This is a genomic window from Subsaxibacter sp. CAU 1640, from assembly GCF_023156585.1.
Classification (GTDB): Bacteria; Bacteroidota; Bacteroidia; order Flavobacteriales; family Flavobacteriaceae; genus JBPOFM01.
Genome location: NZ_JALNMI010000003.1, coordinates 346028 through 403698 on the forward strand (window position 1 = coordinate 346028; position 57671 = coordinate 403698).

Here is a 57671-nt window from a genome sequence, read left to right on the forward strand (position 1 = left end):
GTCTGCACAAGCCACTAACGTGTATTCTTCACCAAACATCTCGCCTTTTTCGTCCATAAATGCCAATCTATCAACATCTGGATCGACCACAATACCTAAATATGCCCGTTCTTTTACAACAGCATTTGCCAAATCTCCCAAATGCTCCTTAAGAGGTTCAGGATTGTGAGGGAAATGGCCATTTGGTTCGCAATACAACTTTATAGTATCAACTCCCAAACGGTCCAGCAACAATGGCACGGCAATGCCTCCAGTAGAATTAACGCCATCTACAACCACTTTAAAATTGGCATCTTCAATGGCTTTTTTATTCACCAAAGGCATTTTCAATACTTCATCAATATGCATATCGATGTAAGCTTGATTTTTGGTAATCTTTCCAAGGCTATCCACATCAGAAAAATTCATTTGGTCTGTTTCGGCAATCTCTAAAATTTTTGCGCCATCGTCGCCACTTAAGAACTCACCTTTTGCATTCAACAATTTAAGAGCATTCCATTGTTTTGGGTTATGACTTGCAGTCAAAATGATGCCACCATCAGCGTGTTCCATCGGCACCGCAACTTCAACAGTCGGTGTGGTTGACAAGCCTAAATCGATAACGTGGATTCCTAAACCAACCAATGTATTCATTACCAAATTCTGAATCATTTCACCAGAAATACGTGCGTCTCTACCAACCACTACCCTATAGTTTTCTTTGTTTCGTTGCTGTTTGATCCAAACGCCATAGGCAGATGCAAATTTTACGGCGTCAATTGGTGTCAAATTGTCTCCAACAGCACCTCCAATGGTTCCCCTGATTCCTGAAATTGATTTTATAAGTGTCATAGATTGATTTTCGGTTTAAAAAGCAAATATACAATTCAAAAACCGTAAACCTAACCTCTTAATTTGTAATTTAGACGAATGAATTTTTTGGCTCACATTTATCTTTCTGGAGAAAACGAATTGGTAACAATCGGTAATTTTATTGCGGATGGCATAAGGGGAAAACAGCACAAAAAATTTCCAGAACAGATACAAGTTGGGATTTTGTTGCATCGACAGATTGATACTTTTACAGATGCGCATCCCATTGTAAGACAGAGCACTAAAAGGCTACACAAAAACTACAGCCATTATAGCGGTGTTATTGTTGATATTTTGTATGACCATTTTCTGGCTAAAAACTGGTCGAAATATTCAAACGAACCTTTGGACAGTTATGTAGAACGTTTTTATGAAAGTCTTGAAAAAAATTTTGAAATACTACCATCAAGAATTCAAAAGATGATGCCGTATATGATGGCAGATAATTGGTTGTTGAATTATGCCAACATCGAAGGCATACAGAATGTATTGAATGGAATGAATCGTCGCACGAGGAATATTTCTGGTATGGACAGAGCCACTTCTGAATTGAAAGAATTTTATACCGAATTTGAACAGGAATTCACAGATTTTTTTGAAGAATTACGAGCCTTTTCAGCCTTAAAACTAAAAGAGATAGAAGCTTCATTCAAACTCAAGAATATATGAAGAAAAAACAAAAAAAAATATTGAAAATCATCGCAGGAACCATTATCTTCTTGACATTGCCTACGTTGTTACTGTTTGGTTTTTTATATCTGAAATATGACGAGGATTTGCCTGTTGGTATCAAAGGAGAAAAGGCAGAACAATTGGCAAACAAAATGCTCACTGCACTTGATTCTGAAAGCTATAAAAACACTGAGTATATTGAGTGGACTTTCAAAAAAAGACATCATTTCAAATGGAAAAAAAATAAAGCCACTTGCACAGTCTACTGGGAAGATTATAAAGTAGATTTAAATTTTAAAAACACAGAAAAAAGCAAAGCTTTCGTTCATAATTTTGAAGTTGTGGATGAACAGGCAGAAGAACTAATTGACAAAGCGACAAAACTGTTCAACAATGATTCTTTTTGGTTAGTGGCGCCCTATAAAATATTTGATGAAGGCACCGAACGAAGCATCGTTACATTGGATAATGGAAGCGATGCTTTATTGGTAACCTATACTTCAGGCGGCTCAACACCTGGCGATTCTTATCTATGGCACTTGGATAAAGATGGAAAACCTGTAAGCTTTCAAATGTGGGTAGATATTCTTCCAATTGACGGATTGAAAGCAACTTGGAATCATTGGACCACAACTGAAAGCGGTGCTCAATTACCTACTTTTCATAAAATGATGGTTTTAGGGCTTGAGATTACAGACATTAAAGGCATCAGCAACTAAATCTTCACGATGCCTTTTACTTTTCCTGTGCTACAATCCAGAAGTAAAGCTTCACCTTTTTTAACACCATAAGTTCCTATTGGCACTTGATACTTTCCAACGCCATTACTCGATGACAGCAAAGTGATTTTAGTGCCATCACGTGAATCAACCATAGGATTTTTGCAAGATTGACCGTCTAGCGAGACATTAGCTGGCGCACTAAATTCTTCTGGCGTATTTTCAGCCTGTCGAATTACATTCTGATTGTTCATTGTTGAATTTGCTGTTTTGCAGTTGACAAAAATCAAAAGCATTAGCAACGCTTTTATCGGAGTGAAATTTAGTCTCATAATTCAATAGATTAGTGAATTAAAAGTAATCAATTTTCAAATCCAAAATATAATTGCAAGGAGAATTTTTCTTGAGAATTTTATGACCCTTTCTGCCCTACAAAATGATGGTCTTTGTGCTTAAAAAGCACGTTGAAAGTGGTTAAACTTCCATAGCATCTCGTAATATATTGCTGCAAATCGATTTTTTCCTGTTCATCAAGATTGCTGCTATTGATTTTTTGTTCCATCACACGCAGTCTATCTCTCAACATTGTAATCTTATGAAAAAAGGTATCGATAGGCACTTCACTTGCTTTTAAATTGGTATCGGCTGGTTCCAAAATCAGTTTTCCGCCCTTAAACTTATCTGCAATGGTAACGGCTTCGCTCACATCGCTCCATTTTCTCAAAATAGATTTCAGCGTGCGCTCCACTTCATAAAAACTGATGGTATCCACATCATCTTCAGCAGCCTCGATGACTTCAAATTCACTATCCAATTCAATTGTTTCCAATCCGTTGTCTATAAACGTCACCCAATAATGTCTTGACGTCACATTTGTAATGACACCTTTTCCAAATTCGTTATGATTTATGCGAGAGCCTATGCCTAAAAGTTTCATATTTTATGTATTTTGATTTGCTTCACAATAATACTAAATCCGTCTTATACCTTCACAAGAAATTAACATCTAAAATTGTACCTTTGCATCTTTGTCAAAAATAGTCCATTTATCAAATTCAATGAGCCAATTCGAAGATAATATTGAGGTTAAAGGCGCCAGAGTTCATAACCTAAAAAATATCGATGTGTCCATTCCCAGGGAAAAACTTGTAGTCATTACAGGTCTTTCAGGAAGTGGCAAGTCGTCATTGGCTTTTGATACGATTTATGCCGAAGGACAACGACGTTATATTGAAACATTTTCGGCTTATGCACGGCAATTTTTAGGTGGATTGGAGCGACCAGATGTCGATAAAATAGATGGTCTCTCTCCAGTTATCGCCATTGAGCAAAAAACTACCAGCAAATCGCCACGTTCTACCGTTGGGACGATTACTGAAATTTATGATTTTCTCCGTTTGTTGTTTGCAAGGGCAAGTGATGCCTACAGTTATAATACTGGCGAAAAAATGGTAAGCTATAGCGATGAGCAGATTCAAAGTCTTATTAAAGAACATTTTAACGGCAAGCGCATCAATATTTTGGCGCCTGTGGTTCGTTCACGTAAAGGTCATTATCGTGAATTGTTTGAGCAAATTGCCAAACAAGGATTTGTAAAAGTCAGAACCGATGGCGAAGTGAAAGACCTTGTGAAAGGAATGAAACTGGACCGTTACAAAACACACGATATCGAAATTGTCATTGACCGTTTGAAGATTGATGATTCTGCCGATAATGATAAACGCCTGTCCGAAAGTATTCATACAGCGATGTATCACGGCGAAGATGTGCTGATGGTTCTTGACCAAGACACAGAAGAAGTGCGGTATTTCAGTCGAAATTTGATGTGTCCATCTTCGGGAATTTCTTATCCAAATCCAGAGCCAAATAATTTTTCATTCAACTCACCAAAAGGTGCTTGCCCTAAATGCAATGGTATTGGAAAGTTGTATCAGGTAAATGAGAAAAAGATTGTTCCAGATGAAAACCTCTCTATAAAAGCTGGTGCTTTGGCACCTCACGGACCTTATAAAAACAGTTGGATTTTTAAGCAATTTGAAACGATTGCACAACGCTACAATTTTGAATTGACCGACCCTTACAAATCGATTCCTGCAGAAGCAAAAAAACTGATTTTGTATGGCGGAAATGAAAAGTTTTCTGTGGAAAGCAAAACATTAGGTGTCACTCGCGATTATAAAATCGATTTTGAAGGTGTTGCCAATTTCATCGAAAATCAGTTCAATAATTCAGATTCGGCCTCTTTGACGCGTTGGGCAAAAGAATATATGGACAAAGTAAAGTGTGATGAATGCGATGGCACAAGGCTGCGTCAAGAATCGCTTTATTTTAAAGTGAATGGACAAAATATTGCTGAACTTGCAAACAAAGACATTGTTGATTTAGCTGAATGGTTCGGGAATTTATCGTCACATTTGACAGATAAACAACTTCAAATTTCAGAAGAAATCATCAAGGAAATCAGAACACGTCTTCAATTTCTGTTGGATGTTGGGCTCGATTATTTGTCCTTGAACAGAAACTCAAAATCATTGTCTGGTGGTGAAGCGCAACGCATTAGATTGGCCACTCAAATTGGCTCTCAACTGGTTGGTGTACTTTATATTCTCGATGAGCCTAGTATTGGTTTGCATCAACGGGACAATGAAAAATTGATAAAATCTTTGGTTTCCTTAAGAGATATTGGCAACTCCGTCATAGTTGTGGAACACGACAAAGATATGATAGAATCTGCCGACTATGTGATTGATATTGGTCCGAAAGCAGGAAAGTATGGCGGCGAAATCATCAGTATTGGTTCGCCCAAAGAATTGCTGACACATCATACGCTGACGGCAGATTATTTGAATGGCACCAAAGAGATTGCAGTGCCGAAAAAACGTCGGGAAGGAAATGGCAAGTTCATCGAACTGAAAGGCTGTACTGGTAATAACTTAAAGAATGTTTCGGTCAAATTTCCATTGGGCAAAATGATTGGTGTCACTGGTGTTTCTGGTAGTGGTAAATCGACCTTAATCAATGAGACGCTCTACCCTATTATGAATGCTCATTACTTTAATGGTGTCAAAAAACCGATGCCTTACAAGAGCATTTCTGGTTTGGAGCACATTGATAAAGTCATCGACATTAACCAATCTCCTATTGGGCGAACACCAAGAAGTAATCCTGCAACGTACACAAAAACGTTTGACGAAATCCGAAGTTTGTTTGCCAAAGTTCCAGAAGCGATGATTCGAGGTTATAAACCAGGACGATTCAGTTTTAATGTGGCTGGTGGACGCTGTGAAACCTGTCAAGGCGGTGGTTTAAGAGTGATTGAAATGAATTTCCTTCCAGATGTGTATGTGGAATGTGAAACCTGCCAAGGCAAACGTTTTAACCGCGAAACTTTAGAAATTCGCTACAAGAGCAAATCTATCAGCGATGTATTGGAAATGACCATCAACGAGGCTGTGGAATTTTTTGAGCACATCCCTAAAATCCATAAAAAACTCAAAACCATACAAGATGTTGGTTTGGGCTACATCACTTTGGGTCAACAAAGTACAACGCTTTCAGGAGGTGAGGCGCAACGGATTAAATTGGCCACCGAATTGAGTAAACGCGACACCGGAAACACGTTCTATATTCTTGACGAACCCACAACAGGACTTCATTTTGAAGATATCAGAGTACTGATGAATGTGCTTAATAAATTGGTAAATAAAGGAAATACTATTCTGATTATCGAGCATAACCTGGACGTTATCAAAACAGTGGACTATATTATTGATGTTGGTTATGAAGGCGGTAAAGGTGGCGGGCAAATCATTGCAGAAGGTACTCCTGAAGAGGTTGCGAAGCACAAAAAGAGTTACACTGCTAAATTTTTGAAGAAAGAGTTATCAAATTGACGATTTCTTCCAGAATGTCTTGAATATTGTCAATTTTTAAAGATATTAACCATCATTTTGTGATTGCGTTAATATTATTTCTGTTTAAATCAAAAAAGCTATTCAATTATTGATTACATTAGTAGAATAACTCTAAAACTAATTATTATGAGAAGTCTTCTTTGGCTGGTAGCCGTTATTTGTATTATTATATGGATTTTAGGATTTTTTGATGTTGTAGCAGGAATGTCTGGCAATAGCTTAATTCACATCCTATTGGTGATTGCAGTAATTGTAATCCTTTATAATATAATTTCAGGTAGAAAGCCACTTTAAAAAACACCTAATAAATGATCCAAAAGGCAAATCGAACGATTTGCCTTTTTTTTCTTTTAAAAACAAATAATCCTATCTTAATTTGTCACTAATTGTCATTTCTGCTTATTTCTTTTAAATTTGTCGGTTTGAAAAAACGAACCAACTACAGACATTAATAAGATATATATGAGACTAGAGAAACATAACAAAGCATGGAATGAGATAAAAACCAACGATTCTTGGGCAATTTTCAAAATCATGGGTGAATTTGTCAATGGTTATGAAAAACTGAGTAAAATAGGTCCTTGCGTTTCCATTTTCGGATCTGCACGCACCAAGCCCGAACATAAATACTATAAGTTGGCCGAAGAAGTTGCGAAAAAAATTGTTGAGCATGGATATGGTGTCATAACTGGCGGCGGTCCTGGTATCATGGAAGCTGGAAACAAAGGCGCTCATATTGCAGGAGGAACTTCGGTAGGTTTAAATATTGAATTACCTTTTGAACAGCACGATAATCCTTATATTGATCCTGATAAAAGCTTGGATTTTGATTACTTCTTCGTTCGAAAAGTAATGTTTGTAAAATATTCTCAAGGTTTTGTCGTAATGCCTGGTGGTTTTGGAACTTTAGACGAACTTTTTGAAGCGATTACATTGATCCAAACCAATAAAATAGAAAAATTCCCAATTATTCTTGTAGGAACAGATTTTTGGACTGGTTTAATGGATTGGGTAAAAGCTACGCTGTTGGATTCATTTATGAATATCAGTCCAAAGGATTTAGACTTGGTCCATTTAGTGGACACTCCAGATGAAGTGATAGAAATCTTGGATAGTTTCTATAAAGAGTACGAATTGAGTCCGAACTTCTAAATTAATGAAGCGTAAATCAATCATTTTAATCTTATGTTGTGTTTTCGGGCTCAAGGGTTTGTCTGCACAAGAAACTTTTAAAATGATGTTTTACAATTTGCTCAATTACCCCTTGCAGGATGTGCCAACCAATCGTATCCAATATTTACAGATTGTTTTGGCAGATTACCAACCTGATGTTTTTATGGTTTGCGAACTCAACAATGAGAATGCATCCAATGACATTTTAACGATGCTGCAAACCATCAATCCCTCTTATTCAAAAGCCGTTTTTGTCAATAATACTTCCGATGATTTAATTAGTGACCAAAATGATTTGCAAAACATGCTGTATTATGATAGCGACAAGTTCATTCTAGAAAGTCAAAGCGTAGTTACGACGATTTATAGGGATTTCAATCATTATAAATTGAAATTAAATACTTTAGAACAAGGCACTAATCCATTATATATTGATGCTATTGTCTGTCATTTAAAGGCTTCAAGTGGTTTTGAAAACGAGCAAGATAGATTACAGATGGTCAATGATTTGGTTGCGTATTTAGAAACCTTCCCTTCCGATAGCAATGTAGTATTGGCAGGTGATTTTAATATGTATACAAGTTCTGAAAGCGGTTTTCAAGAACTAGTAGATGCTACCAATAACATCACTTTTACCGATCCTGCCGATCGCGTTGGAAGTTGGCACAGTAACGCAACTTATATTGACGTGATGACGCAATCAACACGTACTCAAACCGGTCTTGGTGGTGCAACAGGTGGTTTTGACGATCGTTTTGATTTCATTTTAACCTCTGAAAACCTCATCACAAATACCGATTTATTTTACGTGTCCAATAGCTATAAAGTATTCGGTAACAACGCAGTGGCCAGTTGTTTTAACAGGGAAATCAACTCGATGGAATGTGGTGGCGGCATTTATTCTTTTCCTATTAGAGATGCTTTATACAATTTTAGCGACCACCTTCCCGTTACTATAGAGTTAGAAACCAACCAAACTTTGGGCACAAATGAGTTTGTACGGCAGAAACCTCTAGAATTTATTGATGGTAATATGGTGGAAACTACTTTACGACTAAAATTTAACAATCAATCAATATCTAATCAAACTTTAAACGTTTATGACAGTCTTGGTAAGCAAGTGAAAGTCCTAAATACACACAACTCGATGTACATTAATGAGGACGTTACCATGTTGGCAACTGGAATGTACTACATCGTTTCACCTCAATTGAATATGAAACCTTTAAAGTTTGTTGTAGTAAATTGAAATTACGTTTTTGTCTCCTTTTCTTTTGTTTGAATGCAATGTTCATCTTTGGTCAAAATCAAATTGACATCGATGCACGATTTGATATACCGAATAAAACCATAGCAATTAAACAGCATATTCGCTACCAAAACACATCTAATGATACGTTGCAAACCATTTATTTGAATGATTGGAACAACGCTTATTCAAGTAAAAAAACACCTCTCGCACAGCGATTTTCAGAAGAATTCAGCACCAAGTTTCATTTCGCCAAAAGCGATGAACGTGGCTATACCGTTATTACTTCTTTGGTAAATGAGGTAAAGGATACATTGACATTCTCAAGGCTTAAAGAACATCCAGATGTAATTGAAGTAGCCTTGGCCAAGCCTCTGAATCCTTCGGAATCTTATGACATCTATTTGAACTATAATTGCCTGATTCCGAATGATACTTTTACGAATTATGGTGTGACTAGCAATGGCGAGCTCAATTTAAAATATTGGTATATTACTCCTGCTGTTTATAATGGTGCGTGGCAATATTACAGTAATAAGAATTTGGACGATATGTACATTCCTGCGGCAGACATCCAAATCACTGCTGAATTTCCATTCAATTACGCATTATATTCCGAATTGGACAAAAAAGATCTTCAAAAAACCGATAGTACACAGATACTTACTCTTTTCGGTAAAGACAGAGTCGATACAAAATTATTCCTCAACAAATTCCCAAAGTTTAGATATACCCAAACGGATAAGTTTACGCTCATCACAGATATTAGAGAGGAAAGCTTAGAACCGAATGAAAAAGCTTTGGTGAATGATAAAATTGTTCATTTTATTGATAAAAATCTTGGTTCCTATCCTCACACATTTTTGATGGTTACTGACATTGAATATGGTAAAGATCAGTTGTATGGACTGAATCAATTGCCCAATTTTCTGCGTCCTTACCCTAACAGTCTTCAGTATGAATTAAAAACACTGAAAACAGCGCTCAATAATTACCTCAACAATACATTGTTGCTCAATCCACGTAAAGATTACTGGCTAAAGGATGGGTTACAGATTTATTATTTGATGAAGTATGTTGAAGAATATTACCCAGATTTGAAACTTTTAGGTACGTTGTCCAAAGTTTGGGGCATCAGGTCCTTTCATGCAGCAGATTTGTACTTTAACGAACAGTATAATCTGTTTTATACCCAAATGGCTCGTACCAACAGAGACCAATCACTTGGTACTTCTAGAGATTCCTTATTGAAATTCAACTCAAATATTGCCGGGAAATATAAAGCTGGTATTGGGTTGAAATATCTGGACGATTTTGTGAATGCCGACATCTTGGAAACTACCATTTTGGAATATTTGGAAGATTCCAAAATGAAACTGACATCGTCTTCAGAATTTCAAAAGCTGTTAAACAAAAAAACAGATAAAAATATCGATTGGTTTTTTGATGAATATATCAAAACCCGAAAGAAAATTGACTTCAAGATTACAAACATCATCAAAAGTGAAGATTCCATTACGCTGACCATTAAGAACAAACGTCACAACTCAATGCCTATTTCCTTGTTCACATTGAATAATGATTCGGTTGTTTCGAAACAGTGGATTGAAAATGTCAAGGAAACAAAGACCATTACCATCCCAAGAAACGACATCAACAAATTGGTATTGAACTACGACAACTCGGTACCTGAATATAATCTACGTGACAACTGGAAATCTTTGAAAGGCTTTTTCTTTAATAACAGACCTTTGCAATTCAGGCTGATTAAAGATGTCGAAGATCCTTACTACAATCAGGTGTTTTTGATGCCTTTGGTTGAATTCAACAACATCTACGACGGAATAACTTTAGGGGCAAAGTTCTACAACCGAACCTTATTGCGCAAGAATTTCAATTACAAGTTCTCCCCGCAATATGCCACCAAATCTAAAACCTTTACAGGTGGTGGCTCGGTGTATTATACCCATAATTTTGAAGATCAAAATCTTTATGATATTTCTTATGGTATAGGCGCTGGCTACTCTTCTTTTGCACAAAATGCATTTGTATCCAAGATCACTCCTAGCCTTTCCTTTAATTTTAGAAATGATGATGATTTTAGGAGCAATGAACGCAGCACAATCAACTTGCGTTATGTTGACATTTCGAGAACTGTGGGAGACAATGCCGTCGTTGAAATAACAGATCCAGACTATCGCGTATTTAACATTCGATATGTGAATTCCAATTCGGGGATCATCAATTTCAATAGTTGGTTTACCGATTTTCAGGTGGCGAAAAATTTTGGAAAGTTGTCCATCAATTATGAATACAGAAACTTATCTGAAAGCAATAGACAATTCAATTTTAGATTCTTTGCTGGCACATTTCTCTACAACAAAACCGATGAAGCCTCTGATTACTTCAGCTTTGCTTTGGATAGACCAACGGATTATTTATTTGATTACAACTATCTGGGTCGTTCGGAATCTACAGGGATTTTTAGTCAGCAAATCATCATTGCAGAAGGCGGTTTTAAATCAAAACTCTCTCCTGCCTTTGCAAATCAATGGATGACGACAACAAACGTGAGTGCCTCCATCTGGAAATATATTGAAGCTTATGGTGACCTTGGATTGGTGAAAAATAAAGATACAGATGCGAAAGTAGTGTATGACTCGGGTATTCGTCTAAATTTGGTTACTGATTATTTTGAGCTGTTTTTCCCTGTCTATTCAAATCTGGGATGGGAAATTGGTCAGGAAAATTATGAGCAGAAAATTAGAATCAAATTTACAGTTGATCCTCAGACCTTGCTAGGTTTGTTCAGACGTAAGTGGTATTGATTTTACTTTATAAGTTCAAATCCTAGCCAATCATTTACTTTCAAGAAGCTTATACCCGCAGCGCCAATACTAACAACTGATAGTTACAACGTTGTAAAAACAATTAAGTTTAGCTAACTTTGCAAACATCCAAAATCACGATTCATGCAAACAGAACCCAACACTACAAAAGAGATGACCTTTGAGGATTTTCAAGCCGAAATCCTGAACGATTATAAAATTGCCGTGACCAGTAGAGAATGTAGTTTGTTGGGACGACGCGAAGTTTTGACCGGAAAAGCCAAATTTGGAATTTTCGGTGATGGAAAAGAGGTACCACAAATTGCCTGGGCAAAGGTCTTTAAAAATGGTGATTTCAGGTCTGGTTATTATCGCGACCAAACCTTTATGATGGCAATTGGCCAACTCTCCATCCAGCAGTTTTTTGCTGGATTGTATGGTCATCCTGATTTGGCGCACGACCCAATGTCTGCCGGACGTCAAATGGGTGGGCATTTTGGCACACACAGTTTGGATGCCAATGGAAATTGGAATGACCTCACCAAACAAAAAAATTCTAGTGCTGACATCTCTCCTACAGCTGGGCAAATGCCACGCTTGTTAGGTTTGGCACAAGCCTCAAAAATATATAGACAGGTAAAAGGCATCGATACCACTAATTTTTCTGACAAAGGAAATGAAGTGGCTTGGGGAACCATCGGTAACGCGAGTACCAGTGAAGGATTGTTCTTTGAAACCATTAACGCTGCGGGTGTATTGCAAGTTCCAATGGTCATCAGCATTTGGGATGACGAATATGGTATTTCTGTGCACGCCAGACATCAAACCACAAAAGAAAATATTTCTGAAATTCTGAAAGGATTCCAGCGAGACCACGAACATTCAGGTTACGAAATCATTAAAGTGAACGGTTGGGATTATCCTGCGTTGGTTGAAGCCTATCAAAAAGCATCTCACATCGCAAGAGAAGAGCACGTGCCTGTGATGATACACGTAGTGGAATTGACACAACCGCAAGGCCACTCGACCTCTGGCTCGCACGAACGCTATAAAAGTGAAGAACGCTTGGCGTGGGAAGCAGAATATGATTGTAATGCCAAATTCCGAGAATGGATCATCAGCAACAACATTTCTACGGAGGCTGATTTGGAAGCGATGGAAATTAACATCAAAAAAGAAGTTAGAGATGGTAAAAAAGCTGCTTGGAATGCATTTGTCCAACCTTTAAAGGCTGAACAAAAAGAAGCTGTTGAGGCGTTAAATGCCTTGGCTAACTCATCACCTAATGGTGTCTTCATTTCAAAATTAGCAAATGATTTGGATGCCATCGGCGAACCGATCCGTAAAGACATTCTTTCTGCAACCCGCAAAGCATTGCGTTATGTTGTAGGTGAAACATCCAATGAAAAAACAAGTCTACAACAATGGATCAATTCCTATGTAAGTAAAATTCAACCGAAATACAGTTCGCATTTACATAGCGAATCCAAACAATCTGCCTTGAATATTTCTGAAGTGAAGCCCTCTTATGATAGCTCTCCTGAAGAAGTGGACGGACGTGTGGTGATTCGTGAAAACTTTGATGCCATTTTCAGCAAATATCCACAAGCATTGGTGTTTGGAGAAGATGCAGGACATATTGGCGACGTCAACCAAGGGCTCGAAGGTTTACAAGAAAAATATGGTGCGTTGCGTATAGCCGATGCTGGTATTCGTGAAGCAACAATTTTAGGTCAAGGCATTGGTATGGCGATGAGAGGCTTAAGACCGATTGCCGAAATTCAGTATTTGGATTATATCCTGTACGCCTTGCAAATTATGAGTGATGACCTTGCAACGCTTCATTACAGAACACAAGGCCGTCAAAAGGCGCCGTTGATCATTCGTACACGTGGACACAGACTAGAAGGCATCTGGCACTCTGGTTCGCAAATGGGAGGTGTTATCAACTTGGTAAGAGGTATACACGTCTTGGTACCTCGTAATATGACAAAAGCAGCAGGATTTTATAATACGCTTTTAGAAGCTGATGAACCTGCGGTAATTGTGGAATGTTTGAATGGGTACCGATTAAAGGAGCCTATGCCAAGTAATCTTGGCGAATTTAAAACACCTCTTGGCGTTGTTGAAACCATTAAAGAAGGGACAGACATAACTTTGGTAAGCTATGGTTCTACCTTACGTTTGGTGGAGCAAGCAGCCAAAGAATTACAGGAAGTCGGCATCGATGCAGAGATTATTGATGTGCAATCCTTATTGCCGTTTGATATCAATCACGATATCTTAAAAAGTGTTGAGAAAACGAATCGTGTGATGGTGATTGACGAAGATGTGGCTGGAGGAGCTTCAGCGTTTATTTTGAATGAAATTATCAACACGCAAGGTGCCTATCAATATTTAGACAGTCAGCCAAAAACCATCACCGCACAAGCACATAGACCAGCTTATGGTACGGACGGCGACTATTTCTCTAAACCTTCTGTAGAAGATATTTTTGAAGCCATCTATAAAGTGATGCACGAAGTAAACCCTACAGATTATCCTCAATTGAGATAAGCTATGTAATTATAGATTAAAAAAAAGCCTTTCAAAAAATTTGAAAGGCTTTTTTATTTATATTTAAAATCATTTTAAATAACAATTACAAGCAATTTTTAACTACTAACAACAATCACATGAAAACAAATTATACCGATTTAGCTTTATTGCTATTAAGAGTAGGGTTCGGAGGTTTTATGCTCACGCACGGCATTCCAAAAATCAATATGCTATCTGACCCATCAGCTTTTGGCGATCCTATTGGTGTTGGGTCGACCGTATCTCTTATTTTGGCGCTTATTGGGGAAGTTGTAGCGCCCATTTTAATCATTATCGGTTTTAAGACAAAATGGGCAGCCATTCCTGCCATCATCACTATGGGCGTTGCAGCATTTATTGTTCACGCAAAAGATGATTTGGGCACCAAAGAAATGGCATTACTTTACTTTATTGCCTTTTTAGTGATTTTCTTGGCTGGGCCTGGAAAATATTCCTTGGATGGTTCTAAAGGAAGATAATTCGTTTAAATTTAAATGCACTAAAGCAGAATGTCCAAAATGACATTCTGCTTTTTTATGTTCATACAGCATCATTAGATCATTAATGATAGAACACAATTAAGAATATAAATCAACGTAAGGAGAAATTTGATATCTAAAATCAATTATATTTATGTTAAAAACTAGATCCAGGTATAGTTTATAAAGCTTCAAAATAAATATGCTATCTAAAAATCGCCTGAAATGAGAGATCTCAATTATGTTTTTTTAGTATTGGCTCTTATTGCTGAAATCGTTGGGACTATTGGTGGTTTCGGCTCTTCAGTGTTTTTTGTTCCCATTGGCAATTTCTATTTTGATTTTCATTCGGTGTTGGGTCTTACGGCATTGTTTCATTTGTCGAGCAATTTGAGCAAAATCTTCCTTTTTAAAAAAGGCCTGAATAGGCGTCTACTGCTTACCATAGGCGTGCCTTCTGTGTTGTTTGTTATAGTTGGCGGATTGATTTCGAAGTATATTAAAACCGGTTATTTAGAATTAATATTGGGCTTTTTTCTCGCTTCGTTAAGTCTGTTTTTTTTAATAAGAAGTAAAACAGTCATAACGCCTAATGACAAAAATGCGGTAATCGGTGGAACTTTTTCTGGTTTTTCTGCTGGACTCCTCGGTACAGGAGGTGCGATAAGAGGTCTGACATGGCTGCATTTAATCTAGAAAAGAGCGTGTTTATAGCTACTTCAGCATTTATCGATTTTATGATAGATTTTTCGAGGACCTTTGTGTACTATAATAATGGCTACATTCATAAGCATGACTTAAAGTATGTACCATTTTTGTTCGTCATTGGTGTTTTAGGTACTTATATAGGCAAACGCATTCTAAAACATATTCCGCAAGAGAAGTTTCGAACTATTTCACTGGTATTGATTTTATTGATTGGGTTGGTTACAATAGTGCAACAGATTTTGAGATGAATCAATTACCATTTTGTCATCAACCATCTGTAAGTTGTCAAAACTATTGACATTTCAGTCAATTAAGTAGACATTTTTGTCTACTCTTTGAACATTTTTGTCTACTTTTTTGACATTTTTGTGTATTCTGTGGACATTTTTGTGTATTCTGTGGACATTTTTGTCTACTCTTTTGACATTTTTGTCTACTCTTTGGACATTTTTGTCTACTCTTTGGACATTTTTGTCTACTCTTTGGACATTTCTGTCTACTCTTTGGACATTTTTGTCCACTCTTTGGACATTTTTGTCTACTCTGTTGACATTTTTGTCTACTCTTTGGACATTTTTGTCCACTCTTTGGACATTTTTGACACCAATAATAATTATTTAGTCATATTTATTGATCAAATGATTAAACTGATCGACAGCTATTTAATTCGATTCAGCATTTATGTTATTGAGGGATTCAGCTCAAATAATGATGCTCTTTCATGGAACCATCACGACTTTTCAGCAATTTCACTAACTTGCTGTCTACAATTTTAATTGTCCACAATATGACCAAACATCGCATCTATACCATGGCATTTTCGGGTGTGTATCCGCACTATATTACTAAAGCTGAAAAAAAAGGACGGAGCAAAGACGAGGTAGACACTATAATACGTTGGCTTACGGGCTATACACAAGAAGCCGTTGAAAAGCACCTTGAGCAGAAAACTAATTTTGAAGATTTTTTTGACCAAGCACCTCAACTTCATCCGAATGTTTCAAAAATTACAGGTGTTATATGTGGCTATCGCATTGAGGAAATTGAAGACCCTTTGATGAAAAAAGTACGCTATCTGGACAAACTGATCGATGAGCTCGCGAAAGGCCGCCCGATGGAAAAAATACTGCGGACTTAAGCACAAAGAAAAAGCCAAATTCAACATATGTGAATTTGGCTTCTCTCTAAATAATCCTCAAAAGATTATTTCAACCAACTATTAATTGTTCCGCAGCGCATTGATCAATTCATTTTTGTTCATCTTGCTGCGTCCGTCAATACCAACTTCTTTCGCTTTATCATAAAGCTCTTGCTTGGTCCTATCTTCATAGGTACTCGCCTTTCCTCCTTTTTCACCGGGATTCTTGGTGTTGGCAATTCGGGCTGCTTTTTGTTTACTATAGCCTTCATCTCGTAGCGCTTCATAGCGCTCATCATTTTTGATGCTTGGCCCGTGATTTTTTTGAGGTGCCATAGTCTGAAAATTTAAGTTGTTTTAAAATTAGTTGTTATCAAACGAAACTTACGCCGTTTGTTCTTCGTGTTTACCTTCGTAAACTTCCTCTACCAACTTGTCATTGAATGCTTTCAAATCATTTGGTGTACGGCTCGTTACCAATCCTTCATCTACCACTACTTCTTCATCTACCCAATTGGCACCAGCATTGATCATATCTCTTTTGATTGAGCTAAAAGATGTGATCTTACGTCCTTTCAGTACATCTGCTTCAGCCAAGATTTGTGGTCCGTGGCAAATAGCTGCTACTGGTTTATGATTTTCAAAGAATGATTTTACGAAAGAAATCGCTTTATCATTTCTTCTCAATTTATCAGGATTGATAACACCTCCTGGCAGCATTAACGCATTGTAATCAGATTGACTGACTTCATTCAAGGTTTTATCTACCTTATATGAGTTGCTCCAATTTCCATCGGCCCAACCTTTTATCTCGCCAGACTCTTCAGAAACTATATGAACCTCTGCTCCTGCTTTCTCAAGGGCTGCTTTTGGTTCTCTCAATTCACTTTCTTCAAATCCGTCAGTTGCCAAGATTGCAACTCTTTTTCTATTTAAGTTTTCCATTGTTGTTTTGGTTTTATAATTAATAATTAATTTCTAACACTAATTTACCATCATAAAGAGCGAAAGTCAAGAAAAACACAGGGTTTAACCTAACTTTAGCGATTAATGTTAAAACATCTTAAAATGAAGAATTCAGAAGAAAAATTGTTAATTGAAGATGCGAACGACGAGCTCCTTGAGTAAATCGCCTTGAGGCACGGCATTGGCACCAACGCCTTTTCCTTTCACGTCAAAATCACGCAAGGTTGACACGACTGCACTGACCTTTTTCATAGGATAATTTCTGGCCGCAGTGATGTATTCATTCACAAAATACGGATTGATTTTTAAGGCCGAAGCCACATTGCGAGGCGACTTATCTGCCAAGCCGTGAAAGTGCAGAAGTTGGGAGAAGAAATTGAACAGTAATGACACGGTCACGACCATTGGATTGTCCTTCGGATTATCTGCAAAGTATTTAATGATTTGATGCGCCTTAAGAACATCACGTTCGCCAATGGCTTTGCGCAGCTCAAAATTGTTATAGTCTTTGCTGATACCGATATTGTCCTCTATATGTTGTGGTGTGATTTGTGTTCCCTTCGGTAGGATGATTTGGAGTTTCTCGAGTTCGTTGTTGATTTTACTTAAGTCTGTACCCAAGAATTCCACGAGCATTAATGCTGCTTTTGGTACGATGGTATAACCTTGACCGCTCAAAACCCGACGGATCCAATCGCCTACTTGGTTTTCGTAAAGTTTTTTACTCTCAAAAACGACGCCAGTTTTCTTGATTTCTTTGTAAAGCGATTTGCGTTTATCGATGGTCTTATATTTATAATTGACAACCAAAATTGTGGTAGGCTGTGGCTGCTTTACATAGTCGGCCAACTTCTCAATGGTGCGCGATAAATCTTGAGCTTCTTTGACAATCACCACTTGATGCTCTGCCATCATTGGATAGCGTTTAGCATTGCTCACGATATCTTCCACAGTGACATCACGACCATATAATACCATTTGGTTAAAACCTTTTTCTTCTTCGGAAAGTACATTTGCCTCTATATATTGAGAGATGCGATCTATATAATAAGGTTCCTCACCCATCAAAAAGTAAACTGGCTTTAGCTTTTTGTTGTTGATGTCGTCTATTAAGAGTTTGATGTCGTCCAAAGGAAAAAAATTTCAATTTAAAAATCCCAAATCCCAAATCGAAAAAGTATTGGAATTTGGTACTTGAGATTTGTTATTTTCTATAGAAAATCAGTAATTTCGATGAATGCAGCCACTCAATTTCCCGAAGTTTCAGTTTCGATTCAAAAATAGCGAAAATAAAATATCTATTTTCGATGAGATTCGTAAAAAATTTGTGGTACTCCAGCCCGAAGAATGGGTGCGCCAGCATACTGTCCATTACTTGATGACTGTTAAGAATTATCCCAAAACATTGATCAATGTAGAAAAAGAATTGACCATCAACGGATTGAAAAAACGCTATGATGTGGTGGTTTTTAATACAGATGGCAGTATACATTTGATTGTGGAATGTAAGGCACCGCAAATTACCATAGATCAAACCACCTTTGACCAAGTGGCGCGTTATAACCTGTCTTTAAACGCTAGTTATCTAATGATCACCAACGGACTGCATCATTATTTTTGTTTGATGGATTTTGAGAATGAACGTTATCAGTTTTTGAAGGACATTCCTGTTTATAGTAGGCAGTAGCAGTGGTCAGTGTTCAGTATTCAGTATTCGATATAAAGATATAAATACCTTACTTTTGAAATGTGGAAGTTTGAACTTTAAACCCAAAACTTTGAATAGTTATATTTGAAAGTAGCCGTAGTTATATTGAATTGGAACGGAAAGCAATTGCTGGAGCAGTTTTTGCCTTCTGTTGTCGCATATTCTCAAGATGCTGATATTTATGTGGCGGACAATGCTTCTACTGATGATTCGGTGTCATTTGTGAAAGCAAATTTTCCATCGGTTTATGTGATTCAGAATAAAGTCAATGGTGGCTATGCCAAAGGATATAACGATGCTTTGAGGCAAATAAAAGCCGATGCTTTTTGTCTTTTGAACAGTGATGTTGAAGTGACAGAACACTGGTTGCAGCCGATAATTTCCACTTTTGATAAGTATCCAAATATAGCGATCATTCAACCAAAACTTCTCGATTACAAGCGAAGAGATTATTATGAATATGCTGGCGCAGCTGGTGGATTTATAGATAAGTATGGCTATCCTTATTGCAGAGGACGCATTTTTGACACCGTTGAGCGCGATGAAGATCAATATAATGATGCTGATATTTTTTGGGCATCTGGAGCTTGTTTATTTATAAGGAGTCACATCTTTCAACAATTGAATGGCTTTGATGAATCATTTTTCGCACATATGGAAGAAATAGATGTGTGTTGGAGAGTTCACAACCTTGGATACGCTATTAGGTATGTACAAGATTGTGTTGTTTATCACGTGGGAGGCGCTACCTTAAAAAACAGTAATCCGAAGAAAACATTCCTCAATTTTAGAAATAGCCTTTTCACCTTGACTAAAAATGCTGGTGGAAACCTGTTCAGTTTAATATTGGTTCGATTGCTTCTGGATGGTTTGGCAGCGCTCAAATTCTTAATAGAATTTAAATTCTTTCACATTCTTGCCATCCTCAAAGCGCACTTTAGTTTTTACAGTCACTTACCTCGTTTATTGAAACAAAGAAAACAGCTTGAAAACAGTTACAATTATTATCAAATCAGTTCAATTGTTTGGACTTACTTCGTCCGAAAACGCAAGGAATTCAATTGTTTATAAAAAGTGTTAAATTTTTTGTTAATAGATAGCCAAGCAATCCTTTTTTGTATAATTTTGAAATGTTAAATTTTAAATTATTTAATCACGACAACTATGAAAAAACTAATGTTATTAAGCGTGTTTTCAATGTTCATATTGAGCTCTTGCGTATCTAAAAAACAGTACGCTGAACTTGAGGCAAAACAAAAAGAAACACAAGATTTATTGAACTCCGCAACTGTTAAATTAAATAGTTGTTTGGCCGACAAAGCTGCCGCAGATGCGAGAGTAGCTGGTTTGCAAGAACAATTGTCAGATTTGCGTAAAACAAACCAAGATTTGATTGATACTAAAGGTAACTTGACCACTTTGACTCAAAAAGGTGCTGAAAACCTAGAAAAATCACTTGAAAGCTTGAAAGAAAAAGATTTGAAAATTACACGTTTGCAAGATGCATTGACTCGTAAAGACAGTGTGACTTTGGCAATCGTTACAAGTTTGAAGCGTGAAGTTGGAATCAACGATCCAGACATTCAAATCAATGTTGAAAAAGGTGTGGTTTATATCTCAATCGCTGACAAATTGTTATTCCAAAGTGGTAGCTACAATGTTACAAGCAAAGCAAGAGAAGTTTTGGCTAAAGTGGCAAAAGTAGTTAACAGCAAACCTGATTTTGAATGTATGGTAGAAGGTCATACCGACACTGTACCTTACAAAAGCGGTGTATTGTTAGACAACTGGGATTTGAGTGTGAAGCGTGCGACATCTATTGTAAGAGTTTTGGAAGATTTAGGTGTTCCATCTAAACAATTGGTGGCTGCAGGACGTGGCGAATATGTGCCATTGGTATCTAACGACACTGCCGAAAACAGAGCTACTAACAGAAGAACTCGTATTTTAGTATTACCTAAAATTGATCAGTTCTACGAAATGGTAGAAAAAGAAATGAAAAACCTTTCAGAAGGAAAAAAATAATAAGCTTTTATAAAGCGTATTTTGAGCCCAATCGCACTGATTGGGCTTTTTTATTTCCCAAATCCAAACAAAAACTTAAATGATTTTACCATTTAAATTATCCAACGGATATTTGCAGCTTCAAAATAACCAATCGTGAGCGAACATCATAAACAACGCATTTCCTTAAGTCTATTTTTCCTGCTTTCCGGCTTTTGTTTCGCTACTTGGGCCGCAAGGATTCCTACCATCAAAGATTTGTTCAGTTTGAACGAAGCAGAATTAGGAAATGTATTGCTGACATTGCCCATAAGTTCATTGATGGGCTTGCCACTCTCTGGTTGGTTAGTAGCGAAATTCGATAGCAGAAAGCCTTTGATTGTATCCTTTGTATTGTTGAATATTGCGTTGGCACTCATTGGTCTTTCAAATTCCATATTGATGCTGGTTGTTGCTGTGTTTATATTTTCATTTTGTATGCGAATACTCAATATTGCTATGAATACGCAATCCATCAGCGTCCAGAAAAGTTTTGTCAGAAAGATTATTGGGTCGTTTCACGGACTTTGGAGTTCTGGTGGATTGATAGGCGTTATTTTCTCAACCTTTATGGTTAAATATGGTGTGAGCTTGCAAAACCATACTTTGATTGCAGCTTCGTTTTCATTGATTGTTGGGTTGATTGCTTATCCTTTACTTTTGAAAAATGACAGAGCTGCAGAAGGCAACAAGCTTCAATTACGAAAGCCAGACAGGCAGATTGTACTTCTTGGAGTTTTGGTGTTCTTTGCTGCTGTTTGTGAAGGAGGAATTTTCGATTGGAGCGGTGTGTACTTCAAGGAGGTCGTTAAGGAAGATTTATTTACACTCGGCTATCTTATTTTTATGGTCTTTATGGCGCTCTCCAGATTCTTTTCAGATGTATTGATTGAAAAATTAGGGATGAAACGAATGTATATCATAAGTTCATCATTTATTTCGGTCGGTATAACTTCGCTGATATTATTCCCATATTTTTGGCCTTCCATTGTGGCATTGAGCATTACAGGTTTAGGTGTCGCAGCTATTTTCCCGATGACGTTTATGCTAGCTGGAACATCTAAAAAATATTCGGCAGGTATGGCCATTTCCATTGTCGCAACTTATGCAATTGTTGGAATGTTAATTGGTCCACCACTCATAGGCTACATTGCCCACGCTTTTAACTTAAAAATTGCCTTTATAATTTTCTTGATTTCAGGGTTGATGTTGATTCCTGTATCTCAATTGTTTTTCAAGAGACAAGCAGATACAGCCTAGAAGATTTCCAAACTCCCCTTGCCTTCCCTGACTATCACAGGCTGCTCTTCTGATAAGTCGATAACGGTTGAGGCTTGGTTATCTCCATAGCCACCATCGATGACCAAATCGACAAGATTATCCCATTTTTCATAAATGAGTTCTGGGTCTGTGGTGTATTCAATTATCTCATCTTCATCACGAATGGATGTCGAGATAATAGGATTACCCAATTGACGTACAATTTCCAACGCAATGTTGTTATTAGGAACACGAATACCTACAGTTTTTTTCTTCTTAAATGGATGAGGCAAAGAGCTGGCGCCCGGTAAAATGAATGTGTATGGTCCTGGTAAGGCACGCTTCAAAATCTTGAAAGTTGATGTGTCGATTTGTTTTACGTAATCACTCAAATTACTCAAATCGTGACAAACAAAGGAAAAATTGGATTTTTCAAGTTTCACGCCTTTGATCAAAGCAACACGCTCCAAGGCTTTCATATTGGTAATATCGCAACCCAAACCGTAAACCGTATCCGTAGGGTAAATAATCAATCCGCCTTTTCTCAAGACATCAATTACTTTTTTTATTTCCTTCGGATTTGGATTCTCTTCGTAAATTCTGATAAAATCGGCCATAGCATTCGTATTGAACAATACACCTACAAAGTAATCAATATTTTTAATACCTTCAGAACTTATTTAAGTGAAATTGGTGATATCAAAGTGTTTTCGGCATAAGATTGTAACAATCTCAAAATTATACAGTCTTAATACTATGAGACCTTTACCAACCTTTCTGTGCTTCTTTCTTATTTCGACGAGTCTGTTTTCCAACGATTTATTGGACAATATTGTTTTTTCAAAAGCAGAAATTGTCAATGAATACACGACACGTATTCCTTTTAAATTGATCGATCATCTCATTGTTGTTGAAGCTGAACTTTTAGACAAAAAAGGCAATTTTATCATAGATACTGGCTCTGAATCCTTGATTTTGAATAAGATTCATTTTGAGTCCTATAATCCTTATTACAAGAAATCAAAAGAAACTTCGGGCGTATTGAATACTGTGGACAATCCGCTGGAACGTCAGTTGAAGGAGTTTGTGATTAAAAATTTGGTTCTCACCAATAAAACATCAGATATCATTGATTTATCTCATATCGAAAAGACAAAAAAAATGAATCTTTTGGGAATCATTGGATTCAATGTCTTAAAGGATTATGAAATTTTTATTGATATGTACCTGAATCAGATTACGCTGTCAAAAGTAGATTCAAAAGGCAATACTTTAGATGAACATATTTATCTGGAAACGATTGTAGATAGTGTCGATTTCAAACTGAAAAACCATACCATTGTGCTCGATACTTATGTGGACAAACACAAATTGAGTTTCGGTCTCGACACTGCTGCCGAATACAACCAAATAAATAAACGCTTGAACAAGAAGGTTTTGAAATTTTTCTATCCGATGCGACATCTAGAGTTAAGCGATGCCAGCGGTCACACGGTTGAAGTTTTGGCAGGGAAATTGTACAGGGTAAAATTGAGCGACAGCATATTTTTTGCACCAATGGAAACGGTCTTGAGTAACCTGAATAATCTGAACGAAGCATTTGGAACGTCATTGGATGGAATTTTGGGTTACGAATTTTTCAAACAAAAAAGAACCATCATCAATTATCAAAAACAAAAGCTTTATTTTGTAAATTATCCTATAGTTAGAAATTGAAAAGCTTCATAAAACATACCATCCTATTCGTGTTTTTAGTGACAAACACATTGGTTTTCTCTCAAAAAGAGAATCTAAAAGGTTATTATATTGAAGGAGGCGAGGTGGTTTTTATCTTTAAAGAAAGTGATTACAAAAAAGTGACCAGCGACACTAGTGGTCACCAAGAATCTCTATTTGATATTACAGTTGAAACGGTTGCTGTTTCAGGCAATTTCAATAATTGGTCTAAAGATGCCTGGCCAATGAAAAAAATTGATGAACATACGTACCAATTAAGAAAGCATCTCGATGATTTTATGGGTGAGTTCTCTTGGGATTTCAAATTTATCATCAATAATGATTACTGGGCAGAACCTACTCATAAAGACCCAAATATTGGTTGGGCCGTGAAAGACAACAGCAATTTGCACGTTTATAATTTGAAGCTTTATACTGCGTTCCCAGATGAAAATGGCAATGTCAGGTTCCGATTGAGAGGTTATGAAAATGCTGAAAAAGTAATTGTTACTGGCACATTCAATCGATGGAATGAAGACCTATTCAGGATGTATAAGATCGAAAACGGATGGGAAATCATTCTAAAACTGGCTCCAAACGACTACCAATATAAGTTTATAGTTGATGGCAATTGGATGGAAGATCCAACCAATCCTGATAAGGTTTTCAATGAATTTGGAGGTTACAACTCTCACATCGATGTCAAAAAAATGACAACCTTTCAGTTGAAAGGTTATAATGATGCCAATAAGGTGATTTTGGCTGGAAGCTTTAACGATTGGGACGAAAAAGAGTTGAGAATGCAAAAAACTTCAGAAGGTATCTGGGAATATTCTCTGCCATTGTCAGGTGGCAAGCATCATTATAAATTTATCGTTGATGGCAAATGGATTGTGGACCCAAACAATACTGTCAAGGAATATGATGGTTATGGTCACATCAATTCTGTATGTATGGTAAGGTAGCTTATCCTAAAACATCCAGTTTTGCAAATCGCAACAACAATTTTTTGACGCCTCCGTGTTCAAAATTGATTTCTGCTTTGGTATCAGCGCCTACACCTTCAATTTTAAGGACTTCACCTTTGCCAAATCGCATATGTTCAACGATATTGCCCACCGCAAGTTTTCCATCAAATAGATTGGTATTTGCACTTCCTTCAGATTTGCCGATGGGTTTTAATTTTGGTGGTGGAACGAATTTAGGAGGTTTCTCCGCAGTAGAGCGCTTTGCAGGTTTCTTGAACCGTATTAGGTTTGGCTCTATATCTCCAAAAATATCTGCAGACAACATCGGATTGAAACGTCTATCATCAATTGGCGTCAAGACTTCCAAGAATTCATCATCAATTTCCTCAATGAATCGACTTGGCTCTGCATCAATCAGTTTTCCCCATCGATAGCGAGACATTGTATATGTTAAATAAGCTTGCTTTTCAGCTCTAGTCAATGCCACATAAAACAAACGTCGCTCCTCCTCTAGTTCACTGCGTGTATTCATACTCATCGCACTCGGGAATAAATCCTCTTCCATCCCAACAATATACACATAAGGAAACTCCAAGCCTTTCGCCAAGTGAATGGTCATCAAGGCCACCCTGTCATCATCACCTTTATCATTATCCAAATCGGTTGCCAAAGCGACATCTTCCAAAAATTCCGTGATACTTCCTGTTGCATCAGCCAGCTCCTTTTGCCCTTCCACAAAATCCTTGATACCATTGAGCAATTCTTCAATATTCTCCATCTTGGCAACGCCTTCTGGAGTGCCATCGTTGTTGTATTCGCGAATGATACCACTTACTTTTGTAACCTGGTCTGCAAGTTCGAACGCATTGGCTGTTTGGTTCATCACCTGAAAACTTTCAATCATCGTCACAAAATTCTGCAGCTTATTTTTTGTAGCGGAATTGATATTGACATCCAATTGTCCGATGTTCTTCATCACATCAAAAATGGAACGATTGAAATCATTTGCAGCAACAATCAGTCTGTCAATGGTAGTTTGACCAATGCCACGCGCAGGAAAGTTGATAACGCGTTTCAAAGCTTCTTCATCAGCAGGATTGATGACCAATCTTAAATATGACAGGACGTCTTTGATCTCCTTCCGCTGATAAAACGACAATCCACCATAAATACGATACGGAATGTTTTTCTTTCGCAAGGCATCTTCCATCGCTCTCGACTGCGCATTGGTACGATACAAAATAGCAAATTCAGAGTTTTTCATCTGTTTTTCCATCTTGTTCTCAAAAATAGAGCTCGCCACATAGCGACCTTCATCACCATCAGTCATCAAACGATTGACCTTTATTTTCGCGCCTTCATCATTGGCTGTCCAAACTATTTTATCGAGTTTGGTTTTGTTCTTGTCGATGATGGAATTTGCTGCGTTGACAATATTCTTTGTCGAACGATAGTTTTGCTCCAATCTGTACACGTTCACACCATCATAATCTCTCTGAAAATTCAAGATATTGTTGATGTTGGCACCACGAAACGCATAGATACTTTGAGCATCATCACCAACCACACAAATATTTTGATATCTATCTGATAACGCTCTCACAATTAGATATTGTGAATGATTCGTATCCTGATACTCATCCACCAAAATATATCGAAAACGATGTTGATATTTCGCCAATACATCTGGAAAACGCGTCAGCAACTCATTGGTTTTCAATAATAAATCATCAAAATCCATAGCACCAGCTTTGAAGCATCTATCGACATAATTTTTATAAATTTCACCCAAACGAGGGCGCTTTGCCATCGCATCTGCTTCAATCAATTCAGGATTTTGAAAATACGCCTTCACCGTTATCAGACTATTTTTGTATGAAGAAATCCTGGAATAAATCTGTTTGTATTTATAGACATCCTTATCGAGATTCATTTCTTTGATGATGGCTGAAATCAAGCGTTGTGAATCTTGAGTATCGTAAATAGTGAAGTTATTTGGATAACCTAACTTATCAGCTTCGATGCGCAGAATTTTAGCAAAAACCGAGTGAAACGTTCCCATCCACAGATTTTTTGCTTCGCTTTCACCAACAATCGATGCAATCCTCGATTTCATTTCGCGCGCTGCCTTGTTGGTAAAAGTCAACGCCAAAATGTTAAAAGGGTCTATGCCTTCACTCATCAAATAGGCAATGCGATAGGTCAGCACTCGGGTTTTGCCGGAACCAGCGCCAGCAATGATGATCATTGGACCATCTTTTTGCAAGGTTGGTGCTAATTGCGCCTCATTCAACTGACTTAAATACTTCTCCAAAACGTACTAAATTTTCAAGTCGTGAAATTAACCAATGATAGCGTTTTTGATCAGGAATTTTGTGAATATTTATAAACAATTCTCTTAATAAATCATTTTTTATTGCCTTTACCAGTCATTGCATTTTTGAGACCAGCACTGACGTTAAGCCATAAAAAATTAAAAATCGATTTGGTTTGGTCTCTCACAACATAATCACTACCATTTAAAAAATCTCCTTTCTCTTCGTCACTATCATTTTTCACGAAAAGATTAGCAATCACTGTAAGTAGCTTATTCTCTTTTCTCTCTTTTTTTTGCATCATTACAATTTTAAAATCATCATAATTGACTTTGAGATTGACTTGCGAGTCTGTTTTGTCACCATAAACAGTGAAATAGGTCTTGTGGAGTGCGCCCTCGAGTCGAACATTCATTGTGGGTTCTGAAAATGCATTCATTTTAGCAGCATAGAGTTTTCCAATATCGGCTTTGAATTCAAAATCATCATTCTCGTTATTTACGTCAAAATCCCATTTGACATTTATGGGCGTATTCTGCATAAATTTCGCATTTATATCTATATCAAGGGGCTCACTATAAGTATTTCCAAGACGATATACTATGGCATTTAGATCAGAATATTTTACGGCATCAACCACTGCACCAGAATTGATCTTTTCTGTATATTCAATTATTCCATCGTTGATCTCAACTTTATCCATAGCTAGATCAAATTTCAAATCTCTTAACATTTTACTGTATAATGGTTTTATGATATTGTCATCAGCAACCTGTTTATCCCTATAAATATAAAGCTCTGGTGATTGAATACTCATCAATGGAGATTGAAAAAAGAATATCGAATCTTGCTCGTAACCAAAATCCAAATCATCAAAAGCTACTTTGTCAACAGATAAATCGAAATGATCTCGCTCATTTTTGAGAAGTTTTGAATATTCTTCTTTGGAATATTTGGTTTTCAAAGTGAGTAAATCTAATGACGCCTTCTCATTTGAAACTTGGATTTTATTTACATTTAGAACATCAAAATCATTCATTTTAGAGAAAAGATTTTCCACAAGAAGCTCGTAACTAGAGACTTTGAAGGGTATTTTATTTTGGGACGTTGACTCATCAAAAAGAACTTCTTTAAAATGCAAAGTGAATTTATCAGTCTTCAAAAGCAATGAATCAGTCTGCCCATCAAACATTTGAAAATCACCATTTGTAATCATCACTTTTCCAATGGTAACGGTTCGCGTTGATTTTTGAAGTGCTGATGATTTGTAATTTTTGGAATCCACTAATTTGTTGTGGTAAAAATTGATTTTTGGATTGTTTATTTCAATACTTCCAATCGATATTTTATTATTGAAAATGTAATCCAAATAGCCAACATCTTTAATAAATATAGAGGACATTTCGTTTGTGAGATTGATGCTGTCAGTGGTTTTACCGTAAATGGTGAGTTTTGGTTTTTCAAGTTCAAGGTTACCGCTTAAAACAGCAAAACTTAAATCTTCGTAATCAACCTCTATATGACTTGGCAAAGATTCCGCTAAAAATGCTTCAATTTTTGAAGTTATGACATTCTGTGCCACTACTATTGCCAAAATACCGATGACCACAATGGAAATTAAGCTTATGATGATAATTTTTTTTCGTTTACTCATTTCATAAAGATATGCTTTTAAGACCATTTAATTTTAAATATATTTACTGAAAAGTTAACTGATATGAATGATTTTTGGACGGTTTTAAGCAGTATAAGTTGGTGGATGTGGATTTTGATTGTTTTGGCAATTGTCGCCATTCGAGATGTCTTTTTTCAGAAGAAGCATACCATTAGCCATAATTTTCCAATAATTGGACATTTTAGATATATGTTGGAAAAAATTGGGCCAGAGTTGCGCCAGTATTTGGTTGCCAACAATCGCGAAGAATTGCCTTTTAACAGAATTGAACGTGGTTGGATTTATGCATCTTCTAAAAAAGAAAATAATTATGAAGGTTTTGGAACCGATAGAGATATTTATGCACCACAACATCTCTTCATCAACAACGCGATGTTGAGCTTTAAGATCAAAGAAGATCATCCCAATTATTTAAATAATAGTTTTTTGCCTTGTGCCAAAGTAATGGGAGCCTATAACAAAAGACGCAAACCCTATCGTCCTGCGTCTGTCATCAATATTTCTGCTATGAGTTTTGGTTCATTATCCGCAAAGGCGGTTGAATCGATGAACAAAGGAGCACAATTGGCTGGAGCGTATCACAATACTGGTGAAGGCGGACTCTCTCCGTACCATAGCAATGGTGCAGATGTGGTGTTTCATTTTGGAACCGGGTATTTTGGAGTAAGGGATGAATATGGAAGGTTCTCGTTGGATAAAATGGTAAAATTGGTCGAAGAAAAACCTTTTATCAAAGCAATCGAAATCAAATTGTCTCAAGGTGCAAAACCTGGAAAAGGTGGCGTATTGCCTGCTGCGAAAATCACCAAAGAGATATCTGAAATTCGTCATGTCCCAATGGGTAAAGATGTACTTTCACCACCTACACACTCTGCATTTGAAGATATAGAAGGTTTGATGCAACTGATTGAAGATATTGCAGAAGCAACAGGCTTGCCTGTCGGAATCAAGGCTGCCATCGGAAAATTGGATCAATGGGAACGATTGGCCGATTTGATGGTATCTACAGGAAAAGGTCCAGATTTTATAACCGTTGATGGTGGCGAAGGTGGCACAGGCGCAGCTCCGCCGAGCTTTGCCGATCATGTGTCTTTACCTTGGACTTATGGTTTTAGCGATTTGTACAAGCTGTTTCAGAAAAAAGAACTTACAGAAAGAATTGTTTTTGTTGCAAGTGGAAAACTCGGTTTGCCAGGAAAAGCAGCAATGGCTTTCGCTATGGGAGCAGACTGCATCAATGTAGCGAGAGAAGCTATGATGAGTATTGGCTGTATCCAAGCGCAATTGTGCCATACCAATCACTGCCCAAGTGGTGTTGCCACACAAAGCAAATGGCTTCAAAACGGTATCAATATTCCGCTTAAGTCAGAGCGTTTGGCACAATATTTTAAAACCTTTAGAAAAGAATTGTTGGAAATTACGCATGCGGCAGGTTATGAACACCCTTGCCAATTTACAATGAAAGATGTAGACCTCAATGTGGATGATTCCTATTTGTCAAAAGAACTTGACAGAACGTTTCAGTATGAAAAAACACCTGTTCCTTTTGAGAGTATGCAGCATTTGAAGGATTGTATGCATTTAGGCGGAAGAATTTAATATCAAATTTCCTGTAGACAGAAATTCCTTGTAAAGTTTGGAAAAAGACCTTAAGTTTGAGACTCAAAATTAAGATCTATGGATTCCGAACGAATAATCGACCTATTTTTATTTGCCATTCCTGCACTGATAACAGGCTTGATAGCTTATTATTTTTTCAAAGAGCATACCAAAAATGAAGATGGCAGAAGGCGTTACTTGCTTCACAAAGACATGCAAGTAAACTCCATGCCTATACGGTTGCAAGCATACGAGCGTATGGCTATTTTTCTGGAAAGAATCACACCTGCAAAATTACTAATTAGAGTTGCTCCAACATCTTCAAATAAAGATGATTATGAATCCTTACTTATAGCAAGTATCGAACAGGAATTTGAACATAATCTTTCACAACAAATCTACTTAACAGATGATTGTTGGAACATTATATCTGCTGCAAAAAATGCTACCATTCAATTAATTAGAAAGGCAAGCTTATTGGAAAAAACAGATACCGCAAACAAGTTACGAGAAGTTGTTCTTACCGAAATGATGGAAAAACGAGCGCCCAGCGACGCAGCCTTGTCTTTCATCAAACAAGAAGTAAGCGAAATGTGGTAACATCTAATCAGTTTCCAACTGACTGGTTTCATCATCTTTAAATTTGGCAAAATTAAAACCACTTTGCCACCATTGATTCATTTTGTCTTTATCAAATATCAATGAATTGGTCGTTAGAACTGTAGGCGTGTAGTAGAAATTGATGATGGCGTTTTGATTGGTTGCCACAAATTTGCCAATCCTAATGTTTTGACTTTCAATTCTATCTAACATAAATGCAAACATATTTGTGAGCAGAGAAAAGGAATTCAGCGAGGGCATTCTATTAAAAGTTGTGGTTTCCGTTTGCAAAATGATGGCGTCAACCGTCGTTGCTCCCCGTTTAATTGCCTCTTCTATAGGCACCATAGAGCCCAATCCACCATCCGCATATTCGCAGCCATTTTTTTTTACAAGTGACATAAAAGGTGTGTAATTGCACGAAATCCATATCCATTCACAGAATTCTTCATATTCAAAATCCTTTATGGATTTATATTCCACCTGATTGATAGACAAATTTGCAACTGTTATAACAACATCAATGCTTCTTGATTTCAACTTATTAAAATCTTCTTCAGAAAAATTCTTTAATATTAATTCTTTTAGATGGTAACTTTCGCCAAAAGTCTTGCTGCCTCTCATAATATTCCGAAGCACACTAAAGTGATTGATACCCACAGTCTCCACGCCTTTCTTCCTCTTAATTGTGAAAGGACAAATACTGAAAATGGAATCTTGGTTCACGCTTGTGTAAACCTCTTTTATTTCTTGAATTTTGTTCAAAGCCAAATGAGATACCAACAAACTCCCTGTTGATGTACCAATAAAAATATCGTAGTTGAGTCTTTTATTTTCAATAAGATATTGCGCCACACCACCTGCAAATGCACCTTTGCTTCCTCCACCTGATATGACCAATGCTCTCATTTCTATTTATGATTCTATGTTCAAGATTTAAAGTTTAAAATTCAGGGCTCGAGGTTTTATGAAATTATCCTTTATTCGTCAACTTATCAATGATTTTCTTATAACTTTCAATTTGGCTTAATTCATCCAATAAGTTCTTTGAAAATTGCTGCATTCGCCAATTGTGATGTTCAGTGCCATCCACAAGGTTTTTAATGGAATCTTCATCAAATCCGTTGATTAATTTCAGGAAATTAAAGGCGTTCATTCGAACTTCAAAGCCAAAATTTGCACTTGTGTAATTTTTCAACTCGTCAAAAACTTGCTGTTTCTGTTCTGATTGATATTCTAATGTATTCAAATTCAAGGCCAGCCAAAGCATACGTACATTATAATCACTGAATCCTTTAAGGTCTTTGGTTTTCTCCAAATATCTCGAACGATCTTCTGGAAAATTCATCCACAAATTATACAACGCCACCTCAATAGTCGTGTAGGACTTGTCATTCAGCAATGATTCATAGCTTTTTTTAAGCTCTAACGGGATTTCGGTCAAATTTTGAGCAATGGCCTGACGAACTTCCCAACTGTTCTTAAAATCCTCTTCTTTGACATTATATGATTCTTGCGAAAGGATTTTCACCTTTGCCTTGCCAGAAATGTCAGAAACGAGATAATCATTGCATTTTGATGGATAGGTATCACAAGAAACATCCAAATATTCTTGAATGAATTCAGACTTTTTCAGGCTTTTGACCATCGCATCTTGAGGCAATTCGACCACTTTTAGCCACGTTTCAACAAATTCTGTCAAATCTATACCACTGCTTTTTTCGACTTCTTGTATAAAAACACTGGTTTCTGCCGACTCAAATTGATAAGCTGTTAAATAGTTTTTCACGGCTTGTTTAAAAGCCTCCTCGCCTATTTGCTCCTTCAATATATGCAAAGCCCAACAACCTTTTTTGTAAAAAGTCAAACTACTGGATTTCGGGTCGAGTATCGAGGTACTTTGACCCAATTTTTCCTGCTCTAGCAATTCTTGAGCATATTCGTACAATTGCCAATAGTAATAATCATCCCCAAAAATGTGACGCTCCGCCAACAGCGCATAAAACGTTGCAAAACCTTCCTGAAGCCAATGATGTTCGCCGCTTTTTGCAGTGACCAAGTTTCCAAACCAATGATGTGCCAATTCGTGTGCATTGACATTTACATAGTTTCGATCTTTAAAAGCAATAGAATCCGTCATAAGCGCATCCGAAAAAATGGTGAGCGTGGTGTTTTCCATTCCTGAATACAAAAAGTCCTTGACAGGCACTTGTTTATAGATGTCCCAAGGATACGGTACGTCAATTTCATCTTCCAAATAATCAAACATCTGTTTGCTGTAACGATACGTTGATTCAACTTTCAAGGAATCTTCGGGATAGTAATAATATTCCAATGGAATGCCGCTTTTTGAGACTTCTGTTTTTTTATTGTAATTTCCGATGGCAAGCGCAACGAGGTAACTGCTCATTGGTTTATTCATATTGAAATGCCAAGTTTTTATAGAGTCAGATGCTTCAACGTTTGATAATTCTCCATTTGCAGTTACTTCAAAATCTTTGTCATACGAAATTGATAAATCGAATTCAATTTTATCATTCACATCATCGATACTTGGCAACCAATTGCTTGTGTATTTGCCTTGTCCTTGTGTCCAGATTTGATTGTCAACGAAATACAGAGCACTTTTCGGAAAGGAGAAAAATATAATTTCCACATAATAGTTTTTGCCAGTTTCAAATTTTCTTTCAGCAGGCGTATAAAACACTATCTTATTCCCATCTAAATTCTTACTGTAAATTTTAAAATTACTTTCTTTAAATTCATAGTGATAAGTATTTCTCGCATCAATATAAACTGAATCGATATCCTTAATGATATCAAATTCATATCGTACTTTCATTGCTAGCCTTTTCCCCTTTGAATCAAACGAAACAAACGCATTAATTTTTTTAAAATCCACATAATCCGTTTGTTGTGCAGACATATTTGAAACAAAAAACAGAAAGAAAATTAAAAGAAATTTGTTCATAGGTAGGTTCAAACAATGATTAGACCAAAATAAGAAAATTTCAGGTTTCATCTTTGCCACAGAAGAATTATATTCGTTTTATGAACACCAATCTCCAAACTCCGATTGATTATCTCAAAGGCGTTGGGCCAAATCGAGCGGATTTGCTGCGAAGCGAGCTTGGCATTCATACGTATCAGGATTTGATTAATTTGTTTCCGAATCGATACATTGACCGCACACAGTATTACAAAATCAATCAATTGCAGCGGAATAATGCAGACGTACAGATTATTGGTCAAATCATCAATTTGAAAGATGCAGGCGAAGGTCGTGGAAAACGCTTGGTTGCAACGTTTAAGGACGATACTGGCGTTATGGAATTGGTTTGGTTTAGAGGCCACAAATGGATTCGAGAAAGCATCAAATTGAACAAGCCGTACGTTATTTTCGGAAAAACCAATTGGTTCAATGGTGTTTTCAATATGCCACATCCAGATATGGAACTGCTGGAGAAACACGAAAAAAATCTTCGTTCGGCAATGCAGCCCATTTATCCATCCACAGAAAAGTTGTCGAGCAAAGGCATCACCAATCGTGTGATGTCCAAAATTATGCAGCAGTTGTTCTTGGAAACCAAAGGACGATTTGAGGAAACATTGCCTGATTATTTGCTGTCAGAATTAAAATTGATTTCAAAAAGCAAAGCACTTCTCAATGTCCATTTCCCAGAAAATCAAGAGTTATTGGCGAAGGCTCAATTCCGATTAAAATTTGAGGAATTGTTTTATATCCAATTGCAACTCATCATCAAAAATCTGATTCATAAATCAAAAATAAAAGGATTCAATTTTGAGAAAGTTGGCGAGTACTTCAACACGTTTTTCAATGAGCATTTACCTTTCGATTTGACCAATGCTCAAAAGCGTGTTTTGAAAGAAATCCGTTCCGATTTAGGAAGTAATGCCCAGATGAATCGATTGCTGCAAGGAGATGTTGGTTCCGGCAAGACCATAGTAGCACTGATGTCAATGCTCATAGCACTTGACAACGGTTTTCAAGCTTGTTTAATGGCTCCGACTGAAATTTTGTCAGTCCAACACTATAATGGATTACTTGAATTATTCAATGGTTTGAATATCAGTATTAAATTACTCACTGGTTCAACCAATACTTCAGATAGGCGAGAAATTCACGAAAATCTAAAAAACGGCAAATTAAATATCCTAATTGGCACTCACGCCCTACTCGAAGATTCTGTAGAATTTCAAAATTTGGGGCTTGCAATTATTGACGAACAACATCGTTTTGGGGTAGCTCAAAGAAGTAAATTGTGGCATAAAAATGAAACTCCTCCGCACATCTTAATTATGACCGCAACTCCAATTCCAAGAACCTTGGCAATGTCTGTTTATGGCGATTTGGACATCTCGATTATTGACGAATTACCTCCAGGCAGAAAGCATATTAAAACCGTTCATCGTTTTGATAAAAGCAGGTTGAAAGTCTTTAAATTTATCAAGGATGAAATTGCCAAAGGAAGACAAGTTTACATCGTTTATCCACTCATTCAAGAAAGCGAAAAAATGGATTATAAGGATTTGATGGATGGCTATGAAAGTATTTCAAGAGAATTTCCGATGCCAGATTATCAAATCTCAATTGTTCACGGCCAAATGAAGGCTGCGGACAAAGACTACGAAATGCAGCGTTTTGTCAAAGGTGAAACACAAATTATGGTAGCCACCACAGTTATTGAAGTTGGCGTCAACGTTCCGAACGCATCAGTGATGATCATCGAAAGTGCAGAGCGCTTTGGCCTTTCACAGTTACATCAATTGCGTGGTCGCGTAGGTCGTGGCGCGGAACAGAGCTATTGTATTTTAATGACGGGCCATAAATTGAGTGAAGACAGTAAAACACGCCTTCAAACGATGGTGAACACAAATGATGGTTTTGAAATAGCTGAAGTAGATTTACGATTGCGCGGTCCAGGCGATTTAATGGGTACACAGCAAAGCGGCGTCTTAAACCTTAAAATAGCCGATGTCATAAAAGATAAAAATATTCTAAATCACGCGAGATACTATGCACAAACCATTCTAAAAAAAGACCCATCGCTTTCTTCACCAGAAAACAAAGTATTGAGACATACATATGCCCAGTTAAGCAAATACAAGAATATTTGGAATTATATAAGCTAAAAAAAGCCCAGTGAAAACTGGGCCTTAAAAACATAATTGAACGTTTTTATGATTGATTAGCTACATTGCGTTTAACTGCTTTAAATATTTTTCAGAATTGGCTTTCACATTTGCTGGAGGATTCATTGACAATGATTTTTTGAAATTCTTAATTGCATTTTCCTTATCCCCAACTGTGTAATAATATTCCCCTAGACTATCATAAGCGTTGGCACTTTTTGGATTTAATACAATAGCTTGTTTAAAGTATTTTAGAGCATTCTCATAATCTTTGGCATTCAGCATCTGATATCCAAGAAGATTTAATTGATTTTCGGTAGCCATTCCCATAGCTTCATCCATTATCTTGGCATAAGCTTGTTCATTGCCTTGTTTTCTTTCTAATTGTGCTTTCAACGCAAGATTGTTGAATGTTTTCTGACTATAAAATTGTCCTTCAATGGCATTGTCTATCCAACTTTCAGCTTCTTTATAATCTCCGCCATTGTTCAACACAAAAGTGGCCGCTTGTTCCCAAGTCTGTCTATTAAAACCTTCTTGGTTTTGAAGTTTTTCTTTAATTTCTGCAACTACGGTTTTATTGAGATCTACTTCAATTTTAAATGGAATCTGCTTCTTTTCCCAATTGAGAGCTATAATTGCCGAGCTTGGCTTTACCTCCAAAAATTCATATGTCAATTGCTCAACATGGGGAATTGATTTGGTATTTACATCAACTCTTAAAGCATCTTCTTCGGGTTTATAAAAAAAACTGCCCCAAGCAGTACTGTTTTTTGAGAAAATAATCGTCGCTTTATTATTTTCCTCAATTATCATGTGCAATCCGTATGTACCAGCCTTTAGAGGCTTCCCCTCAACATTTAAATCTGTGGATGTAAAAAATGTTGTATTCTCGTCGGCTCCTGCGCGCCATGGCGATTCTTTAGCGGTTCCAAACCCTAAATTATTCATGCCATATGGTACAAGATTTCCCCATATTTCACGACCATTCACGCTTGGTCTGGAATAATCTATTTGAATTTTAGTAATTCCAACCGTTTGAGAAACGGAAGCCTGCTGACTTCCTCTTGGAAGGTTTAATTGAGCTTTAGCCTTTGTAGTAGCAATGGCCACAATTGCTGTCGCCACAATGAAAGAATAAATATGCTTCATAATGAATTGGTTATTAGTTAATAATCTAAAATTAGAAGCAAATTTAATAGGTCTCTGTTAGGAGAAAGTTAAAACAGAAAGCTCGTTTGTTAATTAACTAAAATTTAAGAGGATAGGTAATGAAAACGATGATTAATGTCACTCGCCCAAGACTATTCATTCACCAATTCACTCACAAAATTTTCAAATTCTTCTTTGAATTCAACATATTTTTCACCTGTTGCAGGACCATTAAAACCTGTATGAATCTTTCGAACTTTCCCTTTTTTGTCGATAAAAATTGTTGTGGGATAAGATAAAACATGATTGAGCATTGGCAATTTTTCTTGTGCTTTTATTTTGTCAGATGTCCCATATTGCGCCAATAAAACTGGGTAATTAATACCTACACCATCTTCCAATCTTTTGATACCTTTAAAGGCTGCTTCTTCAGTTTTTGCATACTCAAAAGCCAATGCTACGAATTCAATATATTGATTGCTATTTTGCTTGTAATATTCAGAATAAAATCTGCTTTCATCAAGACAGTTTGGGCACCAGGTACCCATAATTTGGACAATCACAACTTTATTTTTAAATCGAGCATCAGTTAAAGATACCTTTTTTCCCGTTTCGTCTGGGAACGAGAAAGCAATTTTATCATAACCATCCTTCAAATAGGTCAATTTATTGGCATCAGGCAATTCGAAGTTTTCATTTCTCTTTGCGATAAATGGCTCGTTAAAATGATTTCCTGAATAAAATGTGCCCTGCATAGCATTATTGGAAACCGTTGCAGTAAACAAAAATGCGTGCGCTCCATCAAATGCGGAGAGCTTCAACTCATCACCATCCATCACGCCTTCCAGAAATCTATAATCTCCGGTAGTTGTTTCAAACGTTCCGGTCACCTTTGTACCTTCCTGATTAAATATGCCTTTTGCCAAATATTCATCTCCTTTAACTCCTTGACTAAAAACCACTTCCCAATTACCAGTCAAATTGGTAGACGGAGTATTTTCAGGAATATTAAAACGATTTTTTTCGCCATAATAAGCCTTAAATGGAAGAATTCTGTCCAGACTTTCTTTTATGAAATCGCCTTGCAAAATAGAGTCGGTCATTTTAAGTGCAAAATAGCCTTCAAAGACAGGCATTTGTATAAAAACTGAATCATTTCGATAGGTGATATCATCCACCAATATGACTTCATCAGCATTGAATATCTTAAGGCTCTTGTTTCCTGTAACGTCAAAGTTAAACGGAAGCACCTCACTATCTGAAATCTCCAACTCACCTCTCCAAACTCCTTGTTTCAAGGGAGTAACTTCTTCTTTGGTTTTACAAGAATACAAGGCTAGGATTGAAATAAGGTAAATTAAATTCCGCATAAATCAGTAGTTCACAGTTTAAAGGGTCGAAATAAAAACAAAATACTTATAAATAAAAATTATTTAGCATTTCTATTACAATTTGCTATTAGTATCTTTACACCCTTAATAAATTTAACACATGAAGATTTCTTATAACTGGCTAAAACAGTTTATAAATGTTGATTGGTCAGCTGAAAAAATCGGTGAACTTCTTACCGATTTAGGCCTTGAAGTTGAAGGTATTGAACCGTATCAATCCGTTAAAGGCGGATTACAAGGAATTGTTGTAGGCGAGGTTTTAACTTGCGTGCAGCATGACAATGCAGATAGGCTGAAAGTTACGACCGTAAATATTGGCGAAAACAAACCTTTACAGATTGTATGCGGCGCTCCAAACGTGGCTGTAGGCCAAAAAGTTCCTGTTGCAACCATAGGAACGACCCTTTATACCGCTGAAGGTGAAGCTTGGACTATCAAAAAAGGAAAAATTAGAGGTGAAGAAAGCCATGGAATGATTTGTGCAGAAGATGAGTTAGGATTGGGCAAATCGCATGACGGCATTATGGTTCTAGATAATAGTTTGCAAGTTGGGACGCTTGTCGCTGATGTTTTCAAGGTTGAAAATGATCAGGTTTTTGAAATCGGATTGACCCCAAACAGGGCTGACGCGATGAGTCATTTTGGAACTGCTCGCGACCTTAAGGCTGGCCTGGTTCAAAAGGAGATAAATGTTGAGTTGATTACACCTTCGGTCAGTTCATTTCATGTAGATAGTAGAACTCTTAAAATTGATGTTGAAGTTGAGGATAAAACATTGGCACCACGATATTGTGGTGTGACAATTTCTGGACTTAAAGTTGCCGAATCACCTTCTTGGCTTCAAAACAGATTAAAAGCCATAGGTTTAATGCCAAAAAACAATGTAGTTGATATAACCAACTATGTTTTGCATGAGCTAGGCCAACCGCTTCATGCTTTTGACGCTTCAAAAATCACAGGAAATAAAGTGGTGGTGAAAACACTTCCGACAGGTACAAAATTTACCACACTTGATGGTGTGGATCGTGAATTGCACGAAGAAGATCTGATGATTTGCAATGCTGAAAACCCAATGTGTATTGCTGGTGTTTTTGGCGGAATTGATTCTGGCGTAACCGAAAGCACCACAAGTATCTTTTTGGAAAGCGCTTACTTCAATCCCGTAAGCGTTAGAAAAACTGCAAAGCGCCATGCCATGAATACCGATGCGTCTTTTAGATTTGAACGAGGCATCGACCCAAATATCACTGAATATGCTTTAAAACGCGCTGCCCTTTTAATTCAAGAGGTCGCAGGCGGAAAAATCACTAGCGACATCATTGATTTGTACCCTAAAAAGATTGAGGATTTTCAAGTTAGGTTATCATTTGAAAATGCAAGCAAGATGATAGGTGAAGAAATTCCAAAAGAAATCATCAAACGCATCTTAACATCATTAGACATCAAAATCAATAATGTTACTGAAACCGGACTCGGATTGACGATTCCTGCATATCGCAATGATGTATCACGTGAGGCTGATGTTATTGAGGAAATTCTTCGGGTGTATGGTTACAACAATATCAACACGACCGAAAAACTGAATGCAAGTATTTCCAATATGTCAAAATTTGAAGATTATAAACTTCAGAATGTTATTGGAAACCAATTGGCTGCACAAGGATTTTTCGAAATCATGTCAAATTCACTGACGACTCCAAATTATATAAAGTTAAGCAACAATTTGAACGAAGACCACAATGTTGCCATGCTTAATCCTTTGAGCAATGATTTGAGCGTGATGCGCCAAAGTTTGTTGTTCTCCGGGCTTGAAGCTGTAGAACACAATATCAACAGAAGACGTTACGACCTTAAATTGTTCGAATTTGGAAAAACTTACCACAATTATAATGGCAATCGTGAAGAATTTAAACATCTATCGATTTTCGTTACCGGAAATAAAAATACCGAACGTTGGAATTCTACAACAACACCGAGTGATTTTTTCTTTCTTAAAGGAACCGTTACAGCTGTACTAAACCGTTTGGGAATCTCGAATTTCAAATCTTCTCCCATTCAAAATGATGCTTTTAGTGAAGGTGTCAGCCTTTCATTGGGTAAAACCAAATTAGTGGAATTTGGATTGATTCATAAAAAAGCCTTGAAACATTTTGGAATCACTCAAGATGTTTTATTTGCAGATTTTGACTGGGACAACGTTCTTTCAATGGCGAAACACAACAATATCAAGTTTAAAGACATCCCGAAATACCCTGAAGTGAGACGAGATTTCGCATTGCTGCTTGATGAAACCATTACTTTTGAACAGATTGATAGCATTGCGATGAAAACCGAGAAACAATTGCTGAAAGATGTTGATTTGTTCGATGTATATCAAGGAAAAAATCTTCCAAAAGGAAAGAAAAGCTATGCAGTGAGTTTTATTCTTCAAGATGAACACAACACTTTGACGGATAAACAGATTGACAAAATAATGAGCAAGCTCCAAAGCAATTTTGAAAAGGAACTTGGCGCCGAATTGAGATAACGATTGAAGATTGAAGATTGACAATTAAGTGCATTGGTCAGAATTACCTATGGTGTACATGTTAATTGCTCCTTCAGTATTTTAGCAATTTCAAAAGCCATTAAAGGCGGAACGGCATTGCCAATTTGTTGGTACTGGCTCAAGCCTTTTTCCCAGCTCATTTTAGTGCGCATACCTTCAAAAATAAAATCATCTGGAAAAGATTGTAACCTCGCTCCTTCTCTTGCCGTGAAATTTCTATGAAGATGCGGATGTATAAAATTGCTTTGAAAACTCGCAGCAATGGTTGGCGCTGGTTTATCGGCAATCAAACGCAAATTATTTTGACTGAATTTAATTTTTGATTTCGCTGTCGGATTTCCTCGCTGTACTGCACCATGTGTTTCCCAAACATCCAATAGATTTTTTCCTGGCTGAATGGCTTTAAAACGCTCAATCAACCGTTTGGTGTGTTTCATGGCGATGTGGTTATAAACTTTGTTAGCTTTATTTCGCATCCGCATTTGATAGTTATTTTGAGGTGCAGATGCATAATCCATCACTTCTTTTCCTTCTCCAGCTTGTATTGGAGGTAAATCTGAAGTGGCTTCATCTACCGTTATTTCAACATCGACACATCGTTCAGGAAATCTAGGTGATTGATTCAAATCTTTTCGTATACCAATAATAATTACGCGCTCTCTTGCTTGCGGCACGCCATAATCAGATGCTTTCAAAATCTTATAATCAACCTCATATCCATACTTTCCTGCCAACTTCAATTCTTCAAGTATTTGAAGCATCACTTTTCCAGATTGCATCGACAATAAACCTTTCACATTTTCCATCACAAAAGCCTTCGGACCGTACCAATCAATAGTTTTAACAAATTCATAAAACAACCTGTTTCTTGGGTCGTCTTTTACTTTGTTGCGCTTTTTATTGGCCAAACTGAATCCTTGACAAGGTGGTCCGCCAATAATTACATCAACAGCTGTTTTGTTGATATAAACATCAAAATCTGATTTCTTGAAATTTGAAAGGTCTCCACACAGAAAAGGAATTTCTGGAAAGTTTGTAGCGAAGGTTTTTTCGCAATTTTCATCAATATCTGAAGCCAATAGAGAATTAAATCCAGTCCATGAAAAACCCAGGGTCATTCCTCCGCAACCAGAAAACAAATCAATCGAAGTTAGCATATCTATTTTATCTTCGGCAATAATACTAAAATCATTCTACAAATTTGAAACCTTATTTCATACGTAAGAAAACCACCTAAATTTAGATGGAAAATATTATACTTTTTTTAAGGAATAAACTTCAAATTATCCTTAATTTTAACATTCTAAAATTCATAACACTATGGCAACAGTTACACTTAAAGGAAATAAGATACACACTTCAGGAAATTTACCATCTAAAGGTGACAAAGCTCCTGATTTTAAATTGACTGCAACCGATTTATCCACTAAAACCTTGAACGATTTCAAAGGACATAATTTAGTGTTGAACATTTTTCCAAGTGTTGATACTGGCACTTGTGCTACTTCCGTTAGAAAATTCAACAAAGAAGCAAGTGAATTGCAAGACACCAAAGTATTATGCATTTCACACGATTTACCTTTTGCATTTTCAAGGTTTTGCGGAGCAGAAGGACTTGATAATGTAGTAAGCTTGTCGGATTTTAAAGATGGAAGTTTTGGTAAAACTTATGGTCTGGACTTTGTTGATGGTCCGTTGGAAGCGTTACATTCTCGATGCATTGTCGTCATCAATAAAGATGGCAAGGTAGTTCATACGGAGCAAGTTCCTGAAATCGTTGATGAACCTAACTACCAAGCTGCCATAGACGCACTTTCATAATTGCATCAATGACCCAAAAGAAAGAATCATTCCTGATAAACAGGTTAAAAAGTGTGCGCTATGCTTTTAATGGCGCACTCTATTTATGTAAAACAGAGTCAAGCATTAAGATTCAGCTATTCATAACTGTTTTCGTGACTATTGCAGGCTTTTATTTCAATATTTCCAAAACAGAATGGCTCTTTCAAATTGCAATGATTGGATTGGTAATGAGCATAGAAGGCATCAACACAGCCATTGAGTATATTGCAGACTTCATACATCCAGATTTGCATTCTAGCATAGGTAGAATCAAGGATATTGCTGCAGGTGCAGTTTTTATTGCTTCTATAGCTGCTGTGGTAGGTGCCATCATTATTTACTACCCGAAAATTGTCTTAATGTTTATCTAAAAAAGGGGATTTCCAATGATATTTCAATGTTCATAAGTCCCTTTAAAATTATACTATTTACTTATAGTTTCCGTTAGGATAAACGTCAGTAATTTGTATTTTTGTTTCAATCTAACAACGTGTTGATGGCGAAGAAGAAAACCAAGACGAAAAGCAGTACTTCAACTAAAATCAAAAAACCGAGTTTCAAGTTATCAAGCCAACAAAAACTAATTTTTGGAAGCTTGCTGATTATTCTTGGTATTTTGATGTTCATTGCCTTTCTCTCCTTCTTTTTTACTGGTAAGGTCGACCAGAGCACACTTACCGAAATGTCATCAAGAGACGTAAAAGCAGAAAACTGGCTGAACAAAGTCGGTGCTTGGGTGAGCGATTTCTTCATCATCAAGGGCTTTGGAATCTCTTCTTTTATTTTTTCCGGATTGCTTTTTCTTTCTGGGATTTACGTTACGCTCGACCTAAAAAAAGCCAAACTTCGCAAGCATTGGATTTGGGGAACACTGATTGCCATTTGGTTTTCAATTCTCTTCGGATTTTTTGCACATAAATATGACGCACTTGGCGGCACCATTGGTTTTGAAATGAATAGTTTCCTTCAGGATTACATTGGTGTGATTGGAACGGTGTTGTTATTGGTATTTGGATTGATTGCCTATTTGGCGATTCGATTTAAAGTCACTGGTCAACATTTTGTGGATTTATTTAAATCTGCCAAAAAGGATTTGAAATCAGATTATCAATTGGAGAATGAAGACAATGGCTATGCAGCCATTGATAATGATTTGACAGCTGAAGCTGAAGATATCAAGTCTGCTTTCGACTTAACACCAGTAAAAAGTGAACCTACCATCGAAAAACATTCAAAGCCTGCAGTAGTTAATGAAACAAAACCTGTATTTAATGAGCCAATTAAAGCTCCAGAGAGTGATGTTGCCATTGAGGTAGAAGAGATTGCAGAAGAAGAATCTGAAATTGATAATCTCTCCAATAAATTGGTGGAAGACTTTGGGCAGTTCGACCCAACTCTTGAATTGAGCAAATACCAGTTCCCTCCTCTCGATTTATTGAAAAAATACGATTCTGAAGGCATCACTATCAACCAAGAAGAGCTTGAAGAAAATAAAAACAAGATTGTTGAGACCTTAAATAATTATAATATCGGTATTGCAAACATTAAAGCAACTATTGGTCCGACAGTTACACTTTATGAAATTGTTCCAAATGCTGGAGTGCGTATTTCAAAAATCAAGAATTTAGAAGATGATATCGCATTGTCATTAGCTGCTCTTGGCATTCGTATCATCGCTCCTATTCCTGGCAAGGGAACTATTGGTATCGAGGTTCCGAATAAAAATTCAACTATTGTATCGATGCGTTCGGTCATTGCATCACAAAAGTTTCAAAAATCAGATATGGAATTGCCAATTGCCTTTGGTAAAACCATAAGCAATGAAACTATGGTGGTCGATTTGGCAAAAATGCCTCACCTCTTAATGGCTGGTGCTACTGGTCAAGGTAAATCAGTAGGATTGAATGCGGTGTTGACGTCTTTATTGTACAAAAAACATCCAGCGGAAGTCAAATTCGTATTGGTCGATCCTAAAAAAGTGGAGTTGACTTTATTCAACAAAATAGAACGTCATTATTTGGCAAAATTGCCTGACAGTGAAGAAGCCATCATTACAGACAATACTAAAGTGATTCACACTTTGAACTCCTTGTGTATTGAGATGGACAACCGTTACGAGATGCTGAAAAATGCAATGTGCCGTAACATCAAGGAATACAACGAGAAGTTCAAGGCAAGAAAATTGAATCCTAATGAAGGTCATCAATATTTACCATACATCGTTTTGGTGGTGGATGAGTTTGCCGACTTGATTATGACCGCTGGCAAGGAAGTAGAAACGCCGATAGCACGTTTAGCGCAATTGGCGAGAGCTATTGGTATCCATTTGATTATTGCCACACAGCGTCCATCTGTCAATGTAATCACTGGTATTATCAAAGCTAATTTCCCTGCTCGTATTGCTTTTAGGGTAACTTCCAAAATAGATTCAAGGACTATCTTGGACAATTCTGGTGCCGATCAATTGATAGGTCGTGGAGATATGCTGTACACCCAAGGAAATGAGTTGACACGTATTCAATGTGCCTTTGTGGACACACCAGAAGTGGAGAACATAACAGAGTACATTGGCAACCAAAAAGCATATCCAGATGCCTATCTTCTGCCAGAATATGTAGGTGAAGAGAATGGCACAAGTCTTGATATAGATATAGCCGACAGAGATAAACTGTTTAAAGAAGCTGCAGAGGTCATTGTTACGGCACAACAAGGATCGGCATCACTGTTACAGCGCAAGCTGAAATTGGGCTATAACAGAGCTGGTAGATTGATAGATCAACTGGAGGCTGCAGGGATTGTTGGTCCTTTTGAAGGTAGCAAGGCGCGACAGGTTTTGGTACCAGATCTTGTGGCTTTGGAACAATTATTGGAAAATGAAACCATCTAAAAAAATACAATTTATTTAATTATGAAATATATACTTTTTGCATTCGTTTTATTGATTTCTTTCTCCACTCAAGCGCAAGATGGCGCAAAGGCAAAGGCACTTTTGAATGAGGTGAGCCAGAAAGTTAAGAGCTATAATAACATCAGTATCGATTTTAAGTATGTCTTGAAAAACACCAGCGAGAACATCAATCAAGAAACTCGTGGTGATGTGGTCATTGAAGGTGATAAATACTTGTTGAACATCCTGGGAATAACAAGAATCTTTGATGGCAAAACATTATATACCATTAATCCTGAAGATGAAGAAGTGACCATTTCTAAAGACAATTCTGATGATGAAGGTACCATTACTCCTAGCAAAATGCTGTCGTTCTATAAAGATGGATATACCTATAAGATGGACATCGTTCAGAACGTCAATGGCAGAAAAATTCAATATGTAAAATTGAGCCCTATTGACACTAATTCTGAAATCAAAAGTGTCTTGTTAGGTATCGATGCACAGACCAAACACATCTACAATCTTATTGAGACTGGCAAAAACGGCACACAGACAACCCTAACTGTTAATTCTTTTAAAACCAACGAGCCTATTTCAAAAGCCTTGTTTACTTTTGACAAAAATAAATATAAAGGCTACTACATTAATAAGTTAGATTAAGGTTGTCGCTTATTCCAATCGATGAAAATATTAGATAGGTACATACTCAAGACCTACTTGAAAACATTTATGAGCGTGTTTATAATACTCATGCTCATTTTTGTTTTACAGACGGTTTGGCTCTACATCAGCGAGTTGGCTGGTAAAGACCTTGATATGATGACCGTCGGGAAATTCTTGTTGTACTTTATGCCAAAGTTGATGCCTTTGGTATTGCCGCTCACTATCTTATTGTCATCCATTATGGTGTTTGGGAGCTTTGCCGAAAACTATGAGTTTGCCGCTATGAAATCAACTGGGATTTCATTACAGCGAGCTATGCGCGGCTTGAGCATCTTCATCGTGGGACTTGCCATCACGACTTTCTTTTTTGCCAACAATGTAATTCCTTGGGCTGAATTTGAGTCTTACAATCTCCGTAAGAACATTGCACAACTAAAGCCTGCCATGGTGATAGCAGAAGGTCAGTTCAACGAGATTGGGAACATCAACATTAAGGTGGACAAGAAAACAGGCGAACAAGGTCAGTTTTTGGAAAAAGTGGTAATGCACATCAAATCAGAGAAACGACTTGGTAACTACAAAGTTATTATCGCTGAAAGGGGTGAATTGGTAAGCAATGAGAACTCAAACATCTTGCAATTGGTCTTGCATGATGGTCATTATTACGAAGAGATTTTCAGCAAAGACCCAAAAGAATCTCAAAAGAAGCCGCATGCAAAGAGTTATTTTGAAACCTATACTATTAATGTAGATTTAGAAGCACTCAATAATGTTGATTTAGAAGAGAAAAGCTTTAGCGACCGATTCAATATGCTGAATGTAAGCGGATTGAATTATTACATTGACAGTCTTCAAACGGATAGAAAGAATGACTTAAAAGGTTTTTCGGATATTCTCTATTCAAGGTCAAACATCAATAGTCTCAACATTAATGTAGAAACCAAAAAAGATTCAATTTATAAAGGTGACTTCCTTTCTTTATTTGACACCAAAACAAAAAGTCAACTTTACAATTTGGCCATTAATACAGTTAACAGTACCAATCAAATAATCAGTACTAAACAACAAAATTTTCAATTTAAGCATAAGACGCTCAATAAACACATTATTGCATTACATGAAAAATATGCTTTGGGTTTTGCCTGTATCATCCTATTTTTTGTGGGCGCTCCTTTAGGTGCTTTGATTCGTAAAGGTGGGGTTGGGCTTCCTATGGTCATTGCCATTTTGCTCTTTCTTACCTACCACTTTATTGGAATATTTGCCAAAAACAGCTCGCAGGATGGTACGTTGAATCCGGTGTTTGCGACCTGGCTCTCCACTTTGATCATGTTGCCTCTAGGCATCTCGTTGACCAGACGTGCGACCAAAGACAGAGGTCTGTTTGAATTCGGAAGTTATTTGGATCCTATCAAAAAGTTCTTGAAACTAAAACAAAAAGTCCTGTATGACGAAGACGGTAAGGACATTTCCTATACATATTTTGAAGGCTATAGCGACGAGAAGTTGATTGACATTCTTAAAAATTATGATAGCTACAACTTCAACAAAGTCAGCAAGGCCAAGGCCTTTGCGGTGCTTGAAAAACGCGGTGTAAGATTTGATACGTTGGCTGCTCATGGCGTTGTGGTTGACGAGAACTTTATTTCATCCTCTGCTAGAGCTAAAGATTGTATAGATTATTCAAGATTTGCCTTTATCTTTTATATTATAGGTATAGCGCTGCTTGTTCTTCACTTTGTGTTTAAGAACAATAAATTCCCAGAGTTTGCTGCTGCCTCACGAGATTTGAGCATTATCTCACTTTGTATCTATCTGCTTTATTTCGTAGTGACCTATATTCTAACGAAAAAATTCTATAAGCAATTCAATTTTAAAGTAAAACCTTTAAGTCTTCTATTGATGCTTTTTGGCTTTCCTTTTTATATGATTGCGCACTTCCTGTTGAGAAACAAGATACGCGAAGACTTAAACCAAAGTGCTTTAGAAAATATAAATTAAGCCGTATCTTTGCGCATAATTTATCGTAACATGAATACTACTGTTTTGGAATCAAAAGTACAGCTCAATACCATAGCAGAAGCCATAGATGACATCAAAAAAGGAAAAGTCATTATTGTGGTGGACGATGAAAACCGTGAAAATGAAGGCGATTTTATTGCCGCTGCCGAAATGGTCTCTCCCGAGATGATCAACTTTATGGCGAAACACGGTCGTGGTCTTATTTGTGCGCCTCTTACCGAAGACCGTTGCGAAGAGCTAGACCTGACCATGATGGTACAAAATAACACTGTATTACATCATACCCAGTTTACCGTATCGGTTGATTTGATAGGTCATGGTTGTACTACGGGTATTTCGGTGCACGATAGGTCAAAGACCATCAAAGCATTGGTAAATTCTGATACGAAACCACATCATCTTGGAAGACCAGGACACATTTTTCCGCTACGCGCGAAGAATGGCGGTGTGTTGAGACGTACAGGGCATACCGAAGCCGCTGTAGATCTGGCGCGTTTGGCGGGCTATCAACCAGCAGGAATTTTGGTCGAAATCTTGAATGAAGATGGTACCATGGCGCGCTTACCGCAATTGATGGAAGTGGCAAAGAAATTCGACTTGAAAATCATTTCCATTGAAGATTTGGTCGCGTACCGTATGGAGCATGACTCACTCATTGAGAAAAAGGAAGACTTTGACATTGAAACACGCTTTGGACACTACCGTTTGCGAGCTTATGAGCAGACCACCAATCACCAGATACACATTGCACTTACCAAAGGACACTGGACTGCTGACGAACCTGTTTTAACACGTGTGAATGCCACGCTCGTCAACAATGATATTCTTGGAACGCTTACCAACAATGCCGATGAAAAGCTGGACGATATGTTTAAGGTCGTGAACGATGCTGGTAAGGGCGCCATCATTTTCATTAACCAGCAGGCAGAAAGCATGAACTTACTGAAACGTCTTAACTTGCTGAAAGAATCTCAAGTTGAGGGCAAAGTGGTAAAGGCACCAAGTATTGAGATGGACTCTAAAGACTTCGGCATCGGCGCACAGATACTGCACGATTTAAAAATACATAAGCTGCGCCTTATCAGCAACAGCCAACAAACCAAACGTGTTGGGATGATAGGCTATGGATTGGAGATTATGGAATACGTTAGTTATTAAATAGGGTTTATAACTGATAAAAAAACAAAACATGACCCAGCAACCCAAACAACCACTAACGCCAAAGGGCTATGTAGCCATTAACAAAATGCTTCACACTATGTTCTTGACCGCTATGATAGGCTTCGCAGTAGTTGTGTCAGTACTTACAGATTCATGGCAGATAGTTTTAGACTTTAGTGATATCTTCATGATCATTGTACCCATCGTAGCAGTGTCAGGTTTGATGCTCTCAAGAGTTGTGTTCAATAAACAGTTGGAAACAGTGCAATCATTGACAGATCTAAAATCAAAAATGGAGCGTTACCAAACTGCCCGTTTGATTATGTATGCTTTGATAGAAGGTCCTGCCCTGTTCGCCTTGGTTTTGTTTTTAAATTCAGAAAATGCGTTCTTCCTTTTGATAGCTTTAGGTATGATTTTATACTTTATAATTCTTAAACCTACAAGCCACGGTGTCGAAACCGATTTGCACCTCACGCCTGCCATGCGCCAACAGTTCAGAAATCAAAACGAAGCTATACTATAAATAAGTTTCACGTATGTAAAGCATCTAATTTCTTCAAAAATTCTGACGAGTGTTACATTACGAAATGTATTGAGTATAGAAATCCATTCGTTGACGACAAAAGATATTACCTTTACGTCAGAAATTAAATCATTAACTACATATACAAACTCGATGAACACGATAGTAACAATGTTAACTACGGTAATTATATCGTTCACAACACTAATAAATTCATCTACCAAAAGAGTTGCAAAGCTTACAACAGGTATTAAATCGTTGATGCATAAATAAAATCTTCAACTACAAGAATTACAAAACGTACTACAGTAATTATATCGTTCAAACCAATAATAAATTTATCTACCAAAAGAATTGTAATGTCAACTAAAGGAGTAATACCGTTGAACATCGAAGTTGAGACATTCATAACGTAATTTTAATTATTAGTAACAGAACTTATATCGCGAACTTTAAGCTTTTAATGCAGTTAACAATATTTATTTCTATAGCAAATTTAGACTTAATCACTCCGTAGCTTATAGTCAAGAAATAATTTTTAATAGCTCTATAAGACAGCACTGGCTTATATAATTATTTTATTATATTTATAATTATGTCTTAATAATGTCAAAACATCATTAGCAACTTTTGGAAATGATTATATGAAAAAAACAATACTAATTTTAATTCACCTGTTTCTAACTAAAATAATATACGCCCAAGTCTGTCAACTAGATTTTACCTTTGGATCAAATGGTATTGTTATTACTGACATTTATAATAGTGGTTCTAGAGACGAAGCATTTTCAGTTATTTTAACTGAAAATGAAACGAAAATCCTTGCTATAGGAAGAACTTTTACTAGCTCGGAAAATATTGACATTGCGTTGGTTCAATACAATCTTGATGGTTCGCTAGACACGTCTTTCGGAACAAATGGTCAAGTTATTATGGACCTTTCTGGAAACATGGACGTAGCTAATTCCGCTCTATTGCAAGCCGACAATAAGATTCTTATAGTTGGTGAAACTACTAATGCACATAGAGATCTTTTCGTAGCACGTCTTCACCCTGATGGAGCTTTAGATACATCATTCGGTGTTAATGGAATTTTTATATACGACAATGGATACAGAAATATTGGCAAAAAATTAGCATTTACTCCTGATAACAAGATTATGGTTGGAGGTGAAGTTAATTCTAACTATGCACTGCTTCGTTTAACATCTGATGGAAATTTAGATACAACTTTTAATGCCGACGGAATAGTCACAACGGATTTAAATGCTCCTACATCTGAATGGAACGAAATGCATGATATGATAATACAACCTGATGGAAAAATCTTGGTTGGTGGGGAGAGTCAATTAATTGAAAATTGTGAAGATTATTATTATACAGATAGAGCCCTACTTAGATATAATACAAATGGTGTTCTAGATTGGACATTTGGTAATGGTGGAGTTATTTACGGCTCGTATCTAGGTGCATGTGGTTATAATGACACTATTCAGTCAATAAACCTTCTGCCTGACGGCAAAATTATAACAGTAGGTTATTTGTTCAATTATTACATCTCTGGGTCTTATTACGTTGCCGTTCAAAAATTCAATTCAAATGGCACTTTAGATACAGGCTTTGGGACCAACGGCTCTACTTATTTGAATAATTTTGGCGAAGGTAACGATTCTACTATACAAAGAGGGGAGGGTAACGATTCTATCATACAAGAAGATGGTAAAATAATTATAGCTGGCTATTATACATATTCTTCTCCAACACTTCCATTGCAAGCAAATTTCCGCTTGTTTCGTTTAGATAGTAATGGGGCTTTTGACAATACCTTTGGCAATGTAAATGCATCATATGCTACTGTAGATACGGACATAAATAACAATTCCTATGATATTTGCACAAGCTTGCTCCGTCAATCAAATGACAAATTAATATTGGCAGGATCTACCAGGCCTAATTATCCATCATCAAATTATGACTTCACTCTAGCCAGATATATTGTTTCAGACGCCTTGGGTACGCCAGATAATTTAACTGACAACCCTTACTACACAGTCTATCCAAATCCTTTTAGCAATAACATAAAACTTAAAGGAGTAAGTACTTTAGACACTTTTGTTAACATAGAAATATGTTCAGCCGAGGGTAAAAAAGTTAAAACAATTACAAACTATAATTTACAGAATGAGTTAGACTTGTCATCCTTTAAAAATGGTATATATTTTCTCAAAATATATAATCAATCGGGCATTCAAGTTATTAAGATAATTAAATACTAAAGATTTAATTCAATATTTGAATGAACCATTTTATTCACATATATCTTGTAAAAACTAATCTGTAAGCTATCAGATATGGTATTTCAAATAAGACTTATTTCCTACGGAAACAAACTTCGTTTTATAAATGAATAAATACAAAACCATCGAAGTTAATGACTATGAAAAAATGCTAAAGGAAATTAGCGCTACTAATGCATTAGATTTTGAAAAACACGATTTATTTATTTTTGGAAGTGGTGGACAAGACAGAAAATTTTATTCTGAATTAAGAACGAATCCGAAATATGAAGTACTCTGGTCAGGTTGGTCTGGACCCAAATGGACAAAATTTCTCTCATTCATTCCAGGACAAGCAGGACTTGTTAGAATATTAGATCAAAGCTCTTTTTACGAGTTATATAATGAACTGGCAGTTTATAGCGTTTCAGATGCCATCTATTTAAGAAAGCAATTAACAGACGAATTAACCCAACAGGTAAAAAATAAAACTTCTAGCATCAATTTTGAATCATTTCTTGAAAACGAACCAATCTCATCCGTTTTAACTTCAGAAACCAATGACACCCTGATAGAAAATGGCAAAGAAAAGTTTTTATACGAGTACATATTTGGCAGAGAGCTAAACCAGTCCTTAAAAAACATGATCAGACGCAAAAACGAGGATGCCACAAAACTCCACCTCTAGCCCACTCATTCAAACTCCTCCAAAACCCATGCCTCACCTCACAGCAGCCATACTAACCTCCCTCATCACGGGGATTGTCCTATGGTATTCCGAAATACAATCAAACAAAAGACAGAAAAAAGACATATCAGGCAAATATGTCTTGAGAGCTAGTTTAATCTATAAAATCACTGGAATAGTCACCACCATCATCGGACTTACATTCACCAACCTCATGATCTTAAATTGGAACGACGACATACAAATAATAGCACCCATCGTTTCAGGTATGTTTTTGATTCCTGGCGTCGCCATTACCATGTTTTATTATAACTATAGAGTGGAGTTCGATGACACCAGAATTACCGTTACCAATTGGAAAGCCACAAAAAAAACCTTCCATTGGCACCAATTATCAAAAGTTCGCTACCTAGGCTCATTAAAATGCCTCTACTTAAAATCCAGCACACACAGCACATACATCAACCAAGATTCCGTCGGATTTATTAACTTTATGGAAATGCTCGAATCACAAACCAATTATACAGCCAAAACATTGAAAATCAAATAAAGATACCACCTATTTTAACTTGTAGCCACTGCAGTGACCTTTAATTTAAAAAAATGAAAACATCCATTATCAACAGTACCATACTAGGCATGGCATTTTTCTTCCTCGCGTCATCTGCCTTTGCTCATCCTACAGGAAATATGGTAACCATTGGCGACGCCGTGGTATGGTCGTATATAAATCCACTAAACGACCCAAACCATTATGCATGTGTGATGATCTATACACGAGGCTCCCAACCAAAGGTCTATTTGCAATCTGAATATACGGCCAGCGATTTTATGCTCTATAGCAAGCAAAACGAACTCTACATCATCGAAAGACGGTTTTTGCAGGCAACTAATGAATTTCAAGTCAGAGTCCTAAAAGCTACAATCGATAAACAGCCCACAGTTATATGGGATTGGTTCAAAGACCATTACAGAATAGGAGAAGGCGGTTTCTTCATGCGTTCAGACCATGAAATGGTTTTTGCAAAATACCCCGACGCATATAACCTTAAAAAAGGTGAACAGCCCACCACCTATTTCCAATTCGAGCATCCCATTAAAAGAATCCGCGCAGTAGAGCATAACCAAATCCTTTTATTGGCCGATAACGCCTGTTATCTGGTAGATCAAAACGGAAAAATCCTAAAACAATGGAATGACCTCATTGACCAAAAAGTGAAACACCCACCTATGAACCACAATCAAGTGTTCGATGCCGACTATTCTAATGGAGAATTACTGCTATCCTATTGGGGCAAACGATGTTTCGATGTCATCGATTCAAACAGAAAACGCTATACCATTCTTCAACAATCCGAACCATTGGTACCACACTGGGTCGCCTTTTGGAACAAAGAAAAATTACTATTTTCATCCAGATTAATTTTCGACGGTACCACCCCACAGCCCCACTTAACCCTACTCAACCCACAAAACAATCAAACACTCCTATGGACCACACCATAAAAAAATCCATATACGCTCTCGCCATTCTCTGGCTACTATCGTTTCAATGCGCCATAGCACAACTACAAAACAACCAGGCTACAGATACCATCACCACCATCCTGTTCAAGGTAACCTCGCCCCATACCGATAACGTCTCCTACCTATTTGGAACCCACCATGCTTTCGGAAAAGAATTTTTTGACTCCTTAAACATAGCCCATCAAGCCCTTGCATCAAGTCAAATAGTCATAAAGGAAAACCTCAACATTCCCGGTCAAACCGCCCAAGACATTATCAACCGCAGAACCAACACCACACCTTGGAACAAATATTTGAGCAACCAAGACCTCGCATACATCAAAAACCTCTTCGCTACCAGCCCTACAGATTATAACAAAATGACCCCCACAGAAATGTACACCTTTCTCAACAGACATTTCAAACAGCAAGTATGTCTCAACAAAGCAGCAGATGACACCTCGCTTTCTTTAGACGATTATATAGCCACAAAAGCCGTTGAGCAAAACATACCACTCTACGGGCTCGAAACAACACAGCAACAAATCACTTTACTCAACAAAGACGTCGAGAGATTGCCCCAAAAAAACCACAAGCGAAGACTCTCCAACATCATCAAAAAAATCAAAAACAAAAACATAAACAACTGCGAAGAAACAAAGTGGTATGCACACATGGCTATCCACTATCAACTACAGGCACCCTGTAGAAATCACCTTATATTGACAGACAGAAACGCCCTATGGATGGCACAAATAAGCCAAAAGCTTCAAGAAAAAAACTGCTTTATCGCCGTTGGCTTAAGCCATTTAATGTACAGTTGCGGCCTCATCAATCAATTGACCCAACTAGGCTACACCGTCACACCAGTTTACCTAAAATAAAACCATTATTCACATTAAAAACTAATCAACCACGCCACCCTCTCCTCAAAATCGAACAATAACAAAACCCCAAAAAGCATAACAAAAAGTTCCTCATATCCCGTTAAGATAATGAGATATAGAGTATATTTATCCTCATATAACGAGTTGTACACAATTAAACCAAGCATTCCGCTGAAAAGAAAAATTGAGGGAATTACCTAAAGATATTATTGACGAAATGAAAAACCGGTTTGACTCGGACTTAATTTCTGCGAATAAAATTTTAACGGAATATTTGAAAGAATACGACTATTTGAATTCTGACCGAATTATTCGCTGTGTAATATTTCTAACTCAAAACGGAATCGAAAACTTTGAAAAAAATTTGATTTTAGCAAAAGTTGACCCAAGAGATGTGATGTTTTGGGCTGAATATGAGAACCATAATGAAAATCACCCGAATAGAATTCTTGACTTTAATAAAACTTTTTCGGAAAATGGTGTTTAAGGAAAAAACAAAGGATAATGAACTTTATGTTTATCTCAATGGAAAACTGATTTACAAAAAGTGGTTAACTTCTGGAGAATCGAAAGTATTTGACGTAATGGCTTATGACAAATACACTCTGGAATCAATAAAAAAAAGAAATAACTGTGTACAACACCGGCTATAATTCCTTGCGGTTGAATTCCTTATCGGAATTCAACGCAAATTTGCTATCTTCGGTTTACGACCGACACGAGCACAAAGTGCAAACTGGCGAAGCAAACTAAAGCCAAACACGTTGGCAGTAATTTGAAAAAACAAATTTGGACAAATTCGACAAAGAAATATTGTTTGAGTATATCTGGAAACTGATTAGCTTCTTTTATGCAATAATGATTCTACTTTCCGCCCTTGTTGGAATTATATCGATAATCTATATTTTAGATGGAATGGTGGATAAAAAAATTAGTCAAAGCGGACTAATCAAAGTATGGACATTCATTGTAAGTTATATAATTATAAGGAATTTAATAAAACCTTTCTTTATGAGAAAAATGAACAAATCCTAAATCCAATGTTGACGGAATTAATCATAGACAAGTATGTAGTGAAATCTACTGGAGCGGATGGTGGACATAAATACATTTCGACTGAAATTAATCTGAAGGGAAAAACAAAAAAACTGACAATTCTCTTTGCTGATAAATCGGACGAAAAAAAACTGAAGGAGAATGAACAAATAAGAGTGAAAGGCGAACTTCAAGATAATACAGAAGAATATGATTTGATAATGAGTAATGCGACTCTTAAAAAATAAAAACTACTGCCAACACCAGCTATAATTCAGCGTGGCCTATGCCCTATTTCGAAAAATACGTAAATTTAACCAAGCTGATTTCTCTGCGGACAAATCCAGCGGATTTATCCACGCCGAAATCATAGCCGAACCGTTGTGGTTAATTTTGACCAAAATATGCGGAATCTACTAATTCTCAAAGTCAAATGAAAAACATAATAGCAACAATATTAGTTTTAGCCCTACAGTCTTGTGGTAGCACACCAACAGTTGTTGATATGGCTGATGAAAGAAAAGCAGAGTATCGCAAAAATGGTAGTTACTATATAAAAGACAAAAAGAATTTTATGAATTCTTTTATAGGTACTTGGCAATATATTAATGATAGAACAGAATTTAGAATAACATTATCGAAAAAAGAAAAGTATCATTATACAGCACCTTTTAATGTAAATTATTATAAAGATGGAATGGTAATTCAATACCAAAAATACGAGAATGGCGAATTGATATACAATTCACCCGTAGGAACAAATCCGAATGG

At 36.8% G+C, this 57671-nt stretch carries 52 protein-coding genes (2 of these 52 running past the window's edge); 37 read left to right on the plus strand and 15 right to left on the minus strand.

Going from position 1 to position 57671, the window contains the following annotated elements:
- Window positions 1-831, minus strand: partial view of a phosphoglucosamine mutase gene (gene glmM, locus M0G43_RS08960; protein WP_248025178.1) — the 5' portion only. Its footprint begins 558 nt before the window's first position; only the first 831 of its 1389 coding nucleotides appear in the window; the start codon lies at window positions 829-831; its stop codon lies off the left edge, out of view.
- 78 nt (window positions 832-909) lie between these two features.
- Between glmM and M0G43_RS08965 the strand changes: the two genes are divergently transcribed.
- Together M0G43_RS08965 and M0G43_RS08970 are read left to right on the plus strand one after the other, a co-directional pair.
- Entirely contained in the window at window positions 910-1521 is a 612-nt protein-coding gene (locus M0G43_RS08965) for an ACP phosphodiesterase (RefSeq protein ID WP_248025180.1), read from the plus strand.
- Window positions 1518-2243 (plus strand): hypothetical protein, encoded by a 726-nt coding sequence (locus M0G43_RS08970; protein WP_248025182.1) that lies wholly within the window; start codon window positions 1518-1520, stop codon window positions 2241-2243. Before M0G43_RS08965 ends, M0G43_RS08970 begins: the two co-directional genes overlap by 4 nt.
- Here M0G43_RS08970 and M0G43_RS08975 read toward each other — a convergent pair.
- Window positions 2240-2575 carry a hypothetical protein gene (locus M0G43_RS08975; protein ID WP_248025185.1) on the minus strand — a complete coding sequence of 112 codons (336 nt, stop codon included), beginning with the start codon at window positions 2573-2575 and terminating at the stop codon, window positions 2240-2242. The two genes, M0G43_RS08970 and M0G43_RS08975, sit on opposite strands and share 4 nt — an antisense overlap.
- Window positions 2576-2655: 80 nt before the next feature.
- Window positions 2656-3180 carry a hypothetical protein gene (locus tag M0G43_RS08980; RefSeq protein ID WP_248025187.1) on the minus strand — a complete coding sequence of 175 codons (525 nt, stop codon included), beginning with the start codon at window positions 3178-3180 and terminating at the stop codon, window positions 2656-2658.
- 121 nt (window positions 3181-3301) lie between these two features.
- Between M0G43_RS08980 and uvrA the strand changes: the two genes are divergently transcribed.
- The 10 genes from uvrA (at window position 3302) to M0G43_RS09025 (ending at window position 16309) form a co-directional block, all read left to right on the plus strand.
- The gene (gene uvrA, locus M0G43_RS08985; RefSeq protein ID WP_248025189.1) at window positions 3302-6136 is read left to right on the plus strand and encodes an excinuclease ABC subunit UvrA; all 2835 of its coding nucleotides are present in this window, start codon (window positions 3302-3304) and stop codon (window positions 6134-6136) included.
- Window positions 6137-6283: 147 nt separating this feature from the next.
- Window positions 6284-6451 carry a lmo0937 family membrane protein gene (locus tag M0G43_RS08990; protein ID WP_248025191.1) on the plus strand — a complete coding sequence of 56 codons (168 nt, stop codon included), beginning with the start codon at window positions 6284-6286 and terminating at the stop codon, window positions 6449-6451.
- Window positions 6452-6619: 168 nt separating this feature from the next.
- Window positions 6620-7309: a TIGR00730 family Rossman fold protein gene (locus M0G43_RS08995; protein ID WP_248025194.1), complete on the plus strand. Its 690-nt coding sequence runs from the start codon at window positions 6620-6622 to the stop codon at window positions 7307-7309.
- A gap of 82 nt (window positions 7310-7391) precedes the next feature.
- On the plus strand, window positions 7392-8579 hold the full coding sequence (locus M0G43_RS09000) for an endonuclease/exonuclease/phosphatase family protein (protein WP_248025196.1): 1188 nt from the start codon (window positions 7392-7394) through the stop codon (window positions 8577-8579).
- 38 nt (window positions 8580-8617) lie between these two features.
- Window positions 8618-11407 (plus strand): metalloprotease, encoded by a 2790-nt coding sequence (locus M0G43_RS09005; RefSeq protein WP_248025198.1) that lies wholly within the window; start codon window positions 8618-8620, stop codon window positions 11405-11407.
- A 144-nt stretch (window positions 11408-11551) separates the two neighbouring features.
- Entirely contained in the window at window positions 11552-13963 is a 2412-nt protein-coding gene (locus M0G43_RS09010) for a thiamine pyrophosphate-dependent enzyme (protein ID WP_248025200.1), read from the plus strand.
- A 119-nt stretch (window positions 13964-14082) separates the two neighbouring features.
- Window positions 14083-14463, plus strand: a complete 381-nt coding sequence (locus M0G43_RS09015) for a DoxX family protein (RefSeq protein ID WP_248025203.1) — start codon at window positions 14083-14085, stop codon at window positions 14461-14463.
- 225 nt (window positions 14464-14688) lie between these two features.
- Window positions 14689-15159, plus strand: coding sequence for a sulfite exporter TauE/SafE family protein (locus tag M0G43_RS15820; RefSeq protein ID WP_317231453.1), 471 nt, complete (start codon window positions 14689-14691; stop codon window positions 15157-15159).
- Window positions 15141-15419 (plus strand): sulfite exporter TauE/SafE family protein, encoded by a 279-nt coding sequence (locus M0G43_RS15825; RefSeq protein ID WP_317231454.1) that lies wholly within the window; start codon window positions 15141-15143, stop codon window positions 15417-15419. The genes M0G43_RS15820 and M0G43_RS15825 overlap by 19 nt, the downstream gene beginning before the upstream one ends.
- Before the next feature lie 539 nt (window positions 15420-15958).
- Entirely contained in the window at window positions 15959-16309 is a 351-nt protein-coding gene (locus M0G43_RS09025) for a DUF2200 domain-containing protein (RefSeq protein ID WP_248025659.1), read from the plus strand.
- Window positions 16310-16390: 81 nt separating this feature from the next.
- Here M0G43_RS09025 and M0G43_RS09030 read toward each other — a convergent pair whose 3' ends face one another.
- The 3 genes from M0G43_RS09030 to holA all read right to left on the minus strand — a co-directional run bounded on the left by M0G43_RS09030 (window position 16391) and on the right by holA (window position 18406).
- The gene (locus M0G43_RS09030; RefSeq protein WP_248025206.1) at window positions 16391-16645 is read right to left on the minus strand and encodes a Rho termination factor N-terminal domain-containing protein; all 255 of its coding nucleotides are present in this window, start codon (window positions 16643-16645) and stop codon (window positions 16391-16393) included.
- Window positions 16646-16693: 48 nt separating this feature from the next.
- Window positions 16694-17254 carry a type 1 glutamine amidotransferase domain-containing protein gene (locus tag M0G43_RS09035; protein ID WP_248025208.1) on the minus strand — a complete coding sequence of 187 codons (561 nt, stop codon included), beginning with the start codon at window positions 17252-17254 and terminating at the stop codon, window positions 16694-16696.
- A gap of 147 nt (window positions 17255-17401) precedes the next feature.
- Complete coding sequence (gene holA / locus M0G43_RS09040) at window positions 17402-18406, minus strand: DNA polymerase III subunit delta (protein WP_248025212.1); 1005 nt, start codon at window positions 18404-18406, stop codon at window positions 17402-17404.
- 106 nt (window positions 18407-18512) lie between these two features.
- On the opposite strand from holA, the gene M0G43_RS09045 reads away from it, so the two are divergent.
- From M0G43_RS09045 to M0G43_RS09060, 4 genes are all read left to right on the plus strand, one after another.
- Window positions 18513-18962, plus strand: coding sequence for a type I restriction enzyme HsdR N-terminal domain-containing protein (locus M0G43_RS09045; protein ID WP_248025215.1), 450 nt, complete (start codon window positions 18513-18515; stop codon window positions 18960-18962).
- Between the two features lie 105 nt (window positions 18963-19067).
- Window positions 19068-20054, plus strand: coding sequence for a glycosyltransferase family 2 protein (locus M0G43_RS09050; RefSeq protein WP_248025218.1), 987 nt, complete (start codon window positions 19068-19070; stop codon window positions 20052-20054).
- Window positions 20055-20147: 93 nt separating this feature from the next.
- The gene (locus M0G43_RS09055) at window positions 20148-21008 is read left to right on the plus strand and encodes a flagellar motor protein MotB (RefSeq protein ID WP_248025220.1); all 861 of its coding nucleotides are present in this window, start codon (window positions 20148-20150) and stop codon (window positions 21006-21008) included.
- A 135-nt stretch (window positions 21009-21143) separates the two neighbouring features.
- Window positions 21144-22286, plus strand: coding sequence for an MFS transporter (locus tag M0G43_RS09060; RefSeq protein ID WP_248025222.1), 1143 nt, complete (start codon window positions 21144-21146; stop codon window positions 22284-22286).
- On the opposite strand, the gene M0G43_RS09065 is transcribed toward M0G43_RS09060, so the two are convergent.
- The gene (locus tag M0G43_RS09065) at window positions 22283-22903 is read right to left on the minus strand and encodes an L-threonylcarbamoyladenylate synthase (RefSeq protein ID WP_248025224.1); all 621 of its coding nucleotides are present in this window, start codon (window positions 22901-22903) and stop codon (window positions 22283-22285) included. The two genes, M0G43_RS09060 and M0G43_RS09065, sit on opposite strands and share 4 nt — an antisense overlap.
- A 139-nt stretch (window positions 22904-23042) precedes the next feature.
- Here M0G43_RS09065 and M0G43_RS09070 point away from each other — a divergent pair, with 139 nt between their 5' ends.
- A complete protein-coding gene (locus M0G43_RS09070; protein ID WP_248025225.1) occupies window positions 23043-24002 on the plus strand; it encodes a hypothetical protein in 960 nt (319 codons plus the stop codon).
- A complete protein-coding gene (locus M0G43_RS09075) occupies window positions 23999-24967 on the plus strand; it encodes a hypothetical protein (protein ID WP_248025227.1) in 969 nt (322 codons plus the stop codon). The genes M0G43_RS09070 and M0G43_RS09075 overlap by 4 nt, the downstream gene beginning before the upstream one ends.
- 1 nt (window position 24968) lies before the next feature.
- On the opposite strand, the gene M0G43_RS09080 is transcribed toward M0G43_RS09075, so the two are convergent.
- Together M0G43_RS09080 and M0G43_RS09085 are read right to left on the minus strand one after the other, a co-directional pair.
- A complete protein-coding gene (locus M0G43_RS09080) occupies window positions 24969-27284 on the minus strand; it encodes an ATP-dependent helicase (RefSeq protein ID WP_248025233.1) in 2316 nt (771 codons plus the stop codon).
- 92 nt (window positions 27285-27376) lie between these two features.
- Window positions 27377-28939, minus strand: coding sequence for a hypothetical protein (locus M0G43_RS09085; protein ID WP_248025237.1), 1563 nt, complete (start codon window positions 28937-28939; stop codon window positions 27377-27379).
- A 63-nt stretch (window positions 28940-29002) separates the two neighbouring features.
- On the opposite strand from M0G43_RS09085, the gene M0G43_RS09090 reads away from it, so the two are divergent.
- Window positions 29003-30559, plus strand: coding sequence for an FMN-binding glutamate synthase family protein (locus M0G43_RS09090; protein ID WP_248025239.1), 1557 nt, complete (start codon window positions 29003-29005; stop codon window positions 30557-30559).
- A gap of 78 nt (window positions 30560-30637) precedes the next feature.
- Complete coding sequence (locus tag M0G43_RS09095) at window positions 30638-31159, plus strand: hypothetical protein (protein WP_248025242.1); 522 nt, start codon at window positions 30638-30640, stop codon at window positions 31157-31159.
- Between the two features lie 3 nt (window positions 31160-31162).
- Here the strand turns inward: M0G43_RS09095 and M0G43_RS09100 are convergent, their stop codons facing one another.
- Window positions 31163-32068 (minus strand): patatin family protein, encoded by a 906-nt coding sequence (locus tag M0G43_RS09100; RefSeq protein WP_248025243.1) that lies wholly within the window; start codon window positions 32066-32068, stop codon window positions 31163-31165.
- A 64-nt stretch (window positions 32069-32132) separates the two neighbouring features.
- The gene (locus M0G43_RS09105; protein ID WP_317231455.1) at window positions 32133-34181 is read right to left on the minus strand and encodes a M1 family metallopeptidase; all 2049 of its coding nucleotides are present in this window, start codon (window positions 34179-34181) and stop codon (window positions 32133-32135) included.
- Between the two features lie 29 nt (window positions 34182-34210).
- Here M0G43_RS09105 and recG point away from each other — a divergent pair, with 29 nt between their 5' ends.
- Entirely contained in the window at window positions 34211-36313 is a 2103-nt protein-coding gene (gene recG / locus M0G43_RS09110; RefSeq protein ID WP_248025246.1) for an ATP-dependent DNA helicase RecG, read from the plus strand.
- A 60-nt stretch (window positions 36314-36373) separates the two neighbouring features.
- Here recG and M0G43_RS09115 read toward each other — a convergent pair whose 3' ends face one another.
- Entirely contained in the window at window positions 36374-37465 is a 1092-nt protein-coding gene (locus M0G43_RS09115) for a DUF2911 domain-containing protein (RefSeq protein ID WP_248025249.1), read from the minus strand.
- A 152-nt stretch (window positions 37466-37617) separates the two neighbouring features.
- Window positions 37618-38835, minus strand: a complete 1218-nt coding sequence (locus M0G43_RS09120; RefSeq protein WP_248025251.1) for a peroxiredoxin family protein — start codon at window positions 38833-38835, stop codon at window positions 37618-37620.
- Window positions 38836-38956: 121 nt separating this feature from the next.
- On the opposite strand from M0G43_RS09120, the gene pheT reads away from it, so the two are divergent.
- Window positions 38957-41383, plus strand: a complete 2427-nt coding sequence (gene pheT, locus M0G43_RS09125; protein WP_248025253.1) for a phenylalanine--tRNA ligase subunit beta — start codon at window positions 38957-38959, stop codon at window positions 41381-41383.
- A gap of 47 nt (window positions 41384-41430) precedes the next feature.
- Here pheT and M0G43_RS09130 read toward each other — a convergent pair whose 3' ends face one another.
- Window positions 41431-42561 carry a DNA cytosine methyltransferase gene (locus tag M0G43_RS09130; RefSeq protein ID WP_248025254.1) on the minus strand — a complete coding sequence of 377 codons (1131 nt, stop codon included), beginning with the start codon at window positions 42559-42561 and terminating at the stop codon, window positions 41431-41433.
- Between the two features lie 163 nt (window positions 42562-42724).
- Here M0G43_RS09130 and tpx point away from each other — a divergent pair, with 163 nt between their 5' ends.
- From tpx to M0G43_RS09165, 7 genes are all read left to right on the plus strand, one after another.
- Window positions 42725-43225 (plus strand): thiol peroxidase, encoded by a 501-nt coding sequence (gene tpx, locus M0G43_RS09135; protein WP_248025255.1) that lies wholly within the window; start codon window positions 42725-42727, stop codon window positions 43223-43225.
- Window positions 43226-43233: 8 nt separating this feature from the next.
- Window positions 43234-43617, plus strand: coding sequence for a diacylglycerol kinase family protein (locus M0G43_RS09140; protein WP_248025260.1), 384 nt, complete (start codon window positions 43234-43236; stop codon window positions 43615-43617).
- A 125-nt stretch (window positions 43618-43742) separates the two neighbouring features.
- A complete protein-coding gene (locus M0G43_RS09145; RefSeq protein ID WP_248025262.1) occupies window positions 43743-46133 on the plus strand; it encodes a DNA translocase FtsK in 2391 nt (796 codons plus the stop codon).
- 21 nt (window positions 46134-46154) lie between these two features.
- On the plus strand, window positions 46155-46796 hold the full coding sequence (locus M0G43_RS09150; RefSeq protein ID WP_248025264.1) for a LolA family protein: 642 nt from the start codon (window positions 46155-46157) through the stop codon (window positions 46794-46796).
- A gap of 21 nt (window positions 46797-46817) precedes the next feature.
- Window positions 46818-48800 (plus strand): LptF/LptG family permease, encoded by a 1983-nt coding sequence (locus M0G43_RS09155; RefSeq protein WP_248025268.1) that lies wholly within the window; start codon window positions 46818-46820, stop codon window positions 48798-48800.
- 30 nt (window positions 48801-48830) lie between these two features.
- Window positions 48831-49979 carry a 3,4-dihydroxy-2-butanone-4-phosphate synthase gene (gene ribB / locus M0G43_RS09160; RefSeq protein WP_248025272.1) on the plus strand — a complete coding sequence of 383 codons (1149 nt, stop codon included), beginning with the start codon at window positions 48831-48833 and terminating at the stop codon, window positions 49977-49979.
- A 31-nt stretch (window positions 49980-50010) separates the two neighbouring features.
- A complete protein-coding gene (locus M0G43_RS09165) occupies window positions 50011-50508 on the plus strand; it encodes a hypothetical protein (RefSeq protein ID WP_248025280.1) in 498 nt (165 codons plus the stop codon).
- Between the two features lie 250 nt (window positions 50509-50758).
- On the opposite strand, the gene M0G43_RS09170 is transcribed toward M0G43_RS09165, so the two are convergent.
- On the minus strand, window positions 50759-50917 hold the full coding sequence (locus M0G43_RS09170; RefSeq protein ID WP_248025282.1) for a hypothetical protein: 159 nt from the start codon (window positions 50915-50917) through the stop codon (window positions 50759-50761).
- A 235-nt stretch (window positions 50918-51152) separates the two neighbouring features.
- Here M0G43_RS09170 and M0G43_RS09175 point away from each other — a divergent pair, with 235 nt between their 5' ends.
- The 8 genes from M0G43_RS09175 to M0G43_RS09210 all read left to right on the plus strand — a co-directional run.
- Window positions 51153-52784, plus strand: a complete 1632-nt coding sequence (locus M0G43_RS09175; protein ID WP_248025283.1) for a T9SS type A sorting domain-containing protein — start codon at window positions 51153-51155, stop codon at window positions 52782-52784.
- A 127-nt stretch (window positions 52785-52911) separates the two neighbouring features.
- Window positions 52912-53472, plus strand: coding sequence for a hypothetical protein (locus M0G43_RS09180; protein WP_248025285.1), 561 nt, complete (start codon window positions 52912-52914; stop codon window positions 53470-53472).
- The gene (locus M0G43_RS09185) at window positions 53450-54022 is read left to right on the plus strand and encodes a hypothetical protein (RefSeq protein ID WP_248025286.1); all 573 of its coding nucleotides are present in this window, start codon (window positions 53450-53452) and stop codon (window positions 54020-54022) included. The genes M0G43_RS09180 and M0G43_RS09185 overlap by 23 nt, the downstream gene beginning before the upstream one ends.
- 53 nt (window positions 54023-54075) lie before the next feature.
- The gene (locus M0G43_RS09190) at window positions 54076-54978 is read left to right on the plus strand and encodes a hypothetical protein (RefSeq protein WP_248025287.1); all 903 of its coding nucleotides are present in this window, start codon (window positions 54076-54078) and stop codon (window positions 54976-54978) included.
- Window positions 54963-55862, plus strand: coding sequence for a TraB/GumN family protein (locus tag M0G43_RS09195; RefSeq protein ID WP_248025290.1), 900 nt, complete (start codon window positions 54963-54965; stop codon window positions 55860-55862). Before M0G43_RS09190 ends, M0G43_RS09195 begins: the two co-directional genes overlap by 16 nt.
- Window positions 55863-56082: 220 nt before the next feature.
- The gene (locus M0G43_RS09200; protein ID WP_248025293.1) at window positions 56083-56352 is read left to right on the plus strand and encodes a hypothetical protein; all 270 of its coding nucleotides are present in this window, start codon (window positions 56083-56085) and stop codon (window positions 56350-56352) included.
- Between the two features lie 469 nt (window positions 56353-56821).
- Window positions 56822-57148 (plus strand): hypothetical protein, encoded by a 327-nt coding sequence (locus M0G43_RS09205; RefSeq protein ID WP_248025295.1) that lies wholly within the window; start codon window positions 56822-56824, stop codon window positions 57146-57148.
- A 185-nt stretch (window positions 57149-57333) separates the two neighbouring features.
- Window positions 57334-57671, plus strand: partial view of a DUF6705 family protein gene (locus M0G43_RS09210; protein ID WP_248025297.1) — the 5' portion only. Its footprint extends 250 nt past the window's final position; the window shows 338 of its 588 coding nt (coding positions 1-338); the start codon lies at window positions 57334-57336; its stop codon lies beyond the right edge, outside the window.

Coding starts and splice junctions, on each gene's coding strand:
- M0G43_RS08965 (WP_248025180.1), top strand. CDS start 910: ATGAATTTTTTGGCTCACATTTATCTTTCTGGAGAAAACGAATTGGTA.
- M0G43_RS09100 (WP_248025243.1), bottom strand. CDS start 32,068: ATGAGAGCATTGGTCATATCAGGTGGAGGAAGCAAAGGTGCATTTGCA.
- M0G43_RS09170 (WP_248025282.1), bottom strand. CDS start 50,917: ATGAATGTCTCAACTTCGATGTTCAACGGTATTACTCCTTTAGTTGAC.
- M0G43_RS09145 (WP_248025262.1), top strand. CDS start 43,743: ATGGCGAAGAAGAAAACCAAGACGAAAAGCAGTACTTCAACTAAAATC.
- M0G43_RS09035 (WP_248025208.1), bottom strand. CDS start 17,254: ATGGAAAACTTAAATAGAAAAAGAGTTGCAATCTTGGCAACTGACGGA.
- M0G43_RS08980 (WP_248025187.1), bottom strand. CDS start 3,180: ATGAAACTTTTAGGCATAGGCTCTCGCATAAATCATAACGAATTTGGA.
- M0G43_RS09055 (WP_248025220.1), top strand. CDS start 20,148: ATGAAAAAACTAATGTTATTAAGCGTGTTTTCAATGTTCATATTGAGC.
- M0G43_RS08975 (WP_248025185.1), bottom strand. CDS start 2,575: ATGAGACTAAATTTCACTCCGATAAAAGCGTTGCTAATGCTTTTGATT.
- M0G43_RS09205 (WP_248025295.1), top strand. CDS start 56,822: ATGGACATTCATTGTAAGTTATATAATTATAAGGAATTTAATAAAACC.
- M0G43_RS09105 (WP_317231455.1), bottom strand. CDS start 34,181: ATGAAACCTGAAATTTTCTTATTTTGGTCTAATCATTGTTTGAACCTA.
- M0G43_RS09140 (WP_248025260.1), top strand. CDS start 43,234: ATGACCCAAAAGAAAGAATCATTCCTGATAAACAGGTTAAAAAGTGTG.
- M0G43_RS09095 (WP_248025242.1), top strand. CDS start 30,638: ATGGATTCCGAACGAATAATCGACCTATTTTTATTTGCCATTCCTGCA.
- recG (WP_248025246.1), top strand. CDS start 34,211: ATGAACACCAATCTCCAAACTCCGATTGATTATCTCAAAGGCGTTGGG.
- M0G43_RS15820 (WP_317231453.1), top strand. CDS start 14,689: ATGAGAGATCTCAATTATGTTTTTTTAGTATTGGCTCTTATTGCTGAA.
- ribB (WP_248025272.1), top strand. CDS start 48,831: ATGAATACTACTGTTTTGGAATCAAAAGTACAGCTCAATACCATAGCA.
- pheT (WP_248025253.1), top strand. CDS start 38,957: ATGAAGATTTCTTATAACTGGCTAAAACAGTTTATAAATGTTGATTGG.
- M0G43_RS09130 (WP_248025254.1), bottom strand. CDS start 42,561: ATGCTAACTTCGATTGATTTGTTTTCTGGTTGCGGAGGAATGACCCTG.
- M0G43_RS08990 (WP_248025191.1), top strand. CDS start 6,284: ATGAGAAGTCTTCTTTGGCTGGTAGCCGTTATTTGTATTATTATATGG.
- M0G43_RS09190 (WP_248025287.1), top strand. CDS start 54,076: ATGAAAACATCCATTATCAACAGTACCATACTAGGCATGGCATTTTTC.
- M0G43_RS09025 (WP_248025659.1), top strand. CDS start 15,959: ATGACCAAACATCGCATCTATACCATGGCATTTTCGGGTGTGTATCCG.
- M0G43_RS09005 (WP_248025198.1), top strand. CDS start 8,618: ATGTTCATCTTTGGTCAAAATCAAATTGACATCGATGCACGATTTGAT.
- M0G43_RS09180 (WP_248025285.1), top strand. CDS start 52,912: ATGAATAAATACAAAACCATCGAAGTTAATGACTATGAAAAAATGCTA.
- M0G43_RS09010 (WP_248025200.1), top strand. CDS start 11,552: ATGCAAACAGAACCCAACACTACAAAAGAGATGACCTTTGAGGATTTT.
- M0G43_RS09090 (WP_248025239.1), top strand. CDS start 29,003: ATGAATGATTTTTGGACGGTTTTAAGCAGTATAAGTTGGTGGATGTGG.
- tpx (WP_248025255.1), top strand. CDS start 42,725: ATGGCAACAGTTACACTTAAAGGAAATAAGATACACACTTCAGGAAAT.
- M0G43_RS09045 (WP_248025215.1), top strand. CDS start 18,513: ATGCAGCCACTCAATTTCCCGAAGTTTCAGTTTCGATTCAAAAATAGC.
- M0G43_RS09000 (WP_248025196.1), top strand. CDS start 7,392: ATGATGTTTTACAATTTGCTCAATTACCCCTTGCAGGATGTGCCAACC.
- M0G43_RS08995 (WP_248025194.1), top strand. CDS start 6,620: ATGAGACTAGAGAAACATAACAAAGCATGGAATGAGATAAAAACCAAC.
- M0G43_RS09165 (WP_248025280.1), top strand. CDS start 50,011: ATGACCCAGCAACCCAAACAACCACTAACGCCAAAGGGCTATGTAGCC.
- M0G43_RS09030 (WP_248025206.1), bottom strand. CDS start 16,645: ATGGCACCTCAAAAAAATCACGGGCCAAGCATCAAAAATGATGAGCGC.
- M0G43_RS09115 (WP_248025249.1), bottom strand. CDS start 37,465: ATGAAGCATATTTATTCTTTCATTGTGGCGACAGCAATTGTGGCCATT.
- M0G43_RS09185 (WP_248025286.1), top strand. CDS start 53,450: ATGCCACAAAACTCCACCTCTAGCCCACTCATTCAAACTCCTCCAAAA.
- uvrA (WP_248025189.1), top strand. CDS start 3,302: ATGAGCCAATTCGAAGATAATATTGAGGTTAAAGGCGCCAGAGTTCAT.
- M0G43_RS09065 (WP_248025224.1), bottom strand. CDS start 22,903: ATGGCCGATTTTATCAGAATTTACGAAGAGAATCCAAATCCGAAGGAA.
- M0G43_RS09150 (WP_248025264.1), top strand. CDS start 46,155: ATGAAATATATACTTTTTGCATTCGTTTTATTGATTTCTTTCTCCACT.
- M0G43_RS09195 (WP_248025290.1), top strand. CDS start 54,963: ATGGACCACACCATAAAAAAATCCATATACGCTCTCGCCATTCTCTGG.
- M0G43_RS09015 (WP_248025203.1), top strand. CDS start 14,083: ATGAAAACAAATTATACCGATTTAGCTTTATTGCTATTAAGAGTAGGG.
- M0G43_RS09155 (WP_248025268.1), top strand. CDS start 46,818: ATGAAAATATTAGATAGGTACATACTCAAGACCTACTTGAAAACATTT.
- M0G43_RS15825 (WP_317231454.1), top strand. CDS start 15,141: ATGGCTGCATTTAATCTAGAAAAGAGCGTGTTTATAGCTACTTCAGCA.
- M0G43_RS09085 (WP_248025237.1), bottom strand. CDS start 28,939: ATGAGTAAACGAAAAAAAATTATCATCATAAGCTTAATTTCCATTGTG.
- M0G43_RS09070 (WP_248025225.1), top strand. CDS start 23,043: ATGAGACCTTTACCAACCTTTCTGTGCTTCTTTCTTATTTCGACGAGT.
- M0G43_RS09175 (WP_248025283.1), top strand. CDS start 51,153: ATGAAAAAAACAATACTAATTTTAATTCACCTGTTTCTAACTAAAATA.
- M0G43_RS09200 (WP_248025293.1), top strand. CDS start 56,083: ATGAAAAACCGGTTTGACTCGGACTTAATTTCTGCGAATAAAATTTTA.
- M0G43_RS08970 (WP_248025182.1), top strand. CDS start 1,518: ATGAAGAAAAAACAAAAAAAAATATTGAAAATCATCGCAGGAACCATT.
- M0G43_RS09120 (WP_248025251.1), bottom strand. CDS start 38,835: ATGCGGAATTTAATTTACCTTATTTCAATCCTAGCCTTGTATTCTTGT.